The 57671-nt window shown below is 70.6% G+C and carries 46 protein-coding genes and 5 pseudogenes (1 of these 51 only partly in view); 26 read left to right on the top strand and 25 right to left on the bottom strand.

Annotated elements, in window-relative coordinates:
- Positions 1-836: the 5' portion of a tetratricopeptide repeat protein gene (locus ABZT06_RS34475; RefSeq protein ID WP_355750068.1), read on the bottom strand. Its footprint begins 511 nt before the window's first position; the window shows 836 of its 1347 coding nt (coding positions 1-836); its start codon is at positions 834-836; its stop codon lies off the left edge, out of view.
- 90 nt (positions 837-926) lie between these two features.
- On the opposite strand from ABZT06_RS34475, the gene ABZT06_RS34480 reads away from it, so the two are divergent.
- On the top strand, positions 927-1130 hold the full coding sequence (locus tag ABZT06_RS34480) for a hypothetical protein (protein WP_355750238.1): 204 nt from the start codon (positions 927-929) through the stop codon (positions 1128-1130).
- 67 nt (positions 1131-1197) lie between these two features.
- On the opposite strand, the gene ABZT06_RS34485 is transcribed toward ABZT06_RS34480, so the two are convergent.
- Together ABZT06_RS34485 and ABZT06_RS34490 are read right to left on the bottom strand one after the other, a co-directional pair.
- Positions 1198-1749, bottom strand: a complete 552-nt coding sequence (locus ABZT06_RS34485; protein ID WP_355750071.1) for a tellurite resistance TerB family protein — start codon at positions 1747-1749, stop codon at positions 1198-1200.
- 212 nt (positions 1750-1961) lie between these two features.
- Positions 1962-2087, bottom strand: a pseudogene (locus ABZT06_RS34490) (transposase); the annotation flags it as partial.
- 251 nt (positions 2088-2338) lie between these two features.
- On the opposite strand from ABZT06_RS34490, the gene ABZT06_RS34495 reads away from it, so the two are divergent.
- Positions 2339-3574, top strand: a complete 1236-nt coding sequence (locus ABZT06_RS34495) for an amidohydrolase (protein WP_355750074.1) — start codon at positions 2339-2341, stop codon at positions 3572-3574.
- Here the strand turns inward: ABZT06_RS34495 and ABZT06_RS34500 are convergent.
- Together ABZT06_RS34500 and ABZT06_RS34505 are read right to left on the bottom strand one after the other, a co-directional pair.
- Positions 3571-4743 (bottom strand): hypothetical protein, encoded by a 1173-nt coding sequence (locus ABZT06_RS34500; RefSeq protein WP_355750077.1) that lies wholly within the window; start codon positions 4741-4743, stop codon positions 3571-3573. The genes ABZT06_RS34495 and ABZT06_RS34500 overlap by 4 nt on opposite strands.
- Before the next feature lie 70 nt (positions 4744-4813).
- A pseudogene (locus ABZT06_RS34505) lies at positions 4814-5990 on the bottom strand (PP2C family protein-serine/threonine phosphatase).
- A 113-nt stretch (positions 5991-6103) separates the two neighbouring features.
- On the opposite strand from ABZT06_RS34505, the gene ABZT06_RS34510 reads away from it, so the two are divergent.
- Together ABZT06_RS34510 and ABZT06_RS34515 are read left to right on the top strand one after the other, a co-directional pair.
- On the top strand, positions 6104-6532 hold the full coding sequence (locus ABZT06_RS34510) for a hypothetical protein (RefSeq protein ID WP_355750080.1): 429 nt from the start codon (positions 6104-6106) through the stop codon (positions 6530-6532).
- A gap of 116 nt (positions 6533-6648) precedes the next feature.
- Positions 6649-7479, top strand: a complete 831-nt coding sequence (locus ABZT06_RS34515) for a hypothetical protein (protein WP_355750083.1) — start codon at positions 6649-6651, stop codon at positions 7477-7479.
- Here ABZT06_RS34515 and ABZT06_RS34520 read toward each other — a convergent pair.
- Positions 7388-8716, bottom strand: coding sequence for a PLP-dependent aminotransferase family protein (locus ABZT06_RS34520; RefSeq protein WP_355750086.1), 1329 nt, complete (start codon positions 8714-8716; stop codon positions 7388-7390). The genes ABZT06_RS34515 and ABZT06_RS34520 overlap by 92 nt on opposite strands.
- 75 nt (positions 8717-8791) lie before the next feature.
- On the opposite strand from ABZT06_RS34520, the gene ABZT06_RS34525 reads away from it, so the two are divergent.
- Genes ABZT06_RS34525 through ABZT06_RS34535 form a run of 3 tightly spaced genes read left to right on the top strand, consistent with a single transcriptional unit; the run spans position 8792 to position 12435 of the window.
- Positions 8792-9538: an alpha/beta hydrolase gene (locus ABZT06_RS34525; protein ID WP_355750089.1), complete on the top strand. Its 747-nt coding sequence runs from the start codon at positions 8792-8794 to the stop codon at positions 9536-9538.
- Between the two features lie 10 nt (positions 9539-9548).
- A complete protein-coding gene (locus tag ABZT06_RS34530) occupies positions 9549-10496 on the top strand; it encodes an endonuclease/exonuclease/phosphatase family protein (RefSeq protein ID WP_355750092.1) in 948 nt (315 codons plus the stop codon).
- A gap of 22 nt (positions 10497-10518) precedes the next feature.
- Entirely contained in the window at positions 10519-12435 is a 1917-nt protein-coding gene (locus ABZT06_RS34535; RefSeq protein ID WP_355750095.1) for an FUSC family protein, read from the top strand.
- A gap of 69 nt (positions 12436-12504) precedes the next feature.
- On the opposite strand, the gene ABZT06_RS34540 is transcribed toward ABZT06_RS34535, so the two are convergent.
- Positions 12505-14574 carry a PhoX family protein gene (locus tag ABZT06_RS34540; RefSeq protein WP_355750098.1) on the bottom strand — a complete coding sequence of 690 codons (2070 nt, stop codon included), beginning with the start codon at positions 14572-14574 and terminating at the stop codon, positions 12505-12507.
- 272 nt (positions 14575-14846) lie between these two features.
- Here ABZT06_RS34540 and ABZT06_RS34545 point away from each other — a divergent pair, with 272 nt between their 5' ends.
- Positions 14847-16742 carry a VWA domain-containing protein gene (locus ABZT06_RS34545; RefSeq protein WP_355750101.1) on the top strand — a complete coding sequence of 632 codons (1896 nt, stop codon included), beginning with the start codon at positions 14847-14849 and terminating at the stop codon, positions 16740-16742.
- 75 nt (positions 16743-16817) lie between these two features.
- Positions 16818-18392 carry a methionine--tRNA ligase gene (metG, locus tag ABZT06_RS34550; protein ID WP_355750104.1) on the top strand — a complete coding sequence of 525 codons (1575 nt, stop codon included), beginning with the start codon at positions 16818-16820 and terminating at the stop codon, positions 18390-18392.
- Between the two features lie 4 nt (positions 18393-18396).
- On the opposite strand, the gene ABZT06_RS34555 is transcribed toward metG (ABZT06_RS34550), so the two are convergent.
- Positions 18397-18816, bottom strand: coding sequence for a PIN domain nuclease (locus ABZT06_RS34555; protein WP_355750106.1), 420 nt, complete (start codon positions 18814-18816; stop codon positions 18397-18399).
- Positions 18813-19022, bottom strand: coding sequence for a type II toxin-antitoxin system VapB family antitoxin (locus tag ABZT06_RS34560; protein ID WP_164312127.1), 210 nt, complete (start codon positions 19020-19022; stop codon positions 18813-18815). Before ABZT06_RS34560 ends, ABZT06_RS34555 begins: the two co-directional genes overlap by 4 nt.
- Positions 19023-19158: 136 nt before the next feature.
- Here ABZT06_RS34560 and metG (ABZT06_RS34565) point away from each other — a divergent pair, with 136 nt between their 5' ends.
- Both metG (ABZT06_RS34565) and ABZT06_RS34570 read left to right on the top strand, forming a co-directional pair.
- Complete coding sequence (gene metG / locus ABZT06_RS34565; RefSeq protein ID WP_355750110.1) at positions 19159-20886, top strand: methionine--tRNA ligase; 1728 nt, start codon at positions 19159-19161, stop codon at positions 20884-20886.
- Between the two features lie 99 nt (positions 20887-20985).
- A complete protein-coding gene (locus ABZT06_RS34570) occupies positions 20986-21462 on the top strand; it encodes a hypothetical protein (RefSeq protein WP_355750113.1) in 477 nt (158 codons plus the stop codon).
- A 76-nt stretch (positions 21463-21538) separates the two neighbouring features.
- Here the strand turns inward: ABZT06_RS34570 and ABZT06_RS34575 are convergent, their stop codons facing one another.
- Entirely contained in the window at positions 21539-22891 is a 1353-nt protein-coding gene (locus tag ABZT06_RS34575; protein ID WP_355750116.1) for a polysaccharide lyase family 1 protein, read from the bottom strand.
- A 215-nt stretch (positions 22892-23106) separates the two neighbouring features.
- On the opposite strand from ABZT06_RS34575, the gene ABZT06_RS34580 reads away from it, so the two are divergent.
- Positions 23107-25632, top strand: coding sequence for a VCBS repeat-containing protein (locus tag ABZT06_RS34580; protein WP_355750119.1), 2526 nt, complete (start codon positions 23107-23109; stop codon positions 25630-25632).
- Positions 25633-25758: 126 nt separating this feature from the next.
- On the opposite strand, the gene aspS is transcribed toward ABZT06_RS34580, so the two are convergent.
- Entirely contained in the window at positions 25759-27522 is a 1764-nt protein-coding gene (gene aspS / locus ABZT06_RS34585) for an aspartate--tRNA ligase (protein WP_355750122.1), read from the bottom strand.
- Positions 27523-27663: 141 nt separating this feature from the next.
- Between aspS and ABZT06_RS34590 the strand changes: the two genes are divergently transcribed.
- Both ABZT06_RS34590 and ABZT06_RS34595 read left to right on the top strand, forming a co-directional pair.
- Entirely contained in the window at positions 27664-29814 is a 2151-nt protein-coding gene (locus tag ABZT06_RS34590) for a SpoIIE family protein phosphatase (RefSeq protein ID WP_355750124.1), read from the top strand.
- Between the two features lie 126 nt (positions 29815-29940).
- Complete coding sequence (locus tag ABZT06_RS34595) at positions 29941-30672, top strand: hypothetical protein (RefSeq protein ID WP_355750126.1); 732 nt, start codon at positions 29941-29943, stop codon at positions 30670-30672.
- A gap of 57 nt (positions 30673-30729) precedes the next feature.
- Here the strand turns inward: ABZT06_RS34595 and ABZT06_RS34600 are convergent, their stop codons facing one another.
- From ABZT06_RS34600 to ABZT06_RS34615, 4 genes and pseudogenes are all read right to left on the bottom strand, one after another.
- Entirely contained in the window at positions 30730-31701 is a 972-nt protein-coding gene (locus ABZT06_RS34600) for a pirin family protein (protein ID WP_355750129.1), read from the bottom strand.
- Positions 31702-31821: 120 nt separating this feature from the next.
- Positions 31822-32043, bottom strand: a pseudogene (locus ABZT06_RS34605) (MFS transporter); the annotation flags it as partial.
- A gap of 9 nt (positions 32044-32052) precedes the next feature.
- Positions 32053-32211 carry a hypothetical protein gene (locus ABZT06_RS34610; RefSeq protein ID WP_355750132.1) on the bottom strand — a complete coding sequence of 53 codons (159 nt, stop codon included), beginning with the start codon at positions 32209-32211 and terminating at the stop codon, positions 32053-32055.
- 198 nt (positions 32212-32409) lie between these two features.
- A complete protein-coding gene (locus ABZT06_RS34615) occupies positions 32410-32886 on the bottom strand; it encodes an SseB family protein (protein ID WP_007383404.1) in 477 nt (158 codons plus the stop codon).
- Between the two features lie 160 nt (positions 32887-33046).
- On the opposite strand from ABZT06_RS34615, the gene ABZT06_RS34620 reads away from it, so the two are divergent.
- From ABZT06_RS34620 to ABZT06_RS34645, 6 genes are all read left to right on the top strand, one after another.
- A complete protein-coding gene (locus ABZT06_RS34620) occupies positions 33047-34873 on the top strand; it encodes an acyl-CoA dehydrogenase (protein ID WP_355750136.1) in 1827 nt (608 codons plus the stop codon).
- A gap of 87 nt (positions 34874-34960) precedes the next feature.
- Positions 34961-36256, top strand: a complete 1296-nt coding sequence (locus ABZT06_RS34625) for a M18 family aminopeptidase (protein WP_355750139.1) — start codon at positions 34961-34963, stop codon at positions 36254-36256.
- 166 nt (positions 36257-36422) lie between these two features.
- Entirely contained in the window at positions 36423-38051 is a 1629-nt protein-coding gene (locus tag ABZT06_RS34630; protein ID WP_355750142.1) for an IS200/IS605 family accessory protein TnpB-related protein, read from the top strand.
- A gap of 77 nt (positions 38052-38128) precedes the next feature.
- The gene (locus ABZT06_RS34635; RefSeq protein WP_355750145.1) at positions 38129-38371 is read left to right on the top strand and encodes a DUF6458 family protein; all 243 of its coding nucleotides are present in this window, start codon (positions 38129-38131) and stop codon (positions 38369-38371) included.
- A 133-nt stretch (positions 38372-38504) separates the two neighbouring features.
- Positions 38505-39716: a glycosyltransferase family 2 protein gene (locus ABZT06_RS34640; protein WP_355750148.1), complete on the top strand. Its 1212-nt coding sequence runs from the start codon at positions 38505-38507 to the stop codon at positions 39714-39716.
- Between the two features lie 35 nt (positions 39717-39751).
- On the top strand, positions 39752-39910 hold the full coding sequence (locus ABZT06_RS34645; protein WP_167368232.1) for a hypothetical protein: 159 nt from the start codon (positions 39752-39754) through the stop codon (positions 39908-39910).
- A gap of 8 nt (positions 39911-39918) precedes the next feature.
- Here the strand turns inward: ABZT06_RS34645 and ABZT06_RS34650 are convergent, their stop codons facing one another.
- A complete protein-coding gene (locus ABZT06_RS34650; RefSeq protein WP_355750152.1) occupies positions 39919-41748 on the bottom strand; it encodes an NHL domain-containing thioredoxin family protein in 1830 nt (609 codons plus the stop codon).
- A 29-nt stretch (positions 41749-41777) separates the two neighbouring features.
- Positions 41778-42169: pseudogene (locus ABZT06_RS34655) on the bottom strand (cupin domain-containing protein).
- 51 nt (positions 42170-42220) lie between these two features.
- On the opposite strand from ABZT06_RS34655, the gene ABZT06_RS34660 reads away from it, so the two are divergent.
- Both ABZT06_RS34660 and ABZT06_RS34665 read left to right on the top strand, forming a co-directional pair.
- A complete protein-coding gene (locus ABZT06_RS34660; RefSeq protein ID WP_355750155.1) occupies positions 42221-43204 on the top strand; it encodes a helix-turn-helix domain-containing protein in 984 nt (327 codons plus the stop codon).
- Positions 43201-43698: an LURP-one-related family protein gene (locus ABZT06_RS34665; protein WP_355750158.1), complete on the top strand. Its 498-nt coding sequence runs from the start codon at positions 43201-43203 to the stop codon at positions 43696-43698. The genes ABZT06_RS34660 and ABZT06_RS34665 overlap by 4 nt, the downstream gene beginning before the upstream one ends.
- A gap of 29 nt (positions 43699-43727) precedes the next feature.
- On the opposite strand, the gene ABZT06_RS34670 is transcribed toward ABZT06_RS34665, so the two are convergent.
- Complete coding sequence (locus ABZT06_RS34670; RefSeq protein WP_355750161.1) at positions 43728-44501, bottom strand: carbon-nitrogen family hydrolase; 774 nt, start codon at positions 44499-44501, stop codon at positions 43728-43730.
- 182 nt (positions 44502-44683) lie between these two features.
- Here ABZT06_RS34670 and ABZT06_RS34675 point away from each other — a divergent pair, with 182 nt between their 5' ends.
- Entirely contained in the window at positions 44684-45508 is an 825-nt protein-coding gene (locus ABZT06_RS34675; protein ID WP_355750164.1) for a maleylpyruvate isomerase family mycothiol-dependent enzyme, read from the top strand.
- Between the two features lie 30 nt (positions 45509-45538).
- On the opposite strand, the gene ABZT06_RS34680 is transcribed toward ABZT06_RS34675, so the two are convergent.
- Positions 45539-46834: an MFS transporter gene (locus tag ABZT06_RS34680; RefSeq protein WP_355750168.1), complete on the bottom strand. Its 1296-nt coding sequence runs from the start codon at positions 46832-46834 to the stop codon at positions 45539-45541.
- A complete protein-coding gene (locus tag ABZT06_RS34685) occupies positions 46831-47481 on the bottom strand; it encodes a GntR family transcriptional regulator (protein WP_355750171.1) in 651 nt (216 codons plus the stop codon). The genes ABZT06_RS34680 and ABZT06_RS34685 overlap by 4 nt, the downstream gene beginning before the upstream one ends.
- A gap of 210 nt (positions 47482-47691) precedes the next feature.
- Between ABZT06_RS34685 and ABZT06_RS34690 the strand changes: the two genes are divergently transcribed.
- Together ABZT06_RS34690 and ABZT06_RS34695 are read left to right on the top strand one after the other, a co-directional pair.
- A complete protein-coding gene (locus ABZT06_RS34690) occupies positions 47692-48600 on the top strand; it encodes a D-alanyl-D-alanine carboxypeptidase (RefSeq protein ID WP_355750174.1) in 909 nt (302 codons plus the stop codon).
- A 170-nt stretch (positions 48601-48770) separates the two neighbouring features.
- Positions 48771-49729 (top strand): annotated as a pseudogene (locus tag ABZT06_RS34695) (Bro-N domain-containing protein).
- Between the two features lie 87 nt (positions 49730-49816).
- Here the strand turns inward: ABZT06_RS34695 and ABZT06_RS34700 are convergent.
- Genes ABZT06_RS34700 through pdhA form a run of 3 tightly spaced genes read right to left on the bottom strand, consistent with a single transcriptional unit; the run spans position 49817 to position 53389 of the window.
- Positions 49817-51247, bottom strand: a complete 1431-nt coding sequence (locus ABZT06_RS34700) for a dihydrolipoamide acetyltransferase family protein (protein ID WP_355750177.1) — start codon at positions 51245-51247, stop codon at positions 49817-49819.
- Between the two features lie 10 nt (positions 51248-51257).
- Positions 51258-52238, bottom strand: coding sequence for an alpha-ketoacid dehydrogenase subunit beta (locus tag ABZT06_RS34705; RefSeq protein ID WP_355750179.1), 981 nt, complete (start codon positions 52236-52238; stop codon positions 51258-51260).
- 2 nt (positions 52239-52240) lie between these two features.
- A complete protein-coding gene (gene pdhA / locus ABZT06_RS34710) occupies positions 52241-53389 on the bottom strand; it encodes a pyruvate dehydrogenase (acetyl-transferring) E1 component subunit alpha (protein WP_355750182.1) in 1149 nt (382 codons plus the stop codon).
- Between the two features lie 471 nt (positions 53390-53860).
- Here pdhA and ABZT06_RS34715 point away from each other — a divergent pair, with 471 nt between their 5' ends.
- Complete coding sequence (locus ABZT06_RS34715) at positions 53861-55087, top strand: phosphotransferase (protein WP_355750186.1); 1227 nt, start codon at positions 53861-53863, stop codon at positions 55085-55087.
- 75 nt (positions 55088-55162) lie between these two features.
- Here the strand turns inward: ABZT06_RS34715 and ABZT06_RS34720 are convergent, their stop codons facing one another.
- Together ABZT06_RS34720 and ABZT06_RS34725 are read right to left on the bottom strand one after the other, a co-directional pair.
- Positions 55163-56731 (bottom strand): protein kinase, encoded by a 1569-nt coding sequence (locus tag ABZT06_RS34720; RefSeq protein WP_355750189.1) that lies wholly within the window; start codon positions 56729-56731, stop codon positions 55163-55165.
- 397 nt (positions 56732-57128) lie between these two features.
- Positions 57129-57671 (bottom strand): bacterial proteasome activator family protein, encoded by a 543-nt coding sequence (locus tag ABZT06_RS34725; RefSeq protein WP_355750192.1) that lies wholly within the window; start codon positions 57669-57671, stop codon positions 57129-57131.

The following is a 57671-nucleotide window of genomic DNA, read 5'->3' on the forward strand; positions in this document are numbered from 1 at the left end:
TCGGTGCGGATCTGGAGCTGCCGGTACAGTTCGGCGGCCTTGGCGAGGGAGGCGTCGGCCTCGGCGAGGCGGCCCTCGGCGAGCAGGGTGCGGGCGACGGAGCGGTGCATCCGGGCGACGAGGGCGGGGTCGCCGGACCGCGGGGCGAGGGCGAGGGCGAGTTCGGCTGCCTGGGCGGCGCGCGCGTGGGCGCCCATGTCCATGTAGGGGCCGATGACGCTCGCGTAGAGGAGGAGCAGGGCGTCGGGGTCGTGGAGGCCACCGCGGTTGAGCTCGTCGATGGTGGATTCCAGCAGGTAGACGGAGTAGCGGAGTTCACCGGTGAGGTAGTGGGAGAGGGCGCGTCCGCGCAGGGCGGGGACCCGGGCGGGCAGGGGCACGTCGTCGCCGAGTGCCTTCTCCGCTCGCTCGAAGTACTGCCGCGCGGCGCCGAGTTCGCCCGTCTCCACCGCGCACTCCCCGAGCCCGAGCAGGGCGGCGGCCCGCACCTCGGCGAGGTCGAGCGTGTCGGCCTCGGCGAGCAGAGCGGCGTACTGCGTGGCGGACTCCTCGGCCTCCCCGGTGGCGAGGGTGCGCTGGGCCTCGGTGAGGCGGAGCCGCAGATCGGTGACGAGACGGGCCGGACGGCCGGTCGCCAGTTCCTCGAAGCCGACGCCGAGGCGGTCGGCGAGATGCCGGAGCGCGTCGTCGGAGGGCCGTACCCGCCCGGACTCCAGGGTGGAGATGTAGGCCGGTGTGTAGGCCGGTTCGGCCAGCTGTTTCTGCGTCAGCCCGCGGTCGACCCGCAGCTGCTGCACCCGGCGCCCGATGACGCCCGGGTCGTCCCGCTCCGACATGGCCAACTCCCCAAGCCCCTCTTGCCGTTCGGCTCCCGCAGCCCCTAGGTTAAACGGTGTATTAACCCTGCTTAATACACCGTCACCGCCATGGGTACTCACCGCCACCGCTGCGAGGTCGCCGTGCTCGAACGCACCAGCACCACCGCGCGCTACGCCAGGGGGTTCGCCGCCGCGGTCGTGGCCGTGGCCACCCTGGTCCTCGCGGCCAACGCGGGGCCCGCGAAGGCGGCGGTGCGGCCGGCCGAGCAGGCCCGTCAGGTCCAGCAGGTCACCGGACACACCTCGGAATGAGACCGGCCCGGGACCGTCCTCTCCCGTCGGTCTCCGGGCCGGTGCTTCGTTCCTGGGGCCGTGGAGCTCAGAGCTGGAACTCCGCCGGCGGGACGCCGAGGGCCGCGCAGGCCTCCCTCAGGACCGCCTGTTCCGCCTGGGAGAAGTGACCGTCGGCGCCGGCGATGACGATGCCGGTCTGGATCACCGCGCGCGCCTCGGTGGGCTTCTTGGCGGCCTTGGCGATCTCCTGGAGCGCCTCGGCCTTGCCCTGCGGGAAGTTGCGGGTCAGCTGGTCCACATGCTTGTGGAAGCGGGTGCGCAGCTGCTCCGGCGGGAAGTTCTGCAGCACCTCGTTGCTGAGGATCAGGGACTCCATCTGCTGCATCTCGGCCGCGTCCACCTGGCCGTCCGCGGCCGCGACCAGGGCGCACATCGCCATGCTGGCGTCCCGGTAGGCACCGCTCTTCAGCTCGGTCTTCAGGGAGCCGAGCTGGGTCTTCAGCACGCCGACGAGCTGGGCGCGCGAACCGCCGCGCGAGCTGCCCTGTCCGTGCCCGCCAGTGTTCGTGCCGCGCCCGCCCTGCGCCTGCTGCTGCAGATTCTTGGCCTGGTCCTTGAGCCGGTCGAACAGTGCCATTGACGTCACCTCGGTACTCGTCTGAGTGATCTCATCCGGTCAACGGACACGCACGGGTAAAGGTTCCACCAAGTCACCTCAGCAGATCTCCCGGTACCCGGCGTCGGGAATCCCGCCTCGGGAAGGCAGCCCTCGTGATCGGCAGCGCCGCCGCCCTGGCCCGTCGGCATGGCGGGCAGCGCCGGCGCAGGCGTCCTGAACCGTTCCTGGTGACTGAGCGGGGGTGAGTTCTGTTGCCAGGTCTCGTGCTCGGCCGAACGCCCCGGACGGTGTGGGGCGTTCTGGTCACCCGCGTGCGCTCCGCGTCCGAGCGGCACGGATCGTGTCCGTGGCCCGGGGTCCGGAGTCCGGGGCCCGTGGTCCGGGGCCCGGGGTCCCGCGTCCGGGGCCCGTGGTCCGGGGCCAGCCCGGGGCCGGGGCCCGGGGCCCGGGGTCCCGCGTCCGGGGCCCGTGATCCGGGGATGCGGGGCCCTCCCGTGGTCAGTGGTCCGGGGATGCGGGGCCCGTGGTCAGTGGTCCGGGGATGCGGGGGCGGGCCCCCTCGCGCCCATGCCCCGCGGGTGCCGGGCCCGGCGCCTACGCTGCCCGCATGACGTCTGCCGCCGCCCGTACCGCGCTGGAGCTCACCGCCGACCTCCCGGTCCCCGGCCTGGAGGACTTCTACCGGGACCTGCACCGCCACCCCGAGCCGTCGTTCCAGGAGCACCGCACCGCGGCCCGGCTCGCCGAGCGACTGAAGGCGGCCGGGTTCGAGACGGCCGAGGGCGTCGGCGGCACCGGTGTCGTGGGTGTCCTGCGCAACGGCGACGGGCCCACCGTCCTGCTGCGCGCCGACATGGACGCGCTGCCGGTCGAGGAGCGGACCGGGCTGCCGTACGCCTCCCGGACGCCCGGGATGATGCACGCCTGCGGACACGACCTGCATGTGACCTGGCTCGCGGGGGCGGCGAGCGCGCTCGCGGAGGGCCGGGACGCCTGGTCCGGGACGCTGCTCCTGGTGGGCCAGCCCGCCGAGGAGACCGGCGGCGGGGCGGCCGCGATGGTCGCCGACGGGCTCTACGACCGTTTCCCGCGCCCGGACGTGCTGCTCGGCCAGCATGCCGTGCCGGGGCCCGCCGGGCTGTACCCGCACGTGCCCGGTCTGATCATGTCGGCGACGACGGATGTCGAGATCGTGGTGCACGGCCGGGGCGGGCACGGCTCACGCCCCGAGACGACGGTCGACCCGGTCGTCACGGCCGCCTACCTCGTCACACGGCTCCAGACGGTCGTCAGCCGGGAGATCAAGCCGCGTGAGTCGGCCGTGCTGACCGTCGGCCGGATCGAGGCGGGCACGGCGGCGAACATCATCCCCGCCACCGCCCGCATCTCCCTCAACCTGCGCACCCAGTCCGAGGCGGTCCGGGACCGGATGCTCGCCGCGATCCGCCGGATCGCCGAGGGCGAGTGTCATGCGGCGGGCTGCCCGCGCGAGCCCGAGGTGACCCTGGGCGGCTCGTTCCCGGTGACGGTCAACGACTCTGAGACCGACCACCGGATCGCCGCCGTGCACCGCGAGGTCTTCGGCGACGCCACCGTCTTCGACTCCGGCCCGGCGATGGGCAGCGAGGACTTCTCCCTGCTCGCGCCCGGCGAACTCCCGTACTCCTACTGGTTCGTGACCTCCACGCCTGCTGCTGTGTGGGACGCGGCGCCGGGCGCCGACCTGATGGAGAAGTTCGACGCCGTCCCCAGCAACCACAGCCCGCACTTCGCCCCGGACCTGTCGACGGTGGCACCGGGGGTGCGGACGCTGGTGTCGGGGGCGCTGGCGATGCTCGGCTAGAACGGCGTCGCCTGCAGCTCCCGCAACTGCTTCCGCACGTTCTCCAGTGCGCCGGGACGGCGGCCCGGGACGCGGGTGCGCAACTGGGCGAGCGGCGCGCCGAGTTCCTGGGCCCGGGACTTGTCGCGTACCTGGCCCCACTGGTGGTGGGCCCGGTCGACGGCCTTCTCCACGGCCGGCGAGTCCGGGGCCTGCCCTGCGGCCAGCCGGGTCTCGGCCACCGTCAGCCAGATCCGGCAGCTGCGCGCCGAGTCCCTGGCGAACATGGCGAGATCCGCCCTGACCTCGGACCAGTGCAGGGCCTGCTCGGAGGCGGGGCCGTGAGCGCGGGTGGCGGCCTGCTCGTGCGCGGCGGCGACGGCTTCGGCGTCCTTGTGCCGGCCGGCCTGGACGGCGGCGGTGATGTAGGTGTGGGGGTCCACGGGCTCCTGCTGGGGAGGCTGTGCCGGAACCACCCGCTGCTCCGGGGGAGTCTGAGGACGAGGCCGTTCAGGCCGGTGCGGGGGTACGGGAGCGAAGCCGCCCGGTGCGGCCGCCGGTACCGACGGCACGGTCAGCACCAGGTCCCCGTACGCGTCGCTGCCCAGCCGCCCGAACGCCTGCTGGTGCAACTCCGGTTCGGCGGGCCGGTACCCACTGCGCAGAATCGTCGCGATCGTCTTCATGTACGCCGGCACGGCCACCGTACGGCGCGACGGCGGCGGCGCGATCCGCCCGAACACCGCGTTGTTGCGGCCGGAGTCGAGCGCGTGCGTCCGCAGCCATCCCCATGTGTCGGCGTCGGCGTGCAGGTCGAGGAAGAGCGTCGTCGAACCCGGGGACCGCAGCCGGAACTCCTCGCGGATCCACTGCCAGGGCAGCGCGGTGTAGCGCACGGTGGCCGGGGTGGTGCGGGCCAGCGCCAGGTGGGGCAGGTGCTGGCGGCGGTCCAGGGCGAGCTGGCCGGCGACGAACACGGTGAGCGGGCCCGGGGTGGCCGCGACGGCCCGCAGGCGGGTGAGTACGGCCTGCGGTTCCAGCGGGTCGGCGAGCTCGACGACGTTGGCGGTGTCGGTGCCGGAGAGCACGGCCGGCGGCACCGCCGCGAGGACGGGAAGCGCGGACGCCGCGTCCACCAGACGGCTCTTGCCCACCGGTGAGGCGGCGAGCAGCAGCACGGTCCCGGGCATCGGTCCCTCCCCATCCCCCGTCGATCACTTACGGCAGCACGGTAACCGCTGCGGCTGCCAAGGGGAGTTCTCAGGACGGCAAACGTCCCTTTCCTGCCCGCTCGTCGGCCCTGCACACCGCGAAGACGGTGGTGTCGTCGAGCAGTCGTCCGCCGCAGTGCCCGAGGGTGCCGTCGCGGACGAGGGCCACCAGACGGCGGGGTTCGACGGCACGTGGGTCGGCGGCGAGGGCGCGGGCCACCTCGTCGGCGAGAGCGTAGAACTCCCCGGCGGGGTCGCGGGCCTCGGTGACGCCGTCGCTGGTCAGCAGGACGGTCTCGCCGGGGCAGGGGGACGCGGTGGACGGGCGGCGGGTCGTCGGCGGACAGGGCGGTGAGGCCCAGCGGGAGCCCGTCGGCGGCGAGCAGCGGCCGTACGCCCGACGGGCCGACCACCAGCGGCGGTTCGTGGCCGAAGACCATGGCCTCCACCACGCCGGTGTCGGCCTCCGGGAAGCCGAGCAGGACGGCGGTGGCGAAGCGGTCGCCGTCGTCGCGGCCGAGCGCGGTGACATGGCCGCCGTGCCGGCGCACCCGGATCTCCAGCCGCTCGGCGACCGTCGCGAGCGCGGGTTCGTGGTACGCCGCCTCACGGAACGTGCCGAGCAGCGCGGCGGCCGCCTCGACCGCGCCGAGCCCCTTGCCCTGGACGTCTCCGACGAGCACGCGGGTGCCGTGCGGGCCGGGCTGGATGTCGTAGAAGTCGCCGCCGACGCGGGCCTCGCTGTCGGCGGCGAGATACACCTCGGCGTGCTCCAGGCAGCCCCACACCGGCGGGAGCGGGCGCAGCACGGTACGGCGGGTGGTGTCGGCGACATCCCGCATGTGCAGCATGCTGCGCTCACCGCGCAGCTGTACCGCGCAGGCCAGGACGGCCAGGATGCCGCCCACGGCGACCAGGGGGCACCTCCCGCGCGAGGTTGTTCGAGCGTGGGGGAGAAGTCGGGGGCCGGACTGGTACTGGTGCGGCCAGGAGCTGTCGGCGACGACGTAGGTGACCAGGGCGAGCGCGGCGAAGACGGCGGTGGCGGGGACCTCGCAGATCGCGGCCGCGATGCCGGGGACCAGGACGACCCAGGAGATCATCCGGAACTCGGCGGCCGTGTTGTAGTCGATCACGGTGATCGCGACGAGCAGCAGGAGAGGCGGCACCCAGGCGACGGTGCGGCCGCGGACGCGGAGCACCTGTCCCCGGCCGACACCGCTCATGGGGCCGGCGAAACACGGTGGCCTTCTCGCCGCCATTCGACTTGCCAGGGCCCCTTCGCAGGTGTGCTCTGGTAGTCGGGGGCGTATCGGGGTGCAGAGAGAGGAGTGCTCTCATGGCTCATGCGGCACCCGCGGGCGGGTTCGCCCGGACACCCGATGTCTTCAGTGCCAGGGTGCACCTGGCCGCCAGGTACGGCATCCCGGTGGTGCTCGGGCTGGTCTACGGTTACTGGGCCGCGGCCAACCGCCGTGACGGCGGGCCGATCACCGGGTGGAACGTGCTGTTCGGCTGTGTCACCGCGGTCGCGTTCATCGTGCTGTGCATTGCCGTGGCGACGTTCGCCCCGCTGCTGAAGCGGGAACTGCACTCGGCCGTGAAGTCCGGCTTCGCCGGGGTGGCCGTCGGGTTCCTGTACAGCCAGACCGGAGAGAGCGTGCTGCGCTCGACGGCCCTCGGACTCGCGGTCGCGGCGGGGATCTTCGTCGTGTTCTTCTACCGCTACTACACGCACGAGGACGGCGAGGGGAACCGCATCCGCTGACGGGCGCGTGGGGGCCGCCCCGTGAGACACCCGCGTTCGAGTGAATCCTCCCTCGGAGGGCGCAATCCCCGGCTCCACGGCTCGCGCGTCCGCCCGCGACGGTTTTGCCTGGGAGGGTGACCTCCCGTCTCCGTGGCGCCCTGTCGGCCGCCCTGATCGCCCTGGCCTGCCTTCTGGTGCCCTTCGGCGCGCTGGCGGCCTGGGCGGCGTACGGCCTCGCCGACACGGGCCGGTACGTCACGGCGATGGCACCGCTCGCCACCGACCCCGCCGTGCGGGACAGCGTCGCGGACGCGGTGGAGGGCGAGGTCGGCGAGCCGGTACGGCCGTTCGTCCGCACCTTCGTCCGGACCCGGGCCTTCGGCACCGCGTGGGACGAGGGCAACCGGGCGGTCCACCAAGCGGTGTTGAGGGCCGTCCGGGAGGGCGGCCACCACGAGGTGACCGTGGACATCGCCCCCCTCGCCGCCCGGGTGGAGCACCGGGTCACCCCGCCCCGCACCGAGGTCGCCGTGCTCCCGGCCTCCGCACTGGACCGTCTCCGGAAGGGCTACGACGTGCTCGAAGTCGCCGGTTTCTGGCTGCCCGTCGCGGCCGCCGTCCTCGCCGTCGCCGGCATCGCGGTCGCCGCCTGCCGCCGCCGCGCCCTCACCGCCACCGCCCTCGGCACGGCGCTCGGCGGCGCGCTGCTGGGCCTCGCCGTCGCCGTGGGCCGCCATCTCACCCTGACCGACCTGCCCGACCCGGTGCGCCGCCCGGCCGCGGGCGCCGTCTACGACGCCCTGACGGACACCTTGCGCACGGTCTCCTGGCTGCTGGTGGCCGTCGGCCTTGCGGTGGCTCTGACCTGCTGGTTCACCGGCCGGTACGGCTTGCCGCGAGGCCCGCGAGGGTCCGCAGTGCCCGTTCCAGATCCGGCACAGCGGCCGACGCGAGCCCGAGCCTGACCGCGTCCGGGGTGCGGTTCGGGTCGACGGCGAAGGAGGGCCCGGGTGTGAGCGCGATACCGAGCGCCGCTGCGGCGGCGGTGAAGGTGTCCGCCCGCCAGGGGACCGGGAGTTCCCACCAGGCGTAGTAGGCGCGCGGATCGGACCGTACGGCGAACCCCTCCAGGCAGTCGGCCAGTACCCGCTGCCTGCGCGCCGCGTCGGCCCGCTTCCCGGCGACCAGCCGCGCCACGGTCCCGTCCACCGTCCACCGCGCCCCGGCCTCCAGCGCGAACCGCCCCGCACTCCACCCACCGGAGCGGACGGCGTCCGCCACCGCGTCCACCCGCTCTTCCGGTACGACGAGAAAGCCGACGGTGAGCCCGGGCGCGACCCGCTTGGACAGTCCGTCGACGACGTGGGTGAGGGCGGGGGCGTGCACGGCGAAGGGGTCGTCGGCCTCCGCCAGGAACGACCAGATGCGGTCCTCCACCACGGGGATGCCCAAGTCATCCACGACGGCGGCGAGTTGACGCCTCCGCCCGGCGCTCATGGTGACGGACGTCGGATTGTGCAGGGTCGGCTGGACGTAGAGGGCCGACAGGGGAGCGGTGCGGTGGGCGGCGGCCACCGCCTCGGGACGCAGGCCGTCCTCGTCCGTCGCCAGCGGTACCAGCGTGCTGCCGAGCCGGGCCGCGATGTCCTTGACCACGGGATACGTCAGCTCCTCGACGCCGACCCGGCCGCCCGGCCGCACCAGGGAGGCGAGGGCGGCGGCGACGGACTGGCGGGCGTTGCCCGTGAAGAGGATCCGGGACGGGTCGGGGCGCCAGCCGGGGGTGGCGAGCAGGGCGGCGAAGGCCTCGCGGGCGGCCGGTGTGCCGGTGGCGGCGGCCGGGCGGAGGGCCTCCGTCAGGACGTCCGGGCGCAGCAGGGGCGCGAGGGCGGCGGCGAGCAGCTCGGACTGGCCTTCGGCGGACGGGTAGTTGAGCTCCAGGTTGACGGGCGTTCCCGCGTCCTCGACGAGCCCCCTGCCGGGCCTGACGGGCGCGGTGGCCCGCACGAAGGTGCCGCGGCCCACCTCCCCGACGACCAGTCCCCGCCGGACGAGTTCGCCGTACGCCCGCTCCGCCGTCGACGCGGCGATCCCGTGCCGGCGCGCGAACTTCCGCTGCGGGGGCAGGCGTTCGCCCGGGCGGAGCCGTCCGGTGGTGATGTCGGCGGCTATGCGGTCGGCGATACGCCGGTAGTCGTGCACCAAGGCCCCCTGTGATTGCACTGAGGGCAAAGATCTTATTGCACCGAGAAGTCGGGCCGACCTAGGGTCGGCGTCATGACGGCGATCCCTCTGGTCCTGGTCCACGGCCACCCCTTCGACCACACGATGTGGCGCCCGCAGATCGAGGCGTTCTCCGCCTCCCGCCGCGTTCTCGCCCCGGACCTGCGCGGGTACGGCACCGCGGCGGCGCTACCGGAGGTCGAGCGGTTCGAGCGGTTCGCGCGGGACATCGAGGCGCTGCTGGACGAACGGGACGTGCGGACCTGTGTGCTGGCGGGCCTGTCCATGGGCGGCCAGATCGTCATGGACTGCTACCGGCTCTTCCCTGAGCGGATCCGGGGCCTGGTCCTCGCCGACACCTTCCCGGCGGCGGAGACCCCCGAGGGCGTGAAGGTCAGGCACGCCACGGCGGACCGGCTGCTGCGCGAGGGTATGGACGGGTACGCCGACGAGGTGCTGGAGAAGATGGTCGCGCCGTACGCCTCCCCCGAGGTCAAGGCGCACGTCCACCGCATGATGACGGCCACCCGCCCGGAGTCCGCCGCGGCGGCCCTGCGCGCCCGCGCCGCCCGCCCCGAATACCGCGAGCTGCTCACCCGGGTCACGGTCCCGGTACTGGTGGCCGTGGGCGCCGACGACACCTACACGCCGGTCGCGGACGCCGAGGCCATGCACGCGGTGCTCCCGGAGTCGGAGCTGCGCGTCTTCGACGGGGCGGCGCACCTGCCGAACCTGGAACGGGCGGGGGAGTTCAACGCCGTGCTCGGAGAGTTCCTGGCGAAGGTCGACGCCCGCTCGTAGGCTCGGGACGGTGACCCGCCGAAGACTCGGTATCTGGACCGCCGCCCTGCTCTTCGCCGCCGTGAGCGTGATCCTGGGCTGCCGGCTCGCCGACACGGACGGCATCACCCCCGTCCCCCAGCTCCTCGCCTTCCTGCCCTGGCTGCTCGCGCCCGCCGCGGCGGGGCTGGCCCTCGCCCTCCTCACCCGGTGGTGGCCCGGGACGATCTGGGCGGTCGTGGTCCTCGGGCTGCTGGCCTGGTTCATCGCGCCCTACGGCACGGGCAGCGAACCGGGCGGGCGGGTGCTCGCGTCGCTGGAGGTCCTCACCTCGAACGTCGAGTTCGGGCGGGCCACCGACTCCCTCGTCGCCGCGGTCCGCGAGGAGAAACCGGACGTCGTGTTCGTGGAGGAGTGCGAGTACGGCTGCTCGGCGACACTGCGCCGGTCCCTGTCCCAGGGCTATCCGTACCGGCGGTCCGTGGAGGGCGGCGGCTCGACAGGGTCCGTCATCCTCAGCCGCTTCCCCCTGAAGCCCGCCGCCGGGATTCCGGCCACGATGGGCATGCCCGGAGCCGTCGCCGACGTGCGCGGTCACGCCGTACGACTGCAACTCGCGCATCCGATGCCCCCACTGCCTGGACAACTGGACGTGTGGCGGCGAGAGTTGGGGAAGCTGCGGGACTTCGCGGCTGCCGCGGACAAGGCACCCACCGTCCTGGCCGGCGACTTCAACGCCTCCCAGGACCACGCGGCCTTCCGCGGGATCCTCGACACCGGACTGCGCGACGCGGCCCGCCTCGCCGGCTCCGGCCGCACGCCCAGCTGGCCGGCCCGCACCGCCCCGGCGATCGGCGCGCAGATCGACCACGTGCTGGTGTCGGCGGACTTCTCCGCGGGCGACGCCCGTTTCCTCGACCTGGCGGACACCGACCACCGTGCCCTGCTGGTGGACATCACACTGCACGGGCCCGGTTGACCCGGGTGCTCATAATGACCCCATGTCCCGCATCGGCCTCACCCCGCCCGACTGGCTGGTCCGGAACCTCCAACCCCAACACGCACCCCTCAACCGGCCCGCCGTGGCCCGCGCGGCGATCGCGATGACCCTCCCCCTCGCGATCGGCCTCTGGGTCGACCGGCCCCTGTACGGCGCCCTCGCCTCCATGGGCGCCCTGTCCGGAGTCATCGGCGACACCGCGGACGCGTACCGCATGCGGATCCTCAACATCGCGATCCCCCAGCTGTTCGGCGCGGTCGGCGTGACACTCGGCTCCCTGGTGTACGGCCAGGGATGGCTCGCCGTCTGGGTGGTCACCGGCGTCGCCCTCGTCTCCGGGATGATCTCGACGATCGGCGCGGTCGCCTCCGTCTCGGGCCTGCTCCTGCTGCTGAACTCCGTGGTGGGCGCGGGCCTGCCGATGCCGGGCGAGTGGTGGCTGGCCCCGCTCCTGATGACCGGCGGCGGGCTGCTCGTCCTGCTGCTGGCCCTGCTCACCTGGCCGCTCAGGTCCGGGGTGCCGGAACGGACGGCGGTCGCGGACACGTACCGCACGGTGGCCGACCTCATGGAGGCCTGCGGGCGCTCGCGGTACGACACGGCACGGCACACCGTCACCCAGTCCCTGAACCAGTCGTACGACCTCGTCCTCGCCCGGCGCGCCCGGCATCACGGTCGCAGCCCGGAACTGACCCGTCTGCTGGCCCAGTTGAACGCCATCACCCCCGTGGTGGAGGCGGCCCCGGCGGCCCACCTGTCCGGCAGACCGCTGGCACCGGAGATCCCTCAGGCGGTACGGCACCTCGCGCAGGCGGTGGAGACGGGGTACACGGGCCCGACGGGCCTGCAGCTCCCGGTCCCGATGACGGAGACCGCGCGAGCCGTCGACCACGCCCTGCGCCACGCGGCCGGGGTCGTCGCCGTACCGGACGTGGACCCGCGCGGCATCGACGACCGCCTGGGCCGCCCGGCCGCCCTCGGCGTCCGGGCCGCCCGCGCGGCACGGAACGTGGCCCTGTCGGCGGCGTCCTGGCGCTACGGGCTGAGGCTGGCCCTGTGCATCGGGCTGGCCCAGGCGCTGGTCTCCAGCGTCCCCGTGCCCCGCTCCTACTGGGTGGCCCTGACGATCACCTTCGTGCTGAAGCCGGACTTCGGTTCGGTGTTCTCGCGGGCCCTGCTGCGGGCGCTGGGCACGGTGGCCGGGCTGGTGGTCGCGGCGGCGGTGCTCTCGCAGGTGCCGCGCGGCTGGTGGGACGTGGCGGTGATGCTGGTTCTGGCCCCGCTGATCCCGGCGCTGACCCCGCGGGGCTACGGCTACCAGACGGCCGCCATCACCCCGGTGATCCTCCTGTTGTCGGACGTCCTCAACCACCAGGGCACGGCCCTGCTGATGCCCCGCCTGCTGGACTCCCTGATGGGCTGCGGAATCGCCCTGGTCGCGGGCTATCTGCTGTGGCCGGAGAGCTGGCACACGCGGGTGGGCGACCGGTTGGCGGAGGCGGTGGCGGACACGGCCCGCTATGTGGAGTCGGCGTTCGGGGATCCCGCGGCGGGCGCCCGGACGCGACGCCGCCTCTACCGCGACCTGTCCGTCATCCGCACGGAGTTCCAGCGCGCGCTGACCGAGCCGCCGCCCACGGGACGCAGGGCGGCGGCGTGGTGGCCGCTGGTGGTCGCGGTGGAGCGCATCGTGGACGCGACGACGGCGGCGCGGGTGCGGGTACGGCATGGGGCGGCTCCGCCGTCCGCCGCGGAGGTGGAGCAAGTAGTGCTCCAGCTTCGCGAGTTGGCGGACGGCTTGCGGAATGTGGAGACCCTGTACGCCGTCCGCACGGACCTGACAGGCCCAGCGGGCAGCGTTTTGGAGCCACTGAGGCAGGAGGTCGCAGCGGCAAGGGCGATCACCGGATCTCCCTAGGGGCGCGGGGCCGTGTCGATCTGCGGCTCCGCCGCGTGGGCGCGACCAGCCACAACGGCGCCGCAGCCGCTATACGCCGATACCGCCCCCATCCTTGCGCCATACGGCAACGACAGCCGGCCGTACGATTTTCCCCGGCCCGTCAGGCCACGTACTCGCCGGCGTCTCCACACTCGCCCCGCTGATCTCCCCCGGATGCTGCACAGCCACCAGTACCCGCCGCTCCTGCACCAGCGGACCGCAGGTCTCCGCCCCGGTCGGCACCGTCAGGAACTGCTTCAGCTCCCCCCGCCGTTCCCCCTTCGTGGCCACGCCGAACAGCCCGTCGTGCGACCCCAGCTGGTTGCCGTCCGTGGAGATCCACAGGTTGCCGTGCGGATCGAAGGCCACGTTGTCGGGGCAGGAGATGGGGCTGACGTCGTCCTTCGGGAACCCGGCGAAGTAGGTGGCGGGGTCCTGCGGGTCACCGGCGACGAGGAACAGCGTCCAGGCGAACCTCGTGCTGTCGGCCCGGTTCCAGCGCTCGCTGAGCTCCAGGATGTGCCCGTGCTTGTTCGCGTTGCGGGGGTTGGCCTCGTCGGCGGGGGCGTTGGTGCCGACACCGCGGTTGGTGTTGTTGGTGAGGGCGACGTACACCTTGCCGGAATGCGGGTTGGGCTCGATGTCCTCGGGCCGGTCCATCTTGGTCGCCCCGACCTCGTCGCCCGCGAGCCGGGTGAAGACGCAGACCTCGTCGGCGGTCATGCCCTCGACGTGCGACACGGCGCCCTTCGCCGTGGCGGTGACCAGCGGGATCCACTCGCCGCTGCCGTCGAACTCCCCGTCGGCGGGCAGCTTCCCGGTCCCGTCGATCTCGAGGGCGGGGGAGTCGCCGGTGAGCCGGGCGACGTAGAGCGTCCCCTCGTCGAGCCGCGAGAGGTTGTGCTCGCGCACGGCCCTGCCGCTGCCGTGCTTCATCCGCTTGCTGCCGACGAACTTGTAGAAGTAGTCGAACCGCTCGTCGTCCCCGGAGTACACGACCGGCCGCCCGTCGTGCGTGAGCCGCACGGTCGCCCCCTCGTGCTTGAACCGGCCGAGCGCGGTGTGCTTGCGGGGCGCGGCGGAGGGGTCGTACGGGTCGAGCTCGACGACGTACCCGAAGCGGTGGACCTCGTTGGGCTCCTGGGCGACGTCGAACCGCTTGTCGAACCGTTCCCACTTGCGCTCGCTGGCGCCTGTCCCGATCCCGTACCGCTTGTCCGTCGCCCGGCCGGCGCCCGCGAAGTACTGGTTGAAGTTCTCCTCGCCGTGCAGGGTGGTGCCCCAGGGGGTCGTCCCGCCGGAGCAGTTGTTGAGCGTGCCCAGCACCTTCCGGCCGGTCGGGTCCGCGGAGGTCTTCAGCAGGTCGGACCCGGCTGCGGGCCCGGTCAGCCGGAACACGGTGGTGGCGGTGACGCGCCGGTTGAGGTGGTGCCGGGGTACGACGGTGAGCGCGCCGTTCCTCTTGTTCTCCTCCACGACGACAGCGGACAGCCCGTGCGCGGCCCAGGCGATCTCGACCTGCTCGCGGGTCGGATTCGCGGCGTCGTAGCCGCGGAACATGAGGACCTCGTCGGTGTACTCGTGGTTGGCGACGAGCACCTGGCGGCCGCGCTCGCCCGGGAGGGGCAGCAGCGCGAGGAAGTCGTTGTTGTACCCGAACTGGCCGGCCTGGGCGGCGGCGGTCTGCCTGTCCGGGTCGAAGGCGGGGGCGCCGCGCAGGATGGGCTCGCCCCAGCGGACGACGACGTTCTGGGAGTAGCCGGCCGGGATGGTCACGGTGTCGGCGGTGTTGGGCGCGACGGGGGTGAACCGGAGCCCGCGGGCGGCCCTGCCCTTGGCCGCCGCTGCGGCTGCGGCTTCGGCCGAGGGGGCCGTGACGACGGTGCCCGCGGTACCGGCCGCGGCGGCGACGGTCACGACGGCGGCGGCACGCATCATCGAACGGCGGCTGAGCGCGGTGGCGATGACGTCGCCGACGTACGGGTTGGCGGAGGTGTTGGGCGCCGGGTGGAAACAGGCGTCACCACACCGGAAACGGCAGGTCAGGGCGGACCGACCGCCAGGATGCGACTCGTTCGACCCGTGATGGGCGCTGATCAACGGCAGCCGTGTGCGCACTTTTACTCTCCCCTTGCTTCCCCTTGAAGCTCGCTTGACGGACGGTAGGTGCGCGTCCGTGCGAGAGCGGGGCGGGGCGGTGAACTGTGGATGAACCCGGGGTGGACGTAGCGGAGTTGACGTCCCGCGTGGGTGAAGTCCGGAAGTAGGTCTTGACGCCCCGGGCTCTGACCACCCGCCCCTGCCCAAGATCGCAATCCGGTGCCGCTAACCTTACGTGTCCGTCCTGGCCAGGGATTGACGGGCTACAACTCATGCGAAGGGTTGCGCACATGGGCATTCTCACTCTCCTGCGGAACGCGTTCAGCGGCCGATCACGCAAGGCCGCTGCCACCGAGGCAGAGGGTGCGGTTCCTTCGCAGGAGGCGACGGCACCGAAGCTTCCGTCCCCGGCGACCGAGCCGACCCCTCCGACGGCGACGCCGTCACCTGCGGCGGCCGCGGTTCCCGAACCCCGCACCGCCACGCTCTCCACCGAGTCCGAGCACGAGCTGGTCGCGGCCGCCTTCGACAAGGTGACCGTCCCGGCGCAGGGGGCTTCGACGGAGGAGGACGCGAAGGCAACGGAGCCCGAGCCGGCGTCGGCCGAGGAACCGGTGACCGAGACCGAACCGTCCACCGAGGAGCCGAAGGCAGAGCCCGAGGCGTCCGACCAGCAGCAGCCCGCCGACGAGGCGACGGCGGAGGAGCCGGTCGCCGAGAAGAGCGCTTCCGAGGAGCCGGTGGCTGAGAAGCCGGCCGTCGAGGAGCAGGTCACTGTGGCCGCCTCCGAGAAGGCCACGCCCAAGGACCCCGTCTCCGAGACGCCCGCCGCTGAAGAACCGGCGCCCGAGGAGCCCGTCGCAGAAGCGGAACCGGCCGCAACAGCCGAGGCAACCCCCGAGAAGACAGACGCTGAAGAGCCGGCCGCCGTGGCCGCCTCCGAAGAGCCCCTCTCCGAGAAGGCCACGCCCCAGGACCCCGCCCCCGAGACGCCCGCCGCTGAAGAGCCGGCGCCCGAGGAGCCCGCCGCAGAAGCGGAACCGACCGCAGCAGCCAAGGCAACCCCCGAGAAGAGAGACGCTGAAGAGCCGGCCGCCGCGGGCGCCTCCGAAGAGCCCCTCTCAGAGAAGGCCACGCCCCAGGAGCCCGCCCCCGAGACGCCCGCCGCTGAAGAACCGGCGCCCGAGGAGCCCGCCGCAGAAGCGGAACCGGCCGCAGAGGCCAAGGCAACCCCCGAGAAGACGGACGCTGAAGAGCCGGCCGCCGTGGAGGAAGCAAAGCCGCAGGCCGCGAAGGCGGAACCGGCGGTCGAGCCCGAGCCTGAAGCCGCTGCGGAGGCCGAGGCCGCCGTGGAACCGGAACCGGCAGCCGAGGCCGCCCCCGACGCCGAGCCCGAAGCGGCTCCGGAGCCCGAGACGGTCGTACCGCCGAAGACCGAGCCGCAGCCGGCCGCCGAGGTCACTGCCGCGGCCGCCGACGGCGAGGACGCCCCACAGGGGCCACCCGCAGACGACGACGAAACCGTCACGGGTGGTGCGGGTGGGAACGCAAAGGCCGTCCCCTCCACCCTCCGCACGGCCTACGACGCCGCCGAAACCACCCTCTCCACTCACGACCTCACCGGCACCACCGCGAAGACGTACCTCGTACTGGACCGCTCCGCGAGCATGCGCCCGTACTACAAGGACGGCTCCGCCCAGGCCCTCGGTGAGCAGACCCTCGCCCTCGCCGCCCACCTGGACCCCGAGTCCAAGGTCCACGTCGTCTTCTTCTCCACCGAACTCGACGGCACCGGCGAGCTCACCCTCACCGACCACGAGAACAAGATCGACGAACTCCACGCCGGCCTCGGCCGCATGGGCCGTACCAGCTACCACGCGGCCGTCGAGGAAGTCCTCGCGCACCACACCAAGGAGTCCCCGGACACCCCCGCCCTGGTCGTCTTCCAGACCGACGGCGCCCCGGACGCGAAGACCCCCGCCACCCAGGCCCTCACGGAGGCGGCGAAGACCCACCCCAACGTCTTCTTCTCCTTCGTCGCCTTCGGTGACCCGGAGAACAAGGCCTTCGACTACCTCCGCAAGCTCAAGCTCGCGAACACGTCCCACTTCCTCGCGGGCGAGACCCCGAAGGAACTCACGGACGCGGAGATCTACGAGGGCATCCTGGCGAACTGGCGCCCGTAGTAACCGGTACGACCACCATCACGGGGCCCGGAAATCACCGGGCCCCGTTCCCGTACCGCCAGTACGCTTCCGCCCATGACGTACTACGTCTCCACCCCCATCTACTACGTCAACGACGCTCCTCACCTGGGCCACGCCTATACGACCGTCGCCGGCGACGTGCTCACCCGCTGGCACCGTCAGCGCGGCGAGAGGGTGTGGTTCCTCACCGGCACCGACGAGCACGGCCAGAAGATCATGCGGACCGCCGAGGCGAACGGCGTCAGCCCGCAGGAGTGGTGCGACAAGCTCGTGGGGGAGGCATGGAAGCCCCTCTGGGAGCACCTGGAGATCGCGAACGACGATTTCCTCCGCACGACCGAGAAGCGCCACACGGACCGTGTCCAGGAGTTCGTCCAGGACCTCCATGACAAGGGCGAGATCTACCAGGGCGGCTACGAGGGCCCGTACTGCGTCGGCTGCGAGGAGTACAAGCTGCCCGGCGACCTCATCGAGGCCGAGGACGGCACGCAGCTGTGCGCCATCCACAAGAGGCCGGTGGAGCTCCTCAAGGAGGAGAACTACTTCTTCAGGCTGAGCCGGTACGGCGACCGGCTCCTCGCTCACTACGAGGCGAACCCGGACTTCATCCAGCCCGAGTCGGCACGCAACGAGGTCGTGAACTTCGTACGCCAGGGCCTCCAGGACCTCTCCATCTCGCGCTCCACCTTCGACTGGGGCGTCCCGGTCCCCTTCGACGACAAGCACGTCATCTACGTCTGGATCGACGCCCTGCTGAACTACGCGACGGCGGTCGGCTACAACGAGAACCCAGCGAAGTTCGAGAGCACTTTCCCCGCCGACGTCCACCTCGTCGGCAAGGACATCCTCCGCTTCCACGCGATCATCTGGCCCGCGATGCTGATGGCACAGGGCCTCCCGCTGCCCGGGAAGATAGCGGCCAACGGCTGGCTGATGGTCGGCGGCGAGAAGATGTCCAAGTCGAACCTGACGGGCATCAAACCCCAGGACCTGACCTCCCACTTCGGCGTGGACGCGTACCGCTGGTACTTCCTGCGCGCGATCGCCTTCGGCCAGGACGGCTCGTTCTCCTGGGAGGACTTCTCCGCCCGCTATACGAGCGAGCTGGCGAACGACTACGGCAACCTCGCGTCACGCGTGGCCGCGATGGTCGGCAAGTACTTCGGCGGCGTACTGCCCGAGCCCTCGGCCCCGGGCGACGCGGAGAAGGCGATCCAGGCCGGGCTGGCGCGAGCCGCCACCGAAGCCGACCGGCGCATCGGTGACGACCTGGACTTCCAGGGCGGAATCCTCGCGGTCTTCGACTTCGTGAGGCAGGTCAACGGCTACCTCACGGAGCAGGAGCCGTGGAAGGTGGCCAAGGACGGCTCACCGGAGGGCCGGGCGCGCCTTGCGACCATCCTCTACACCGCCGCGGAGTCGCTCCGCGCGGTGGCGGTCCTCCTCCACCCGGTCATGCCGGACACCTCCCGCAGACTCTGGGACTCCCTCGGCGCGGAGGCGTCCCTGGGCGCCCTCGCGGACCAGAAGGCCCAGGAAGCGGGCGAGTGGGGCCGGCTCCGCCCCGGTGCGACCGTCACAAAGGGCGCGGTGCTCTTCCCTCGCCTGGAGGAGAAGCCGAGCGCATAGTGGCTCAGGACTCGGGCTCGGCCAGCCAGGAGGTCGACTGGCCCGTACGACCGGCGATCGTCTCGAAGTCCCGGTCGTGGTGGAGCAGGGTCAGGCCCGACAGCTCGGCCGTGGCGGCGAGGAGCAGGTCGACCGGTCCGGCGGAACGGTACTCCCCGTTGTCGGTGAGGAGTTGCTGAACCTCGCGGGCACGCTGGTAGATGCCGTCGGGCATGAGGGTCCAGCTGAACAGTTGCCGCAGTTCCTCCTGGATGCCTTCCCGGTCCGCTCGGCCGCGCGCGGAGAAGAGGATCTCCAACTCGGTCAGATCGCAGAGCGCGACCAGTCCGTTGTCGAGCAGTTGCCCCCACTGCTCGTCGTACGCATCGCTGCTGAGCAGGCGCACGGCAGCCGAGGTGTCGACCAGATACGAGACATCGCTCATCGTCGGTAGTTCCTCTTGTCCAGGAGGATGTCGAAGTCGCCGCGCGCCCCCCTCTCACGGAGCTTGGCCAGCGCTATGGCCCGGCTGCGCCGCTTGGCGACTTCCAGCAGCGCGGTGTTGACGGTGTCCTTCTTGGTCTTCGTGCCGAGCAGGACCTGGGCTTCCGCCAGAGCCTCGTCGTCGACCTCGATGAGCAGCTTCGACATGACGGACCTCCCATATATAGACGACCTGAATCAGATATATACCACCGGTCCTGGCAATCCTCCCGGTCGACTACGATTTCAGAGTTCGTACGACAGCCCGGCCCCGCAGCCGGCAGCGACCTGGGAGCAGCCCCCGATGGCTCGACACCTCATCACCAGCGCCCTTCCGTACATCAACGGGATCAAGCACCTGGGCAACATGGTGGGGTCCATGCTCCCGGCGGACGTCTACTCCCGTTACCTGCGCCAGCGCGGCCACGACGTCCTCTACATCTGCGCGACGGACGAACACGGCACCCCGGCGGAGCTGGCCGCGAAGGAGCAGGGGCTCCCGGTCGCCGAGTTCTGCGCGCAGGCGCACGACGCGCAGAAGGCGGTCTACGACGGCTTCGCGCTGGCCTTCGACTACTTCGGCCGCAGCTCCAGCGAGCAGAACGTCGAGATCACCCAGCACTTCGCGCGCCGCCTCAACGAGAACGGGTTCATCGAGGAGCGGGCGATCCGCCAGGTGTACTCCCCGACCGACGGCCGCTTCCTCCCGGACCGCTACGTCGAGGGCACCTGCCCCCACTGCGGCTACGACAAGGCCCGCGGCGACCAGTGCGAGAACTGCACCCGGGTCCTCGACCCCACCGATCTGATCAACCCGCGCTCGGCGATCTCCGGCTCCACCGACCTGGAGGTCCGCGAGACCAAGCACCTCTTCCTCCTCCAGTCCAAGCTCCAGCACGAGGTCGAGGAGTGGGTCTCCCGGCACGAGGACGACTGGCCGCAGCTGGCCTCCTCCATCGCCCGCAAGTGGCTGACCGAGGGCCTGCACGACCGCGCGATCACCCGTGACCTGGACTGGGGCGTCCCCGTCCCGTCCGACACCTGGCCGGAGCTGGCGGCGGAGGGCAAGGTCTTCTACGTCTGGTTCGACGCTCCGATCGAGTACATCGGCGCGACGAAGGAGTGGGCAGACGCTGCGCGAGACACAGACCCGGAGAACCGGGACTGGAAGTCCTGGTGGTACGAGGCGGACGACACCGTCCGCTACACCGAGTTCATGGCGAAGGACAACGTCCCCTTCCACACGGTGATGTTCCCGGCCACCGAGCTCGGTGTGCGCGAGCCGTGGAAGAAGGTCGACTACGTCAAGGCGTTCAACTGGCTGACGTACTACGGCGGGAAGTTCTCCACGTCCCAGAAGCGCGGCGTCTTCACCGACCAGGCCCTGGACATCCTCCCGGCCGACTACTGGCGCTACTTCCTGATCGCCAACGCCCCCGAGTCGGACGACTCGTCCTTCACCTGGGAGCACTTCACCTCGACGGTGAACAAGGACCTCGCCGACACCCTCGGCAACTTCGTCAACCGCGTCCTGTCCTTCTCGAAGAAGCGCTTCGGCGAGGAGGTCCCGGCGGGCGGTGAGCCCGGTGAGGCGGAGACGCGGCTCGGTGAGCAGATCGCCGGGCTCCTCGCGGAGTACGAGTCCCAGATGGAGGCGCTCCAGTTCCGCAAGGCGGCGGCGGCGCTGCGCGCCCTGTGGTCGGCGGGCAACTCCTACCTGGAGGAGAAGGCCCCCTGGCTGGAGATCAAGACCGACAAGGACGGCGCCGCGCTGACCCTGCGTACCGCGATGAACCTGATCCACCTGTACGCGGTGGTCTCGGAGCCGTTCATCCCGGCGACGGCGAAGGCCATGCGTGAGGCGTTCTCCCTGGAGGGCGACACCGCCTCCTGGGTCACCGCCGACGAGGCCCGCGCCCTCACCGCCCTCACCCCCGGCACCCCCTTCATCGTCCCCCCGGTCCTCTTCGCCAAGCTGACGGACGAGGACCTGGAGACGTACAAGGAGCGTTTCGGCGGCTCCCCGGAGTAGTCACGGAGTGCTCCCGGAGTGATCCCGGAGCAGTTTCCGGGCAGTCCGGATACCGACCCGGGCATCGCCGTGTCCGCGCCAAGCCGTATGGTTTGCGCCATGGCCGTGCCCGGTGTCATTCCTGTCGCCTACGAGCCGAGGCACCGCACCGAGACGATCGGGCGGTACGCGGAGGGTCAGTTCCTGGCGTCGATCACCTATGCCTTCCCCGAGGGATTCCACCTCGAGGAAGGCTGGGAAGAACAGAAACGCCTCTATGCGGTGCTGCACACCTTCGACGCGGAGGGCAATTACCGCGACTCGGACATCTGGTGCGCCGGCACCTGGGGGGAGCAGCAGCGCGACCCGAGCGGCGACGCCTCGCCCCTCACCCGCGCCCAGGTCCACCGGGCGACCCTGCTCCGCAGCCTGCCCCGCCGCTCCTACACGGACATCGCGATCCGCCCCTTCAGCGTCACCCACGAAGGCGTCCGGTTCGGCCTGGTGATCCGCGAGGACGAGGGCGAGCAGTGGGCGGAGCTCTACCCGGACCGCCTCGCCTTCGCGGAACCGTGGGACGGGACCTACGACACCTGAGCGGTGCGGCCGGGTACCACCTCGGTGCGCGAGGGCCGGGGGCTCGTGGTCACCCGGCCCTCGCGCGTCTGTGGTGCTACTGGAGCACGCCCGCCCCGGTCGTCGTGGCCAGCGCCGTCGGCAGGTTCTTCACCGCGGAGGCCGACGACTCCAGGCCCGCCGTCAGGGTCGGGGTCCAGTTGACCGTCGTCTTCAGGTCCTTGGACGACGCGGCGTTGTACGCGGCGACCAGGTCCGTCACCGTGCCGTTGACCTGGTTGCCGGAGCCCGCGATCGCGCCCGTGCCGTCACCGCTCAGGAGCTTCGACACCTTCACCGTGGACGGAACCTTCCAGTAGTTGTCCGCCGCGACGACCTGGGCCTTGGCACGGGAGTTGATGCTGTACTGCAGCGCGTAGCCGTTCAGCGTCGTCACGTCGTAGAAGTTGTCGTAGATGTGGATCTGGCCGACGCGGGACAGCGGCGCCCGCTGGACGATTCCCTTCCACACGTTGTGGTGGATCGACACCCGCAGCTTGCCGCTCGGCTCGCTGTCGCTGCTGCCGATCAGCATCGTCTTGTCGTGGCTGGTGAACTGGTTGCGGGAGACGGTCACCAGGTCCGAGCTCTTGGTGATGTCCAGCTCCCCGTCGTGGATCTGGTACTCACGGCCGAAGTACTTCGGGTTCGTGGAGTCCAGGTGCGGCGCGTCGGTGAACGAGTTGTGGTCCGCCCAGACGTGGGTCGCGCCGCGCAGGGTCACCGAGTCGTAGTTGGAGTTCCAGTTGCCCGTGTCGCCGTCCGTCGGGTCCCACTGCGGGAAGCAGTCCTCGGTCGCGGAGAAGGCGAGGTTGCGGACGATGACGTTGTTGACGTTCTGGATCTGGAGCATGCCGCCGGAGATCCCGGCCTTCGTGCCCGGCACGCCCACGATCGACGTGTTGGCGGGCACCTTGAAGACGATGTTCGCGGCCTGCTTCTTCTGCGCGGCGGCCCGCGCGGTCTCCTGCGTGCCCGACGGCAGCTTCGAACGGCCGTAGGTCGCCGGGTCGAACGCCTTCAGGTACGACATCAGCGAATAGCCCGTCCCCGACGCGTAGTTGGCGCACGTCAGCTTCTTGCCGGCGTCGTCGGTGTTGGCGTCGATCGTGCCCTTGACCTTGATGATCCGCGGGGTGGTGTCGGACGCGGACCCCAGCGCCTTCACGAGCTGCGCCCGCGTGGAGACGGTGAAGGTGTGCGCGGAGTCGGCCTTGGTGCCACCGGTCGTGCCCGCGCCGGAGGACGCCCAGCCGTCCTTCGCGGCGAGCGTCTGGTGGTACAGGTCCACGGCCTGGGCGTTCGCGTTCATCACGACGGCACCGGCGCCGACGCCCGCGGCCACCACGGCGGCGGAGACGACCAGGGTGCGGCGGTTGCGGAGGGACCGGCGGTGGGAGGCAGAGGCCACGGGGAGTTCCTTACGAGCGGCGGTGGGACATGTGCGTTTCGTGGAGCACCGGTGAAGGCGCTTCCGTCCTCAAGTAGCCGCCGGGGTCAAGGGGGTTGCCGTGTCCGGGAAAGAATTTTCCGGGCCGCCGCCCCACCCGCCGCGACCGGCCCTGACGCTGATAGCGTCCGATCACTTGTGCGAGGGCGGGGGCCCTCGCGGGGAGGGAAACCCACATGGGCAGATACGCCCTGTCGCGCCGCCGTCTGGCAGTCGCGATCTCGTCGGTGACACTGGCTCTGGCGGGCGGCGCCGTACTTCCGACGACCTCGGCCGTGGCGGCCCCGGCCGTCCCGTGGACCTCGGCCACCGCCGTCACCGGCGCCGACACCGACACCTACGTCAAGGACCTGGTCACCGCCGCCGACGGATCCGCCGTCGCGGTGTGGAACCAGTTCGCGGACACGGACAGCACCGAGCGCAAGCTCTACGCCGCAGTCCGCCCCGCCGGCAGCGACACCTGGGGCACGCCGGCCCTGCTCACCACCACCCCGGACGAGGGCGGCGGCGTCAAGCTGCACACCTCCGCCGACGGCACGGTCACCGCGGTGTGGACGGAGTACCCGGACGAGACCTCGCCCGGCGCCGGACCCTTCGACAGCCGGGTCGTCACCTCCATGCTCTCCGCCGACCACTCGGACTGGTCCACGCCCGTCGAACTCGTCGGCACCGACACGGCCTGGGGCGACGGCGGCATCGACCTCGCAGAGGCACCCGACGGCACACTCACCGCGGTCTGGAGCGTGCGCACCGACTCCGGCGGCTCTCCGTGGGAGGTGTACACCCGCACCCGCAGCGCCGACGGCACCTGGTCGGCACCCGCACAGCTCAGCGACACGGTCGCGGACGGCGCCGACAGCGCCCACTCGCCGAGCGTCGCCGTCACCTCCGACGGCACTGTCGTCGTGGTGTGGAAGCAGACCGACGGCCCGTCCGCCTCGGTGCGCACGGTCTCGCGCGCGCCCGGCGCCACCACGTGGACCGCGCCCGCCGCCGCGACCCCGAGCTACCAGTCGATCAGCGACCCCGAGGTCAGTGCGGCCGACGACGGCACCGTGACCGTCGCGTACGAGGGCACCGACGAGTCCGAGGACCAGTCGATCCTCACCGCCGCGCGGTCCGCCGACGGCGCCTGGGCCGCTCCCGAGACGGTCACCGCCACCGACGACCTCGCCGGCACGCCCGAGCCGCTCATCGCGCCCGACGGCGACGTCACCCTCGTCTGGGTCGACTACACCACGACCTTCGGCACCCGCACCGCCACCCGCGACGCCGCCACCGGCACCTGGTCGGCCGTGCAGACGCTGTCCACGTCCTATGTCCCGGAAGCCTGGGACGCCGATATCGCCGACGACGGCACCGTGCACGCCCTGTGGCCGCAGACCGTCAGTGGCCAGCGCGCGCTGGTGGAGTCGGTGCGCCGCGACGGTGCGTGGAGCAGCCCGACCGCGCTGCCGGGTTCGTCGTTCGCCTACGTCCTCGGCCAAGTCAGTGTCGGTGAGGACGGCCGTGCCAGTGCCGTCTGGTCCGGCGCCACGAGCAACAGCTCGAACTGGCACCTGTTCGGCAGCCGTACCGCCTGGCCCGCGCTCGCCGTCAGTGGTTCGAGCGTCCCGGCGACCGCCCCGCTCAAGGGCACCACTACCACGAGCAACGCCTGGGCGCCCACCTGGACGGTGAGCAGGCCCACCTCGTCCTGGTCCGTGACGCTCACCGACAGGGCCGGCCGGACCGTCCGGACACTCACCGGCTCGACGACCGGCCTGAGCGTCACCGCGAGCTGGAACGGCCGTGCGACAGCAGGTGATTACGCTGCCAACGGCCCCCTGACCTGGACTCTCAGGGCCACCCAGGAGGACGCTGCTTCACCCGTGAAGCTCGCCTCCGGCACGGTCACCGTCACCGGCGGCGCGGCCGTCGCCCGTGACTTCGGCGGCGCCTCGGCCACCCCCGACGGCACGGGCGACCTCCTCACCCTCAACTCCTCGGGCGCGCTCACCTTCCAGATGGGCAAGGCCTCCACGGGAGCCCTCTCGACCAAGGTCAGCGGCAGCGGCTGGCCCACCACCATCAAGGCGATTCCCTTCGGCGACCTGAGCGGCGACCGCTGCAACGACGTCCTGGTCCGGCTGAGCAGCGGCGCCCTGCGCCTGTACAAGCCCGGCTGCGGGACGGCGGTCAAGCCGTCGACGTCGTACACCTCACTCGGCACCAGCGGCTGGAACCAGTACGACGTCCTGACCTCGCCCGGGGACCTCAGCGGCGACGGCCGCCCGGACCTCGTCGCGCGCAACGCCTCCACCGGCACGGTCTACCTCTACCAGGGCACCAGCACCGGCAAGCTCTCCGCCCGCGTGAAGCTCTACGACAACTGGAAGGGCTACAAGAAGATCGTCGGCGCCGGCGACCTCAACGGCGACGGCATCGGCGACCTGCTCGCCCAGGACGCGTCCAACACCCTCTACCGCTACGACGGCACCGGCAGCGGCGCCTTCAAGGCCCGCGTGAAGCTTTTCACCAACTGGGGTGGCTCCTACAACGTCGTCGTCGGCGTCGGGGACATCACCGGCGACGGCAAGGCGGACCTCGTCTCCCGCGACACCGGCGGTGTGCTGTGGCGCAACAACGGTGACGGCAAGGGGTCGTTCGGGGCACGGGCGAAGATCTCGACCGGCTGGCAGGGCTACAAGTCCCTTTCCTAGCGGAGGGGTTCGCCGCCGGCGGCACCGTACACAGAGCGCCCGGGACCACACGGTCCCGGGCGCCTCGTACGTGTTCGGGGCTCGGAACCGGCACCGGTTCCGAGCCCTTCTCGCCCTGCCTGACGCCTACTTCGGCTGCGGCTTGCGCACCGACAGGTGCAGCTCCCTCAGCCGGGCCTCCTCCAGCTCCGTGGGCGCGCCCATCATCAGGTCCTGGGCGTTGCCGTTGAGCGGGAAGGAGATGGTCTCGCGGATGTTGGGCTCGTCCGCGAGGAGCATGACGATGCGGTCGACGCCGGGGGCGATGCCGCCGTGCGGCGGGGCGCCGAAGCGGAAGGCGCGCAGCATGCCCGCGAACTTCTCCTCGACGGTCTCACGGTCGTAGCCCGCGATCTCGAAGGCCTTCAACATGATGTCGGGCTCGTGGTTCCGGATCGCGCCGGAGGACAGCTCGACGCCATTGCAGACGATGTCGTACTGCCAGCCGAGGATGTCCAGCGGGTCCTGGGTCTCCAGGGCCTCGAGACCGCCCTGCGGCATGGAGAACGGGTTGTGCGAGAAGTCGATCGCGCCCGTCTCCTCGTCCTTCTCGTACATCGGGAAGTCGACGATCCAGCAGAACCGGAAGACGTTCTCCTCGAAGTGCCCGGCACGCTTGGCGGCTTCGACGCGGACCGCGCCCATGATCTTCGAGACCTCGTCGAACTCGCCCGCGCCGAAGAACACGGCGTGACCGGCGGCCAGCGACAGACGCTTGGTCAGCTCGGCGACGTTCTCCTCGGTGAGGAACTTCGCGATCGGGCCGGACAGCGAACCGTCCTCGGCCACCCGCACCCAGGCCAGGCCCTTGGCCCCCTGCGAGACGGCGTAGTCACCGAGCTGGTCGAAGAACTTCCGCGGCTGAGCGGAGACGTCCGGCACCGCCAGCGCCCGCACGTGCTTGCCGGCGAACGCCTTGAACTCCGAGCCCTCGAAGACGTCGGTGATGTCGACGAGTTCCAGCTGCGCGCGCAGGTCCGGCTTGTCGGAGCCGTACTTCAGCATCGCCTCGCGGAACGGGATCCGCGGGAAGGGGGACGTGACGTGACGGCCGTTGCCGAACTCCTCGAACAGCTCGGTCATGAGCTTCTCGATCGGCTGGAAGACGTCCTCCTGCTCGACGAAGCTCATCTCGACGTCGAGCTGGTAGAACTCGCCCGGCGACCGGTCCGCGCGCGCGTCCTCGTCCCGGAAGCAGGGCGCGATCTGGAAGTAGCGGTCGAAGCCGGAGATCATCAGCAGCTGCTTGAACTGCTGCGGCGCCTGCGGGAGGGCGTAGAACTTGCCCGGGTTCAGCCGCGAGGGGACCACGAAGTCACGGGCGCCCTCGGGAGAGGTCGCGGACAGGATGGGGGTGGCCATCTCGTTGAAGCCGAGGGCGACCATCTTCGAGCGGATCGAGGCGATCACCGACGACCGCAGCATGATGTTCTTGTGCATGCGCTCGCGACGCAGGTCGAGGAAGCGGTACTCCAGGCGCCGCTCCTCGTTGACCCCGTCCTCGGTGTTGATCGTGAACGGCAGCGGGGCGGCCGCGCCGAGCAGCTCGACCTCGCCGACCTCGACCTCGATCTCACCGGTGGGCAGGTCCGCGTTGACGTTCTCGGTGCCGCGGGAGACGACCTTGCCGTCGACGCGGACCGTGGACTCCTTGGTCAGCTTGTCGAGGGCCTCGTACGCGGGCGTGCCCGGGCGGGCGACCAGCTGCGTGATGCCGTAGTGATCACGCAGATCGATGAAGAGGATGCCGCCCAGGTCGCGCCGATTGTGCAGCCAGCCACTCAGTCGGACGTCGGTGCCGACGTCAGAGGAGCGGAGCTCGCCGCAGGTGTGGGACCTGTACCGATGCATCGTCGTTCATCCAGCCTTCGCGGATCGGGGGGTGTTTCACGTGAAACACCCCCAGCCTACCGGGGCCCCGAGATCGCCTCCCCATCATTACGACTCGGCCAACAGTGGCACTCCCGGATCTCCTGTTCTTAAAGTGGGGCAATGCACACTGGTGAGCCCCTGCCCGCCGTGGGGGACGTCCTCACCGCCCTCGCGACCGGCCTGTGGCACTGGGACACCGCCACCGAACTGGTCACGGTCGATGCCGAGGCCGCTCGGCTGCTCGGCCTGCCCCCCGCACCGGCCACCCTCACGGAGGCCCAGGCCAGGGCCCGTCTGCACCCGGTCGACTGGAACGAGATCATCAGCGTCGTCGGACTCGCCGTCGCCGAGGACACGCTCGCCGAGGTCCGGATCAGGATCATGGACGAGCGGGGCCTCGTCACCCGAACCGTACGCAGCCGCTCCAAGCCGTCGTACGACAGGGAAAAGAAGTCGTTCCAACTGATCGGCACCCTTCAAGAGGTCACCGAGCCGACCCCCGGCACCCCCGCCGGTCGCACCGCCGTCACCGGTGACTGGCGCCGCTCCCGCGAGGCCTTCCTGCTGGACGCGGGCCGCGCCCTGGCCGAGGCCCGCTCCACCGCCGAGGTGCTGCGGGTGGCCGCGGGCCTGTCCATGCCGGGCTTCAGCCCCGACGGCCTGGCCGTCTTCGGCGTCGAGGGCGACCGTCTGACGATCATCGGCCACCACGGCCAGCGGCCCGGTGACGAGAACCCCTTCTCCCACATGTCCCTGGAGACGGACTACCCGGCCGCCGAGGTCGTGCGCAGCGGCCGTGCCGTCTATCTCTCCAGCCCGGAGGCCTACCGCTCCCGCTACCCGGTCACCTGGCCGCTCGCCCAGCACTTCGACCGGCAGTCCTGGGCGTTCCTGCCGCTGACGGTGGCCGGCCGCACGATGGGCGCGTGGATGGCGGGCTTCGCCTACCCGGTCGCGTTCACACCCGACGAGCGCTCGGTCCTCACCACGGTGGCACGCATGCTGGCGCAGGCCCTGTCCCGCGCGGGTCTTGCCGAGTCGGAGCGCGAGCTGACCGACGGACTCCAGCGCTCGATGCTCCCCACCCTCGGCCCCGAGATACCCGGCATGACCGTCGCCGCCCGCTACGTCCCCACCGGCGGCGGCCTCCAGGTCGGCGGCGACTGGTACGACATGATCCCGCTGCCCGGCGGCACCTCCCGCAAGGAGTCCGGGGGAGGCCGCTTCGCCCTGGTCATCGGGGACGTGCAGGGTCATGACGTACGGGCGGCGGGCCTGATGGGCCAGCTCCGCATCGCCCTGCGCGCCTACGCCGCCGAGGGCCACCGCCCGGACGCGGTCCTCTCCCGCGCCTCACGCTTCCTCAACGGCATGACGTACGGCGTCGACGACCCCTCCGACACGCGCTTCGCGACCTGCCTGTACGTCGAGGTCGACCCGGTGACCGGCGTCCTGGAAGTGGCCCGGGCAGGCCATCCCGAACCGGCGACCCGCAAGGCCGACGGCACCGTTCTGGCCCGCCGCACGGACGGCGGCCTCCCGCTGGGCATCGACCCGGACGCCGACTACCCCACGACCCGTATCGACCTGGAGCCCGGCGAAACCCTGCTGCTGTGCACCGACGGACTGATCGAGACCGGCGGCCACGACTTCGAGACCGGCTGGAAGCGCATCCGCGGCATCCTGGAGTCCCACGACGGCGACATGGAGGAACTCGCCGACGCCCTGGTCCAGGCCGTGCACGGCCCCTCCTCCCACCACACCACCGGTCCCCTCGTGGACCGCCGCGAGGACGACATCGCGGTCCTGCTGCTGTGCCGGCACGGCGGGGCCCGCAGCGGGGACACGGCCGTGGCGGCGCCGACCGTCCGCCGCACCATGCTCTCGGTGGCCCAGGCGGAACCCAAACGGGTCGGGGTGGCGCGTCAGCAACTGCGCGAACTGCTGCACGACTGGACCTCCGCCGACCAGGTCGACTCGGCGGTCCTGCTGCTGTCCGAGATGCTGACCAACGTCCTCGTCCACACCGACGCCGACGCGCTGCTGCTCGCGGAGGTCCGCGGGGAGACGGGCGAGCGCCGGATGCGGATCCAGGTCACCGACACCAGCGACGAGCTCCCGCACAAGCGCCGCCCCGGCGAACTGGCCTCCTCGGGCCGCGGCGTGATGCTGATCGAACTGCTGGCGGACGCGTGGGGGGTCGACCCCCAGGGCGAGGGCAAGAGCATCTGGTTCGAGCTCTACGAGTCCTCGGGCGAGCCCTCCGCGTAGAACGCGTCAATGCTCGCCACGTCGTCACCCTTTCGGGTGTGCACCGAGCGACTGGCGGCGACGGCTACCGGACCCCCTGCACGATGAGTGCCCTGGCCGCGATCCGACCGCACGCAAGGAAGTCGCATGGGCAAGCCCGCATCCTCGAAGGACCGTGGCAAGGGGTCCTCGTTCTCCATGTCGTACGAAGGCGCCCAACGTGACCCCTCCAACCACATCAAGCTGGGGACCGGCGGATTCTCGTTCAAGGGTTCGACCAAAGCCCTGATCGCCCTCGCGGTGCTGACCGCGGCCGGCTCGGCGACCTACCTGGCGCTGACCGGTCAGAGTCAGGGCAACTCGAGCGGTGGCAGCGGGACACCGAGCACGATCGCCACTTCGAACGGAGTCGGCACCGACACGTCGACGCCGCCGAATTCCGCGCCGCCGACGTCCCCGGCGCCGGAGGTCACTCAGGCAGCAGGCGCGCAGGCGGCGGCGGTACGGGAGCACCGCAAGGTCGTCCTGCGATCCGGGGCCAACGTGGATCTGGACTTCATCAACGGCTCGTCCGACATCATCTTCTCCTTGCCGGCGAACGCCCACGACGGCTACACCATCGTCGGCGAGAACGGCGACCTCGCCGCCGTCAACGGCCCCGCGACCGCCGAGAGCTGCGCCGCGGCCACCGACTTCGGGTTCGCCATCGACCAGAAGAACATCCGCAAGGGGCTCACGGCCTGCGTGCTCACCGACGAGAACCGGGTCGCCGCCATCACCGTCCTCGGCTGGCAGACGAACGACGTGAACTACGTCGGCGGCCTGTCGTCCGTCACCATGGATGTCACCACCTGGGAGAAGCCCGAAGACGCGGCCTGAAGCCGCAGACGGAATCTGCGGCTTGAGGTCTTGTCGGCCCGGCTGGGCGTCCTGGCCTTACAGGCCGCCCTCAGACATCCCGTGCACGGCCGGGATCGTCCCCAGACGCCCCTTCTGGAAGTCGTCGAACGCCTGCTGGAGTTCCTCACGGGTGTTCATGACGAACGGGCCGTAGTGGGCCATCGGCTCACGGATGGGCTGTCCGCCGAGGAGCACGACCTCCATGTCCGGCGTGTGGGAGTCCTGCTTCTCGTCCGCGCGGACCGTCAGGGAGCCACCGGCCCCGAAGACCGCCGTCTGGCCCAGCTGGATCGGCCTGCGCTCCGCACCCACCGAACCGCGGCCCGCCAGCACGTACGCCAGACCGTTGAAGTCCTCACGCCACGGAAGGGTGATCTCGGCACCCGGCGCCACGGTCGCGTGGATCATGGTGATCGGCGTGTGGGTGATGCCGGGACCAGCGTGCCCGTCCAGCTCACCGGCGATGACGCGGAGCAGCGCGCCGCCGTCCGGCGTCGACAGCAGCTGCACGTTGCCGCCCCGGATGTCCTGGTAGCGCGGCGCCATCATCTTGTCCTTGGCAGGCAGGTTCACCCACAGCTGGAGGCCGTGGAAGAGACCGCCGGACGTGACGAGCGCCTCCGGCGGCGCCTCGATGTGGAGAAGACCCGAGCCGGCCGTCATCCACTGGGTGTCGCCGTTGGTGATGGTGCCGCCACCACCCTGGGAGTCCTGGTGGTCGAAGATCCCGTCGATGATGTACGTGACGGTCTCGAAGCCGCGGTGGGGGTGCCAGGGCGTGCCCTTGGGCTCGCCCGGCGCGTACTCCACCTCGCCCATCTGATCCATCATGATGAACGGGTCGAGGTGCCGGTAATGGATCCCGGCGAACGCCCTGCGCACCGGGAACCCCTCACCCTCGAAGCCACTCGGCGCGGTCGTCACGCCGAGGACGGGACGGGCCACCGCGTCCGCCGTCGCGGCCACGCGCGGCAGGGTCAGCGGGTTGTCGACAGTCACTGCAGGCATGTCGGTACCTCCTTGTGGATCGAGTTTAGTTGAGCGTTGAACTTTCTGCCACCTCTAACGGCAGAAGCCCGGAGGGCATTCCCTCCAGGCTTCTCCGAGACCTCGCACCCCCTGAAGAGGTCAGGCGGCGAGTTCCGGTTCCCTCTCGGCAGCCTTCTCCGGTGCCGGCCGGCCCTCCCGCATCACCAGCAGTGCCGCCGCCAGAACGCCGACCGCACTGACCGTGAAGGTCGTCGACATGGAGGGGGTGAAGGCCTCGCGGGCCGCCGCCACCGGACCCGGGTCCTTCAGGGCGATGGCTGCGGCGATCGAGTGCCTCGCCTGCTCCGGCGTCCCCTCGGGCCTCATGTCCTACTCGGAGCGGCTGGCGGCCCCGTTCACGGCCGCCGGTTTCCCGGATCCCGCCACCGCGATCGACGCGGTGCTGTCGTAGGTGATCGGCATGAGCACCACGGAGGCCGCCTGGCTCACCACGGTCGCCCGCTCCGGCGACTCCGAGTCGGGCCTCATCGCCCGCCTCCTGCCCGCGGTCCAGCAGGCCACGGCCCCCACGGCCATCTGGCCCAGGGCTACGCCGAGACGGAGGAAGCGGCCATGCCGGACCCGGCGGCCCTGAGGGAGGCGAAGTTCGCGGCAGCCCTGGACGTCGTACTGGACGGCCTGGCACTACGGCTGCCGAGATAGCAGGCCCACCAGGCCCACCAGGATCTACCCGTACATCCGCCGCATCGCGAACTCGACCATCTGCTCCACGGCCTTCGCGTCGAACACGATCCGGTGCTCCCCCTCCATGTCGAGGACGAACCCGTACCCGGTCGGCAGCAGGTCGAGGACCTCCGCGCCGGTGATGACGAAGTACTTGGACTCCTTGCCCGCGTACCGCCGCAGTTCCTTGAGCGTGGTGAACATGGGGATCACCGGCTGCTGGGTGTTGTGCAGGGCGAGGAACCCGGGGTTGTCGCCGCGCGGGCAGTAGACCTTGGACGTGGCGAAGACCTGCTGGAAGTCCTCCGCCGACAGCTGCCCCGTGGTGAAGGCACGCACCGCGTCCGCGAGGGACGGCGGGGACGGCTCGGGGTACAGCGGCGGCTGCTGGCCGTACCCGCCCACACCGCCGGCCATGGGCTGCTGCGGCGGGACGCCGTACTGCTGCTGGGCACCAGCGTTCTGGTCGTAGCCGTACATGGCACAAAGAGTACTGACCCCGCACGAGGGCTCGGTCACAGATGGCCGGATCGGGGTTGCGACTTATTACCGACGGGTAGCATCATCGTAGCTACTTGTTGGTACGTGAACTAGCGCGAGGAACCAAGTGCCTCGCCGAACTCTTAACGGAGCCGTCGCCATGGGGCACTACAAGTCGAATCTGCGCGACATCGAGTTCAACCTCTTCGAAGTACTCGGGCGCGACAAGCTGTACGGGACCGGGCCGTTCGCGGAGATGGACGTCGAGACCGCGAAGAGCATCCTGGAGGAGCTGACCCGCCTCTCGGAGAACGAGCTGGCGGAGTCCTTCGCGGACGCCGACCGCAACCCGCCGGTCTTCGACCCCGAGACGAACACCGCTCCGGTCCCGGCGTCCTTCAAGAAGAGCTACAAGGCCTTCATGGACTCCGAGTACTGGCGGCTCGGCCTGCCCGAGGAGATCGGCGGCACCACCTCGCCCCGCTCCCTGATCTGGGCCTACGCGGAGCTGATCCTCGGCGCCAACCCGGCCGTGTGGATGTACTCCTCCGGCCCGGCCTTCGCGGGCATCCTCTTCGACGAGGGCAACGACGTGCAGAAGCACATCGCGAAGATCGCCGTGGAGAAGCAGTGGGGCTCCACCATGGTCCTCACCGAGCCGGACGCCGGCTCGGACGTGGGCGCCGGCCGCACCAAGGCGGTCCAGCAGGAGGACGGCTCCTGGCACATCGAGGGCGTCAAGCGCTTCATCACGTCCGGTGAGCACGACATGGAGGAGAACATCCTCCACTACGTGCTCGCGCGGCCCGAGGGTGCCGGTCCCGGCACCAAGGGGCTCTCGCTCTTCCTCGTCCCCAAGTACCTCTTCGACTTCGAGACCGGCGAGCTGGGCGAGCGCAACGGCGTCTACGCCACCAACGTCGAGCACAAGATGGGCCTGAAGGCCTCCAACACCTGCGAGATGACCTTCGGCGACCGCCACCCCGCCAAGGGCTGGCTCATCGGCGACAAGCACGACGGCATCCGCCAGATGTTCCGCATCATCGAGTTCGCCCGCATGATGGTCGGCACGAAGGCGATCTCCACCCTCTCCACCGGCTACCTCAACGCGCTGGAGTACGCCAAGGAGCGCGTCCAGGGTCCGGACCTGGCCAACTTCATGGACAAGACCGCGCCCAAGGTCACCATCACCCACCACCCCGACGTACGCCGCTCGCTGATGACGCAGAAGGCGTACGCGGAGGGCATGCGCGCCCTGGTGATGTACACCGCGGCCGTCCAGGACGAGATCCAGGTCAAGGAGGCGAACGGCGAGGACGTCTCCGTCGAGAACGCCCTCAACGACCTGCTCCTGCCGATCGTGAAGGGCTACGGCTCCGAGAAGGCCTACGAGCTGCTCTCCCAGTCCCTGCAGACCTTCGGCGGCTCCGGCTTCCTGCAGGAGTACCCGATCGAGCAGTACATCCGGGACTCCAAGATCGACACCCTGTACGAGGGCACCACGGCGATCCAGGGCCAGGACTTCTTCTTCCGGAAGATCGTCCGCAACCAGGGCGCCGCACTGAACTCGCTCGCCGAGGACATCAAGAAGTTCCTCGCCCTCGGCACCGGCGGCGAGGAGCTGGCCGGCGCCCGCGAGCACCTCGCCAAGGCGGCCGTGGAGCTGGAGGCCATCGTCGGCCTGATGCTGACCGACCTCGCGGCCACCGAGCAGGACGTCAAGAACATCTACAAGGTGGGCCTCAACACCACCCGCCTGCTGATGGCCTCCGGTGACGTCGTCGTCGGCTACCTGCTCCTCAAGGGCGCCGCGATCGCCGCCGAGAAGCTGGAGACCGCCTCCGCGAAGGACAAGTCGTTCTACACCGGCAAGATCGCGGCGGCGAAGTTCTTCGCGGCCAACGTGCTGCCCGGCGTCACCCTGGCCCGCAAGATCGCCGAGGGCGTCGAGCTGGACCTGATGGAGCTGGACGAGGCCGCGTTCTAGGACACACCTGTACAGCTGCACAGCCTCCTCACGAGAGCCCGCTCCCATCGCCGGAGCGGGCTCTCGTACGTCGTTAAGGTGAACCCCATGAGCGCACCCCACCGCTTCGACCGCGGCCACACCGACGACCTCATGACCTTCCTGGCGGCGAGCCCCACGCCGTACCACGCGGTGGCGAACGCCGCCGAGCGGCTGGAGAAGGCCGGTTTCCGCCAGGTCGCGGAGACGGACGCCTGGGACGGGTCGAGCGGCGGCAAGTACGTGCTGCGCGGCGGCGCGATCATCGCCTGGTACGTCCCCGAGGACGCGGCGCCCCACACGCCGTACCGCATCGTCGGCGCGCACACCGATTCCCCGAACCTGCGGGTCAAGCCGCTGCCGGACGCCGGGGCGCACGGCTGGCGCCAGGTCGCCGTGGAGATTTACGGCGGTCCCCTGATGAACTCCTGGCTCGACCGTGACCTGGGGCTGGCCGGCCGGCTGACGCTGCGGGACGGTTCGACGCGGCTGGTGAACGTGGACCGGCCGCTCCTCAGAGTCCCCCAGCTCGCGATCCACCTGGACCGCGCGGTGTCGTCGGACGGGCTCAAGCTCGACAAGCAGCGGCACCTCCAGCCCATTTGGGGCCTCGGCCACGACGTGCGCGACGGCGACCTGATCGCCTTCCTGGAGGAGGAACTGGGGCTCGGCGCGGGCGAGGTGACCGGCTGGGACCTCATGACGCACTCCGTGGAGGCACCCGCCTACCTGGGCCGGGACAAGGAGCTGGTGGCCGGGCCCCGGATGGACAACCTGCTGTCCGTGCACGCGGGAGTGGCCGCCCTGACCGCGGTGTCCGGCACTCCCGGGCTGCCGTACATCCCCGTCCTCGCCGCCTTCGACCACGAGGAGAACGGCTCGCAGTCGGACACCGGCGCGGACGGGCCGCTGCTCGGCGGGGTCCTGGAGCGCTCTGTGTTCGCGCGCGGCGGGTCGTACGAGGACCGGGCGCGGGCCTTCGCGGGGACGGTCTGCCTGTCCTCCGACACCGGGCACGCCGTGCACCCCAACTACGCGGAGCGGCACGACCCGACGCACCACCCGCGCGTCAACGGCGGCCCGATCCTCAAGGTCAACGTCAACAACCGCTACGCCACGGACGGTTCGGGCCGTGCCGTGTGGGCCGCCGCCTGCGAGCGGGCGGACGTGCCCTTCCAGTCCTTCGTCTCCAACAACTCCATGCCCTGCGGCACGACGATCGGCCCGATCACCGCGGCCCGGCACGGCATCAAGACCGTCGACATCGGGGTGGCGATCCTGTCCATGCACAGCGTCCGGGAGTTGTGCGGCGCGGACGACCCGCATCTGCTGGCGAACGCTCTGGTGTCCTTCCTGGAGGGGTAGGGAACTACTGCCAGCTGACAGTGCTGGGAAATATTTGGGAGTGCGCGTTGTGGCTGCGGCGCGCGGATTTGATGGAACGGAAGTTCTTGCGTCGAATGGGTGACCTTTGCCGGAGAGGCTCGTTGGGTCTGGCGAGGGTTTTCGGCATCGGGCGGGGGTGAGGGGAATGGGCAGGCTGCGCAAGCTGGCGGTGCCGTTCGTCGCGCTCAGCCCGTCTGGTGTGGCCATCCGTACCCGTCTCAAGGGCCTCACGCCCGAGGATGAGAAGGTCCTGGCGCTGGTGGGGGCGCACTTGGGCTCGCTCGCCTCGAAGGACCTCAAAGCGCGGTGCATGGACGGCCTGGAGCACTCCACCGAGTCATGGGCGGCCCGGAAGCGGGACCTGACGGCCGAGTCGTCGTCCCGGTGGGCGGGCGGCATCACTAAGGCCACGCACGACCAGTGGGCGCTCGCCCGGCGTGGCCAGGCCGCGCACGTCCAGTCCCTCGAAGCCGGTATCACGACGATCCGGCACCGATTGTCCCTGCCGGTCGGCCAGAAGGGCACCAAGCGGGCTCCGGGCGGGTACCGCTCCGCGCACGAGTGGTTCTGCAAGACACGCCGCCTGCATGTACTGGAGGACCGACTCGACCAGGTCCGGGCCGACCGAAAAGCGGGCCGGGTGCATGTCGTGCGTGGCGGTAAGCGTCTGCTGGGCACCCGCCACAACCTCGACACAGCACAGCTCACCGAGGCCCAGTGGCGTCAGCGGTGGGAGACGGCACGCTGGTTCCTGTCCGCTGACGGGGAATCGGGCAAGCGGTACGGCAACGAGACGATCCGCGTCACCCCGGGCGGCGAGATCAGCATCAAGCTGCCCACGCCGCTGTCGTGCCTGGCCAACGCCAGGCACGGCCGGTATGTCCTCGCCTGCACGGTGCGGTTCGCGCACCGGGGCACCGAGTGGGCCGACCGCGTGGAGGCCAACCGGGCCGTGGCCTACCGCATCCACTACGACACGGGGTGCGGGCGCTGGTACGTGGACTCCTCCTGGCAGATCCCACCCACCAAGACCATCCCGCTTCAAGCCGCCCTCGCCGATGGCGTGATCGGCGTGGACACCAATGCCGATCACCTGGCCGCATGGCGCCTGGACACGCACGGCAACCCGATCGGCCGGCCGCGCCGGTTCTTCTACGACCTGTCCGGCACCGCCCCACACCGCGACGCCCAGGCACGGCACGCCCTCACACGGCTGCTGCACTGGGCCAAGAGCTGCGGCGTCAAGGCCATCGCGGTCGAAGACCTCGACTTCCAGGCCGAGAAAACCCGAGAGAAACACGGCCACAACCGCCGGTTCAGGCAGCTCATCTCCGCCATGCCGACCGGCAGGCTCCGCGCCCGGCTGACCTCGATGGCCGACCGGACGGGCATCGCGGTCATCGCCGTGGACCCGGCCTACACCAGCACATGGGGCGCCCAGCACTGGCAGAAGCCGATGGCCGGCCCCACCCGTAAGACCACCCGGCACGATGCCGCGAGCATCGCGATCGGACGACGCGCCCAGGGACACCCGATCCGGCGACGGGCGACACCGCCCCGTGCACACCAGAGCGATGTGCACGGGCATCGGACCGTCCAGGCCGACCGGCGTGTCCCCGGGCGTGAGGGACCCCGCCACCGCGTTCCCGGACCACGGACACGATCCGTGCCGCCGGACGTGGCGAGTACGCGGGCGACCAGGACACCCAAAACCGTTCGGGATGTCCGCAGTGACCAGGCATGGGTCCAAGACTCACTCCTGCTCACTGATTAGGAACGGTAGTTCGCGGAAAGTGGGGGTACCCGGGAGTCCGGGCCGGAACTACCGGACCGGACAGGGAGGCGACACTCATGGGCCTCGGCGGGTGCATCATCCTCATCGCCGTGGGAGCAATCCTCACGTTCGCCACCGACTGGCACATGCAGGGGGTCAACCTCGACCTGGTCGGTGTGATCCTGATGATCGTGGGACTGATCGGCGTGACGACGTTCAGCAGCATCGCCCGGCGGCGTCGTGTGGTGGTACCGCCCACCACGCAGACGGTCGTCGAGGAGCGGCGCCGGGACGGATACTCCGACGGATACGGCGTGTAAGGGACATCGAGCGGAACGGCGGACGCACTGGGCGACCACAGACAACCGTGAGCAATCCGTAATCACGGTTCTCTTGTCCGCTTGTGTGGAAATAGTGAAAACTCGGGATCCTTGAGAGCCCGGGGGGTCTGCAGTGCCGGGCGTGAACCATCAGCACACCCGGGGGCTCTCCGTGCTCCACCCCACGACGACACTTGAGGCGACGCCACGCCCGGATCGCGATCCGGGATCTCCGCGCCCTCACCGGCACGCCGCCCGCCGCGCCCACGCCGCCCCCGACGAACTCGACGGTCCCACCCGCCTGGTGGCGCTGATACCCGCCCACGGCGAACAGGACCGCATCGCCGACGCGATCCAGGGCCTGTGGCGGCAGACCCGGCGCCCCGACCTGATCGTCGTGGTCGCCGACAACTGCACCGACGCCACCGCCGAGATCGCCGTCGCGCACGGCGCCCAGGTCTTCGCCACCCAGGGCAACACGCACAAGAAGGCCGGCGCCCTCAACCAGGCCATCGCCTGGGTCCTGCCCCATCTCGAGGACCGCGACCTTTTGTTGGTGCAGGACGCCGACACCGTGCTCAACCCCTGGTTCAGCGAGACGGCCATCGGCACCTTCAACCGCAAGGTCGGTGCCGTCGGCGGGGTCTTCTACGGCGAGGAGGGCGGCGGTCTGCTCGGACTGCTCCAGCGCATGGAGTTCCACCGCTACGCCTGGGAACTGGAGCGCACCGGCGGCAAGGCCCAGGTGCTCACGGGCACCGGCACCATGTTCCGCGCCCGCGTCCTGCGCGAGGTGCGCGCCGCCCGCCGCGACGGGCAGCTCGGCGGCGGGAGCGCCTACTACAGCCTCGCCTCGCTCACCGAGGACGACGAGATGACCAAGGCGGTCAAGACCCTCGGCTACCGGGCCATGTCCCCGGCCGGCTGCGCGGTCACCACCGAGGTCATGCCCACCCTGGGCAAACTCTGGCACCAACGGCTGCGATGGCAGCGCGGCGCCCTGGAGAACCTGCGCGACTACGGCTGGACACGTGTCACTGCCCGCTACTTCATGCAGCAGCTCCTCATGGGCTTCGGCGCGCTGTCCTTCCTGGTCTACCTGACCTACATGGCCACCTACACCACGCTGTACGGCTGGCCCGGCTTCTCGCCTTTCTGGACCGCGATCGGGCTGATCTTCGTGGTCGAGAAGACGGTCTCCGTGCGCGGGGCGGGACCTCGTGCCGTGCTGGTGGCGGCGCTCATGGTGCCGGAGATGCTCTACGACCTTTTCCAGCACGCCGTCTACTTCACCTCGCTGTGGGGCCTGTTGCGCCGCAGCGAGGAGAAGTGGGTGGCGACGTAACCCTCGGATATGTACCCCTCATAGGAGAACAGCGCATGTACGGAAGAGTGATCGGTGCCGGGACGACCGGGGCCGGAGGCGCCACGCTGGCCGCGACCGGGCTGTGGCTGAACAGCATGGCGATGGTGGTGACCGCCACGACGTTGGTGGCGGCGGGAGTCGCTCTGTTCAAGCTGGTCCCGCGGAGGCGGTGACCGCCCGACTAGAGGTGCTCGTCCATCCCGGCGAGGACCAGGGGAAGTCTGTTCGCTCCCCCCTTCGTCACGCGGACCGGGACTCCCCAGTCCTGCTGGTGGACGTGACAGGCCGGGTACGCGTTGGCCGGATCGTCGTCACAGGACGCGGCCATGGCCGAGATGTGCAGGACGCCCTGCTCGAGAGCGGGGTTCAGGTCGAGGGTGCGGGACAGCTCTGTTCCCGCACCCTCGCCCTCCTTCAGCAGCTCGGGCGGGGTGGCGGAGACCAGGAGGCGGGTCGCGGGGCCGTATCTCGTGTCCGGCTTCTGGCCCGCCGGGGCCCGGAAGACCACGTCCAACGTGAGCCTGCCCGGAGCCACTTCGGTGGCCGCGCGCCGGGTGCGGTGGGCCGTCGACTCGACGCGTACGGCCTCCTCGGGCAGCTTGAGCCGGGTCAGCCGGTGCCGGGCCGACTCGACGACCACGATCTCCCCGCCGACCAGGACCGCGTCGCTCGGCTCCCGCAGATCCGTGGCGAGGGTGGTGACCTCGCCGGTCGCCGGGTCGTAGCGGCGCAGGGCGTGGTTGTAGGTGTCGCTGACCGCGACCGAGCCGTCGGGCAGCGCGGTGACACCCAAGGGGTGCTGGAGCAGCGCCTGTTCGGCGGCGCCGTCGCGGTGCCCGAAGTCGAAGAGGCCGGAGCCGACGGCGGTGTGGACGGCTCCGTCCAGGTCGACCCAGCGCAGGGCGGAGGTCTCGGAGTCGGCGAGCCACAGGCGCTCGCCGTCCGGTGACACGGCGAGGCCGGAGGGCTGGGCGAACCAGGCCTCGGCGCCGGGCCCGTCGACCAGGCCCTCGTTGGTGGTGCCGGCCACGGACGCGACGGTCCCGTCACCCGGGTGGTACGCCCACAGCTGGTGGACGCCGGCCATCGCGATCCACACCAGGCCGTTCCACACCGCCACGTCCCACGGGGAGGACAGGTCGGTCGCGCGCGCGGGGCCGGCGGTGGGGGAGCCCCGCCACCACTGACGCCCGGTGCCGGCGAGGGTGGTGACCTCGCCGGTGCCGAGGTCGAGGCGGCGCAGGGCGTGGTTGACGGTGTCGGCGACGACCACGGACCGCTCGTCCAGGAGGGCGAGCCCCTGCGGTTCGTTGAAGCCGGCCGTCTCCGGCGTGCCGTCGGCGAAGCCGCGCGTGCCGGAACCGATCCGCCGCAGGACGCTCTCGCCGTCCTCCGCGAGCTCCACCAGCTGATGCCGGGTCGTGTCGCTGACCAGGAGATTCCCGGACGGCAGCAGGAGCGCCTTGCCCGGGAAGCGCAGAGTGGTCGGCTCGGGCTCGGGCGCCACGTACGGCCCGTCGCCGCGGCGCAGGGTGCCCTTCGCCCCGTGCTCGGCCTCCAGCTCCGTCACCAGCCGCTCGATCGCGTGCACATGCCCCTCACCGGCATGCTGCGCGACGACGTACCCCTGCGGGTCGATGACGACGAGCGTCGGCCAGGCGCGGACCGCGTACTGCTTCCAGGTCGCGAGCTCCGGGTCGTCGAGGACGGGATGCCCGACCCCGTACCGCTCCACGGCGTCCGCCACCGCCGCGTGCTCCGCCTCGTGCACGAACTTCGGCGAGTGCACACCGATCACCACGACGGTGTCCCGGTGCTGCTCCTCCAGCTCCCTCAGCTCGTCGAGGACGTGCAGGCAGTTCACACAGCAGAAGGTCCAGAAGTCGAGGATGACAATGCGACCCCGCAGGTCGGCGAGGGTGTACTGCTTCCCGCCCGTGTTCAGCCAGCCACCCTCGCCGATCAGCTCGGGGGCGCGGACACGGACGCGGCGGCGCGCGGAATCGCTCATGGATCAAGCGTGCCACCCGGCACCGACAGTCACCTCAGCGCGTGCCCCGTCGTCACGTCCACATGGTCCGGGACCTCGTCGTGGCGGTCGCCGACCGTGGAGGTGCCGGTCGGTTCGAGGAGGAGGATGTCGGTCGGGACAGGGGCGTACGGCTTGTGCTCGACGCCTCGCGGGACGGTGAAGACGGCCAGCCTCGGCAGGACGACGGTGCGTTCGCCGGCCGGTTCGCGCAGGGAGATGTGCAGTTCGCCGTCGAGGACCAGGAAGAACTCGTCGGTGTCGTCGTGGACGTGCCAGAGGTGCTCGCCCTCGACGTGCGTGACGCGGACGTCGTAGTCGTTGACGGACGTGACGATGCGGGGCTCCACTGCTCGGTGAAGGAGGCGAGAGCGGTGGGCAGGGAGACGGGTTCGGTTGCCATGACGTCATCGTGCGGGCGCCACGGCCCCCGCACGAGTGCTAGAAATCGCACATGGCGCAAGAATCCTCTCACCGAGTCGTCCTGCTGGTCGACGAGAACTCCAACCCCTTCGAGATGAGCTGCGCCATCGAGGTCTTCGGGCTGCGGCGGCCGGAACTGCGGCGGGAGCTGTACGACTTCACGCTGTGCGCCACCGAACCGAACACCCGTATGAGAGATGGCTTCTTCACCCTGACCGGGGTCGCCGGTCTGGAGGCGGCGGACGAGGCGGACACCCTGATCGTGCCGAACCGGCCCGACACCGACACCCCGCGCTCACCCGGCGTACTCGACGCCGTACGACGGGCACACGCGCGTGGCGCCCGGCTCGTCGGCTTCTGCTCGGGTGCCTTCACCCTGGCGGAGGCCGGGCTGCTGGACGGGCGGCGGGCCTCGTGTCACTGGATGTGGGCCGACTCCTTCCGGGCCCGCTTCCCGCACGTCCGGCTCGAACCCGACGTCCTCTTCGTCGACGACGGCGACATCCTCACCGCGTCCGGCAGCGCCTCGGCGCTCGACCTGGGGCTGCACCTCGTACGACGGGACCACGGCGCCGAGATCGCCAACCACGTCTCCCGCAGGCTCGTCTTCGCCGCCCACCGCGACGGCGGACAGCGGCAGTTCGTGGAGCGGCCCGTGCCCGACGTACGGGACGAGTCGCTGGGCCCGCTCCTGGCGTGGGCGCAGGAACGGCTGGGGGACCCGCTGACCGTCGCCGGCCTGGCGGCCCGCGCGGCCGTCTCCCCCGCGACCCTGCACCGCCGCTTCCAGGCCCAGCTCGGTACGACTCCGCTGGCCTGGCTGACGGGGGAGCGGGTGGCGCTGGCGTGCCGGCTCATCGAGCGCGGCGAGGAGCGGCTGGACGTGGTGGCCGCGAGGAGCGGTCTGGGGACGGCCGCGAACCTCCGCGCGCGGGTGCGGCGCGAGACGGGACTCAGCCCGTCGGCCTATCGACGGCGTTTCGGGACCGGCGCCGGGGAAGCGGTAACGGCATGAGATTCCTCGTACGCGACCGGCTCCTCGGCATCGGTGACGACTACTGGATCGAGGACGACCGGGGCAACAAGGTCTTCCTCGTCGACGGCAAGGCCATGCGGGTCCGGGACACCTTCGAGTTGAAGGACACCCAAGGGCGGGTCCTGATCGACATCCGCCAGAAGATGTTCGCCCTGCGCGACACGATGGTGATCGAACGGGACGGCGAGCCGCTGGCGAAGATCAAGCGGAAACGCCTGTCGCTGCTGCGCAACCACTACCGGGTGGCCCTCGCCGACGGCAGCACCGAACTCGACGTCAGCGGCAAGATCCTCGACCGGGAGTTCGCCGTCGAGTACGACGGTGAGCTGCTCGCGGTGGTGTCGCGACGCTGGCTGCACGTCCGCGAGACCTACGGCGTCGACATCGTCCGGGACGACGCGGATCCGGCGCTGCTCATCGCGGTGGCGGTGTGCGTGATCCACCTCGCCGAGAAGGAGCGGGAGGGCGACTGACCTGCTGGGGCGTCACAGGACTCCGGACGTCAGAGCACCCGGTCCTTCAGGGCCGGGAACTGCTCCCTGGTCTCGGTCACCTTCCCGGGGTCGAACTCCACCGTGAGGACCTCCTCGTCGGCGCCCGCCTCCGCGAGGACCTGGCCCCAGGGATCTACCACGATCGAGTGACCGGCCTGCGGAACTCGCGCGTGCGTCCCGGCCGTTCCACAAGCGAGCACGAACGCCTGGTTCTCGACCGCCCGCGCCCGGGCCAGCAGCGTCCAGTGATCCCGGCGGCGCTCCGGCCAGCCCGCAGGGATCACCAGGGTCTCGGCGCCCGCGTCGACGAGGCCGCGGAAGAGCTCGGGGAAACGGAGGTCGTAACAGGTGGCGACGCCGAGGGTCGTCTCCGGCAGACGGACCGTCACCAGGCTTTCGCCGCGGCCCATCAGCACGGCCTCGCCCTTGTCGAAGCCGAAGCGGTGGATCTTGCGGTAGGAGGCGGCGAGTTCACCTGAGGGTGAGAAGAGGAGGGAGGTGTTGTACAGGGTGCCGTCCGGGGCCCGCTCGGGGATCGAGCCCGCGTGCAGCCACGCGCCCGTGTCGCTCGCGGCCTTCGCCATGACCTCGTGGGTCGGCCCTGCGAGCGGCTCCGCCTCGCTCTCGAACTCCTCGAAGGCGAACGCCCCGGTGGTCCACAGTTCCGGCAGCACGACGAGGTCGGCTCCGGCCTGCTCACGTACCAGTGACGCCACCCGACGCCGACGTGATTCGACCGATTCGTCCTCATCCACGGCGATCTGGATCAGAGAGGCGCGCACACTACCACCGTCCTGGCATTCGGGCCGTCCATCACGGGCCTACGATCGTCACACGAAAGCACTGCCGGGGTGCCTCACAGCAGCGTAACTTAGCGTTCCAAGACACCCGCCGACAGCCACCACCTCCACTGGCAACGCCGCCATCACCAGCCCGTGCTCCGACCGCCGAGGGGTCCCGTTCCGTGAGTCTGCATCCCACCCTCCAGCCCTACGCCGACGCCTGGACCCACTCCATCGAAGCGATATCCGAGCTGGTGACGCCCCTCGTGGAGGGAGAGTGGAATCGCCGCACCCCCTGCCCCGGCTGGTCGGTGAGGGATGTGGTGTCCCATGTGATCGGCCTGGACTGCGAGATGCTGGGCGACCCGCGCCCCATCCACACCCTCCCCCGCGACCTCTTCCACGTCACCAACGACCACCAGCGGTACATGGAGATGCAGGTCGACGTCCGCCGCCACCACACGGCGCCGGAGATGACCTCCGAGCTGGAGTACGTCGTCATCCGCCGCAACCGCCAGCTGCGGAACGACTCGCGCGACCCCGGCACGAAGGTGCGCGGCCCGCTGGGCACCGAACTGACCCTCGCGGAGTCCATGCGCCGGCACGCCTTCAACGTCTGGGTGCACGAGCAGGACCTGCGGGCCGCCCTCGGCCGGCCCGGCAACCTCGACTCCCCCGGCGCGCACATCGCCCGTGACGTCCTCCTCGCCGCGCTCCCCGACGTGGTGGCCGTCAAGGCCGACGCCCCGAGGAGTTCGGCGATCGTCTTCGACGTCCACGGCCCCGTCGAGTTCCTGCGCACCATCCGCGTCGACATCCAGGGCCGCGGCACCCTGGAGACCGCCCCCGCCCTCGGCCCGGCCGCCGCCCTCAGCCTCGACTGGGAGACCTACGTCCGCCTGGCCTGCGGCCGCGTGACCCCGGAGGCGGCCGCGGACCGGGTGAAGGCGGAGGGTGACCCGGAACTGACGTCGGCGATCCTGAGGAACTTCACGGTGACTCAGTAGGCGCGGGGTGGCGGTCCCGGCGGCGTGCGCCTACGCGGGCACGTGGACGGTCTCCACCCGGCTCGCCACCAGCCGTTCCCGCTCCCGCCGGGCCGCCCGCCCGCGCAGCCGCAGGATCTGGCTGACGCCGAGCGCCTGGAGCACGAAGACGGAGGAGAAGGCGACCGTGTAGTTGCCGCCGGTCGCGTCCAGGAGCACACCGACGGCGAACAGGGTGGTCATCGACGCGACGAACCCGCCCATGTTGGTGATGCCGGACGCGGTTCCCTGCCGCTCCGGTGGGTTCGCCGGCCGCGCGAAGTCGAAGCCGAGCATCGACGCCGGCCCGCACGAGCCGAGCACCACGCACAGCACGATCAGCAGCCACATCGGCGCCCGCTCGCCGGGGTAGGCCAGCGTGGCCGCCCACAGCAGCGCCGTCGCCCCCACCGTGCCGAGTGCGAGCGGCAGCCGCGCCCCGTGGTGCCGGGCGACGACCTGGCCGTAGACCAGACCGACGGCCATGTTGGACAGCACGACGAGGGTGAGCAGTTCGCCCGCCACCGCCCGGGACAGTCCCTGCGCCTCGACGAGGAACGGCAGGCCCCACAGCAGCAGGAACACCATCGCCGGGAACTGGGTCGTGAAGTGCACCCAGAGCCCGAGCCGGGTGCCGGGCTCCCGCCAGGACGCGGCGATCTGCCGCCGTACGTAGGCCGCCCCCTGGTGCGGGAAGGGCTCCGGCTCCTGCCCTTCGGGGTGGTCCTTGAGGAAGAGCAGCAGCAGGACCAGTACGACGACCCCCGCGAGCGAGCTGCCCGCGAACGCCGGTGTCCAGCCGACGCCGTGCAGCAGCCGGGCCAGGACCAGCGTGGAGACCAGGTTGCCCGCCATGCCGGCGAGCCCGGCGAGTTGCGCGACCAGGGGTCCACGCCGGGCCGGGAACCAGCGGGTGCCCAGGCGCAGCACGCTGATGAAGGTCATCGCGTCGCCGCAGCCGAGCAGGGCACGCGAGGCTAGGGCCGTGCCGTACGACGGTGAGAACGCGAAGCCGAGCTGTCCCGCCGTGAAGAGGACCACGCCGAGCGTCAGGACCTTCTTGGTGCCGAGCCGGTCGACGAGCAGCCCGACGGGTATCTGCATGCCGGCGTAGACGAGGAGCTGAAGGATCGAGAAGGTCGACAGGGCCGAGGCGTTGACATGAAAGCGGTCGGCGGCGTCGAGGCCGGCGACGCCGAGGGACGTACGGAAGATGACCGCGACGAAGTAGACGGAGACGCCGATGCCCCACACGGCCATCGCGCGCCGGCCGCCCGGGGGGTCGCCGGGGAGCCTGGTGTGGCTCATCGGACCTCACCCCGGGCGAGGTGGGAGAACCACTCGACATGTCCGTGGATCAGACCTACGACCGCCTCCGCGTCGCCGGAGCGCAGAGCCGTGAGGATCTGCTCGTGCTCGGTGAGGGTCTTGGTGATGCGGTCCGGGTGGGCGTGCATGACGGCGACGCCCATCCTGAGCTGGCGGTCGCGGAGTTGGTCGTAGAGCCGGCTGAGGATCTCGTTGCCGCCGCTGCGGACGATCTCGGCGTGGAAACAGCGGTCGGTGACGGCGGCACCGGCCAGGTCCCCGACGGCGGCCTGCTCCTTCTGCCGCGCGAGCAGTTCCTCGAGGCGCGCGAGAAGCTGTGGGGACGCGGGTACGGCCTTGCGGGCGGCGTGCCCCTCGACGAGCTGGCGGGTCTCGACGACGTCGGCGATCTCCTGCGCGGAGACCGGCAGGACCAGTGCTCCCTTTTTCGGGTAAAGCTTGATCAGCCCCTCGACCTCGAGACGCAGCAGCGCCTCTCGCACAGGCGTACGGGAAACTCCGACGGCCTCACCGAGCTCGCCCTCGGTGAGCAGGGTGCCGCCCTCGTAACGGCGGTCCAGGACGCCCTGCTTGACGTGGGCGTAGACGCGGTCGGCGGCGGGAGGCTGTTTCACGGCCAGGCTCATGCCGACAGCATAGATACAACACGTACGCATGAAGACCGCCATCCAGCATGCGGACTTCTCTGTATCGACGGTGTCACAGAAGCCAACCCCGCCTCATCCGGCGCACAACCATTCGTGCTAGATACGTGTCACAGACATGCGGCCCACTTTTCTTTCTCCCATCAACTCGGCCGCATCTCAGGGGCTTTCGACGTAATCGGGGTATTTCAGTTGATTACCGCCATCACCGGCACCAAGGGCAGCCGCTTCCGCAAGGCCGCCGCGGTCAGTGTCACCGCAGGCGCCGTGCTCGCGGCCGGAGCCTTCACCGCGGCACCCGCGCAGGCTGTCACCGCGCCCTCGATCGTGGCCAAGGGCGGCTACGTGATGAACAACGCGAACGGCAAGACGCTGTACACCAAGGCGGCGGACACCAAGCGTTCCACAGGCTCCACCACGAAGATCATGACTGCGAAGGTCGTGCTGGCGCAGTCCAACCTGAACCTGGACAAGAAGGTCACGATCCAGAAGGCGTACAGCGACTACATCGTCGCCAACAACGCCTCGCAGGCCCACCTGATCGTCGGCGACAAGGTCACCGTCCGTCAGCTGCTGTACGGGCTGATGCTGCCGTCGGGCTGCGACGCCGCGTACGCGCTGGCCGACACGTACGGCACCGGCTCGACGCGGGCCGCGCGCGTGAAGTCGTTCATCAGCAAGATGAACCAGGCCGCCACGTCGCTGGGTCTGAGGAACACGCACTTCGATTCGTTCGACGGCATCGGCAACGGCAACAACTACTCGACGCCGCGTGACCTGACGAAGATCGCCAGCAGCGCGATGAAGAGCGCCACGTTCCGCACAGTCGTGAAGACGAAGAAGTACACGGCGAAGACCATCACCAAGACGGGCTCCACCCGCACGATGGCGCCGTGGACCAACACGAACGGGCTGCTCAGCAGCTACAGCGGCACCATCGGCGTGAAGACCGGGTCCGGCCCCGAGGCCAAGTACTGCCTCGTCTTCGCCGCCACCCGCAACGGCAAGACCGTCATCGGCACGGTCCTCGCCTCCACCTCGATCCCCAACCGCGAGGCGGACGCGAAGAAGCTCATGAACTACGCTTTCGCGACCATCTGACGTCGCGTGCCACGAAGGGGTCCGTCGCCGCTGGGCGACGGACCCCTTCGTCATGTCGAGTGCGGGGCGCAAAGGGAATAAGGCCAATTCCCTCTCATTGGTGAACATCGTTACGTCAATTGACACTTGGGATCCTCTCTGCCCTAGCTTCCGCTGCGGAGGTGGTTCACATGCACGAACCGAGCAAGCAGCCCGAGGCGATCGAAATCAGTGATCTGGTGTACGCAGCAACAGGATCGAGGGTCCGGAGGTTGACCATCCGGGAGGGGTGCACTGGTTCCCAGCGGTAGACGTGTGCAAGCAGTTAGGACACACCAACGCCACCAAGGCCCTGACGGATCACGTACCGGAGACGTATCGAGAGACATTGGAGAGCGTCAGCAGCGCTTACGGTCTCAGCATCCCTGCAGGTAGAAGTTGGCGTCGAGACCTGCAGCTGATCGATTTACGAGGCTTGATCATCCTCGACAATGCCTGCACGAAACCTGTCGTCGCCCCCTTTGAACAATGGGCGGCCGAGGTCATAGCGACCGTGCACATGGAGGGCACCTACACCCTCGAAAAAGCCGAGGTGCAGCCGTCCGAACCAGGTGCGCCCATCGCCTACGCCATGCCGGAGCAGGTCGCCGAGGCCATCGTCCGGCTTGAGGAACGCAACCTCCAAGGGGATGAACAACTCGCGTTCTCCCAGCACAAGTTGGTCGCGCTGCAAGAGGAGATCGTGGGGACGCAGAGGGAGATCCTGGAGACGCAGCGGGCCGCCCTCACCGCCCAGCAGACCATGGCCCTGGCCATGGAACGCATCGCGGACCGGCTCGACTCCCTGGTCCTCGAACGCCCGGTGCCCGCCGCCGACCCGTCGACTCCGCCGACGACGGAGTCCGTGCTGGCCGACTGGCGGCGGCGGTTGTCCGTGACGGAGGACGTCTGGACCGTGGCCGTCGTCATCGCGCCGGTTCTCGTCGAGGAGGGTGAGCTCCGGCGGCCGCTCGAATCGATCGCAGCTCGGACGGGGCTGTCCGTGCACCGTGTCAACGAATGCCTGCGGCTGTTGCGCAAGCACGCCTGTATCCGCTCCCAGGGTGCATCCGAGGACGGGGCTCCGGTGTACGTGCTCAATCAGCCCTGAGCGGCCCCGTGCATGACTGAAGGGGCGGCCGCAAACCAAAGTTGCGGCCGTCCCTTCAGTGTTGACAACTCATCCGCTGCGCGCGGGTCACGCCCAGGTGATGAGTTTCTTCGGCTGTTCCAGGATCGCGGCCACGTCGGCGAGGACCTTGGAGCCCAACTCCCCGTCGATCAGGCGGTGGTCGAAGCTGAGGGCCAGGGTGGTGACCTGGCGGGGCTTGACCTTGCCCTTGTGGACCCACGGCTGGAGCTTGATCGCGCCGACGGCGAGGATCGCGGACTCGCCGGGCGGCAGGATCGGGGTGCCGGTGTCGACGCCGAAGACGCCGACGTTGGTGATGGTCACCGTGCCGCCCTGCATCGCGGCCGGCGAGGTGCGGCCCTCCTTCGCGGTGGCCACCAACTCGCCCAGTGCCTCGGCAAGCTGCGGGAGCGTCTTCGCGTCGGCGTCCTTGATGTTCGGGACGATCAGTCCGCGCGGGGTGGCCGCCGCGATGCCCAGGTTGACGTAGTGCTTGAGGACGATCTCCTGGTTCGCCTCGTCCCAGGACGCGTTGATGTCCGGGTTGCGCTTGATCGCGACCAGGAGGGCCTTGGCGATGAGGAGGAGAGGGTTGACCCGCAGGCCCGCGAAGTCCCTGTCCTGCTTGAGCTCCTCGACCAGCTTCAGGGTGCGGGTCACGTCCACCGTCACGAACTCCGTGACGTGCGGGGCGGTGAACGCCGAGCCGACCATCGCGGCGGCGGTGGCCTTGCGGACGCCCTTGACCGGGACACGGGTCTCACGGGCCGTGTCGTAGGAGGCGGCGGGCGCCGCCGGGACCGCCGGGGCCTGGGTCACCGGGGCCTGAGTGACCGGCGCCGGCGCCTCGGCCGGGGTGACCGCCGCGTGGACGTCCTCGCGGGTGATGATGCCGTCCGGGCCGGACGGGATCACCGTGGTCAGGTCGACGCCCAGGTCCTTGGCCAGCTTGCGTACCGGGGGCTTGGCCAGCGGACGGGGCTGCACCACAGCGGCGGCTGGGCTCGCGGGCGCCGGACCGTGGCCGTTGAGCTCGGTCTGGATCGCCACCGAGGCCTGCTGGAGCGGCAGCTCGGGGCCCTTGCGGGGGCGGCGCTTGGTCGAGGAGACGGCCACGCCGTAGCCGACCAGGACCGGCTGGCGGCCCTGCGGCTTGTCTTCGGGAGCGGAGTCAGCCACGTCGGCCGCGGGAACTTCCGGTGCCTCGGCCGGTGTCTGCGCAACCTCGGGTGCCGCGCCCGACACGTCGATCGCGATGATCGGCGTGCCCACGTCGACCGTGGTGCCCTCGGGGAAGTGCAGGTCGCGTACCACCCCGTCGTAGGGGATGGGCAGTTCGACGGCCGCCTTGGCCGTCTCCACCTCGCACACCACCTGCCCGTCGGTGACCGTGTCCCCGACCTGGACGTACCACTTGAGGATCTCCGCCTCGGTCAGGCCCTCGCCCACGTCGGGCATCTTGAACTCGCGCACGGACGTGTCCGTCATCGTCGTCACGGCCCTCTCCTCAGTACGCCAGCGAGCGGTCGACGGCATCCAGTACCCGGTCCAGACCCGGCAGGTACTCGTCCTCCAGACGCGCCGGCGGATAGGGGGCGTGGTAGCCGCCCACCCGCAGCACCGGGGCTTCCAGGTGGTAGAAGCACCGCTCGGTGATCCGGGCGGCGATCTCCGCGCCGGAGCCGAAGAACACCGGCGCCTCGTGCACCACCACCAGGCGGCGGGTCTTCTCCACCGAGGCCTGGATCGCGTCGAAGTCCAGCGGCGAGATCGAGCGCAGGTCGAGGACCTCCAGCGACTTGCCCTCCTCGGCGGCCGCGTCCGCGACCTCCTGGCACAGCTTGACCATCGGACCGTAGGCGACCAGCGTCAGATCACTGCCCTCGCGGACCGTCCGCGCCTTGTGCAGCGGGCCGGGGATGGCTTCGGTGTTGACCTCGCCCTTGTCCCAGTAGCGCCGCTTGGGCTCGAAGAAGATCACCGGGTCGTCGCTCTGGATGGCCTGCTGCATCATCCAGTACGCGTCCGACGCGTTCGACGGCGAGACCACCTTCAGCCCCGCCACATGCGCGAACAGCGACTCGGGGGACTCCGAGTGGTGCTCGACCGCGCCGATGCCGCCGCCGTAGGGGATACGCACCACGACCGGCATCTTGACCTTGCCCAGCGAGCGGGCGTGCATCTTCGCCAGCTGGGTGACGATCTGGTCGTAGGCCGGGAACACGAACCCGTCGAACTGGATCTCCACCACCGGCCGGTAGCCGCGCAGCGCCAGGCCGATCGCGGTGCCCACGATGCCGGACTCGGCGAGCGGGGTGTCGATGACCCGGTCCTCGCCGAAGTCCTTCTGCAGTCCGTCGGTCACCCGGAAGACGCCGCCGAGCTTGCCGACGTCCTCGCCCATGACGAGGACCTTCGGGTCGGTGTCCAGGGCGCGCCGGAGCGATTCGTTGATCGCCTTGGCGAGAGCCATCTTTTCCGCTGCCATGATCAGGCCCCTTCCCCATCCGCGAACGACGCCTGGTAGGCGGCGAAACCGGCCCGCTCCTCGTCGACCAGCGCATGCCCGTCCGCATACGCGTGCTCGAACATCGCGAAACGGTCCGGGTCCGGCATCGCACGGACCGCCTCACGCACTCGCCTGCCCAACGCCTCGGACTCGGTCTCCAGTTCCGCGAAGAATCCCTCGTCCGCGTGGTTTGAGTCCTCCAGGTACCGGCGAAGGCGCAGGATCGGGTCCTTCGCCTCCCACGCCTCGCGCTCCTCGTCGGCCCGGTACTTGCTCGGGTCGTCGGAGGTGGTGTGGGCGCCCATCCGGTAGGTGTACGCCTCGACGAGCGTCGGTCCCTCACCCGCGCGGGCCCGCTCCAGCGCCCACTTGGTGACGGCCAGCGACGCGAGCACGTCGTTGCCGTCGACCCGTACGCCGGGGAAACCGAAGCCCTGCGCGCGCTGGTAGAGCGGGACGCGGGTCTGCTTCTCGGTCGGCTCGGAGATGGCCCACTGGTTGTTCTGGCAGAAGAACACCACCGGGGCGTTGTAGACCGCGGAGAAGGTGAACGATTCGGCGACGTCACCCTGGCTGGAGGCGCCGTCGCCGAAGTACGCGATGACCGCGGAGTCGGCGCCGTCCTTGGCGATGCCCATCGCGTAGCCCGTGGCGTGCAGCGTCTGGGAGCCGATGACGATCGTGTAGAGGTGGAAGTTGTTGCCGTTCGGGTCCCAGCCGCCGTTGTTCACGCCGCGGAACATGCCGAGCAGGTTGGTCGGATCGACCCCGCGGCACCAGGCCACGCCGTGCTCGCGGTAGGTGGGGAAGACGTAGTCGTCGTCGCGCAGTGCCCGTCCCGACCCGATCTGGGCGGCCTCCTGGCCGAGCAGCGAGGCCCACAGGCCCAGCTCGCCCTGGCGCTGGAGGGAGGTGGCCTCGGCGTCGAAGCGACGGGTGAGCACCATGTCGCGGTAGAGGCCGCGGAGCTCTTCGGGGGTGATGTCGGCGACGTACTTGTCGTACTCCGCGTTCTTGACGCGCTTGCCCTCGGGCGTCAGCAGCTGAACCAGTTCGGGCTTGGTGCTCGGGGACTTCCTCGTCCCGGCGCTGCGTCGCGGCTTGCGCGCGGCAGTGCTCTCCACGGTCACGTGTGCTCCTCCGTCGGTCCGGCCCCCGGGGTTGCCGGGTGTACCAGTGCGGCTCACCTGTTGCCGACACCGTGCACGGGGTGGGTGCCACTCGGCCGGAACAGGCGTGACAGGTGCCCCGGCGAGCGCCCTGCAAGAATCACGTTACCCAGTGCTCCACATTTCTGTGAAACCCCATTTGACCTGCGATTTTGCTTGGATTTCCAAGTAAATCGGAAAAGGGCCGAAGGGGTGCTGGTCACAGCCTTGCAGGAGGCCGGAGCAACGGCACGTTATCCCGTCCACCCAGGCCACCGGAAGACTTTCCGTGTGCGACTTGCCGAAAGTCCCCAGAAGGAGAAAGGGCCTGGAAAGCCACTGGGAGGACGTCCCGTGACCGAAGGAGACCGAGTGCGACTCACTGTGCCGATCTGTGACTGCACGTGACAACGCCCAGCTCACAGCCCTGGCTCGTGCCCTAGCATCTGGCGCGTGCCGCGCTCTCCCGTACCACCCCTCAAGCCTCACGCGCCCCCGCTGGGCGCCCTCCTCCGCCAGTACGCCGCCGGATCCGCCCTCGCTTGCGATCCCGTCGACCAAGGCCTGCTCAACCGCGGCTACCGGCTCCGCACGACCCGCGGCCGCTACTTCCTCAAACACCACTTCGATCCCGAGACGGCCGCCCCCGAGGCGATCGCCCGCCAGCACCGCGCCACCCAGCGCCTGGCCGCCCTCGGCGTCCCGGTCGCCCCGCCCCTCCCCGCCCACGACGGCCGCACGGTCGCCGTCGTCGGCGGTCACGCCTACGCCCTCCATCCCTGGATCGAGGGCCGCCACCGCCATGGCGCCCAGCTCACCGCCGAGCAGTGCGGCCGGCTCGGGGCGCTGCTGGGCGTGGTGCACGCGAGCCTGGAGCGGGTGATGCCGGTGCAGGGGTGCCGGCGGACCGAAAAGGGCGCGTGGGCAGGCGGGGGCGCACGAACCGACGAAAGCGCCCCGGGCATCGGACCGCACACGCCGGACGGACGCGCGGCGTCCACGCACCACGACACCGCCGCGCGTGCCGACAGCGCCCGTGCCCAGAAGCCGCACGCCGGTCACCGGACCACCCGGAACTCCGAGATCACGAGCCCCGACGCGGACCCCGTCGACTCCGGTGCCGACCCCGCCACCACCTTCGCCCTCATCGACGATCTCCTCGCGCGCGTGCGTCGGCACCGGCCCGCCGACTCCTTCGACGAGCTGGCCCGGCACCGGCTCCTGGAGCGGCGTGCCCTGCTCGAACAGCACGTGGGACGGCGGCCTCCGCACGGCGGGCCGGTGGGCTGGGTGCACGGGGACTTCCACCCGTTCAACCTGCTCTACCGGGGCGACGCCCCCGCCGCGATCGTCGACTGGGACCGGCTCGGCGTGAAGCCCCGCGCCGAGGAGGCCGTACGCGCCGCCGCGATCTTCTTCGTACGGCCCGCGGGGACGCTCGACCTGCCGAAGGTGCGGGCCTACGCGCGCGCGTACCGGCGTACGGCGGGAGCCACGCCCTCGGAACTCGCGGCGGCCGTGCACCGCGTGTGGTGGGAACGTCTCAACGACTTCTGGATGCTGCGCTGGCACTACGAGCGCGGCGACACCCGCGCGGACCCCCAGTTCCCGGCGGCCTCGGCGCTGGTGGTGTGGTGGACGCGGGAGTACGACGCGGTGTGCGACGCGTTCGTGGGCTGACGCGGGGCCCTGGAAACGGCACGCGCGCGTGGCGCCCGTCCCCGGGGCCACGCGCGCGTGAAGCGCCGCGGTCGGTCAGGAGTCGCCGCCGTCGCCACCCGCGCCTCCGACCAGGCCACCGGCGCCGGTCGGGTCCGCCGTGTCCGTGGGCTGCGCCGTGTCGCTGGGCTCCGGCGTGTCGGACGGCTCCGTCGCCGTCTCGGACGGCTGCGTGGCCGAGGGCGAAGGCGTGTAGGAGGGCGTGTACGACGGCGTATAGGACGGCGTGTAGCCGGAGCCGCCCGAGCTGCCGCTGTCGTCCGTGGAGGTGTTGGTCTCCTCGCTCGTCGCCTCGTCGCTCGGCGTCTCGCTGGGCGTCTGGTCGTCGGTGGTCTTCGAGGTGGTCGGCGACACGGAGCTGCCGGTGTCGCCACCGCCGCCGCCACCGCCGCCGCCGTTGAGCGCCAGGGCTACGCCCGCCGCGACGGCGATCACCGCGAGGACGGCGAGGATCCACAGCTTGCCGCGGCCGCTGCCCCGGTTGCCGTGGTTCTCGAAGCCGCCGTCGTCCCCGCCGCCGTAGCCGGAGGGCAGGATCTGCTGCGGGATCTGGGTGGTGCCGGAGGCGGCGCCGGGGTGCGGCAGCACGCTGGTGCTCGCGAAGCCCGCGGCGGCCACGCCGCGGCCGTCGTGCGCCGTCACCGGGCCGGTGTTCCAGGTGCCGGTGTGGCCGCCCTGGTCGTACAGCATCTGCAGGCCGTACTGGACGAGCCCGCGCATCTCCTCGGCCGTCTGGAAGCGGTCGTCCGGCTCCTTGGCGAGCGAGCGCATGACCAGGCCGTCGAGCTCCGGCGGGACGGATTCGGAGACCTGCGACGGAGGCGTCGGGATGTCCTGGACGTGCTGGTAGACGACGGACAGCGGGGTCTCGCCGGTGAACGGCGGCCGCAGCGCGAGGAGTTCGTAGAGGAGACAGCCGGTCGCGTACAGGTCGGAGCGGTGGTCGACGGCCTTGCCGAGGGCCTGCTCCGGGGAGAGGTACTGCGGGGTGCCCATGACCATGCCGGTCTGCGTCATCGTCGTGGACGCGCCGTGCAGGGCGCGGGCGATGCCGAAGTCCATCACCTTGACCGCGCCGTTGTGCGTGATGATCACGTTGGCGGGCTTGATGTCGCGGTGCACGATGCCGTGCTGGTGCGAGTAGGCGAGCGCCTCCAGGACGCCGGAGACGATGATCAGGGCCTGCTCGGGCCCGGGTGCCTCGGCGTTGAGGAGCAGATCCCGGATCGTCCGTCCTTCGACGATCTCCATGACGATGTACGGCACCGACTGGCCGCCCACGTAGTCCTCGCCGGAGTCGTACACGGCGACGATCGCATGGTGGTTGAGGCCGGCCACGGACTGGGCCTCGCGTGTGAAGCGGGCCTTGGAGGTCGGGTCCTCGGCGAGGTCGGCCCGGAGCAGCTTGACCGCCACGGTGCGGCCGAGCCGTACGTCCTCGGCCGCGAACACCTCGGCCATACCGCCCCGGCCGAGTCTGCGGGTCAGCCGATATCGGCCGTCCCCCACCAGTCCGCCGTTACCCCACAGCTCCGGCGCATCTGACATTCCGCCGCCAGTCGCCTCGGGGTCGGACGGGCCCTGAGCGCGCTGCTGCTGTGCCATCGGTCCTCGCCGTCGTTTCTGCCCGCGGTGCGCGCGGTGTTGTTACGGTCTCCGTCGGCCACGCTACAGCCTTCGCGCAAGCCGCCGGTCCGGGATGAGCCCGGGGACCGGCCCGAGACGGACCGGTCATCAAACCTGTACTACGTCTCGGCGTGCAAATCCTGTGTACCGGCGGTGCGGCACCTGTAACGCCCGCGCGACCTTTCTTTCGCGTACGGCCACGGAACGGACACCGCGTCCGACGGGCCGGCGCGGCAGGATTCCGTGGCCAAACTCACGAAGATCAACCCGAACGAGCGTTTCCCGCAGGTGACATGGCTCGGGTGGCATGACGCGGGCGACATGAAGGGCCCGGCAGCGTCGGCTGCCGGGCCCTTCTCCGTCTGGACGTGGAGGATTACAGGTACGGTCCGCCCGTGCGGCCGCCCGCGCGCGGGTCGACGCCGTCCTCCTGACCGCCGACGCCCGGCGGGAGCGCGCGGCGCATCTGCTCCAGCTGGGCCCGCGCGGCCATCTGCTGGGCGAACAGGGTGGTCTGGATCCCGTGGAAGAGACCCTCCAGCCACCCCACCAACTGGGCCTGCGCGATCCGCAGTTCCGCGTCGCTCGGGGTCGAGTCCTCGTTGAAGGGCAGGGAGAGCCGCTCCAGCTCCTCCACGAGCTCGGGGGCGAGCCCGTCCTCCAGCTCCTTCACCGAGCTGTGGTGGATCTCCTTGAGCCGGGCCCGGCTGGCCTCGTCGAGGGGAGCCGCGCGCACCTCTTCGAGCAGCTGCTTGATCATGCTGCCGATCCGCATGACCTTCGCGGGCTGCTCGACCATCTCCGTGACCGGGACCTCGCGGGAGTCGTCGTCACCCCCGCCGCCCAGCGCCATCCCGTCCTGGCCCACGACCAGGATCTGGGGGCTTTCCGGCGAACCTTCGTTCCTCGGCATCTCCAT

It is taken from the genome of Streptomyces sp. NPDC005483 (genome assembly GCF_040606035.1).
Classification (GTDB): domain Bacteria; phylum Actinomycetota; class Actinomycetes; order Streptomycetales; family Streptomycetaceae; genus Streptomyces.

Bases quoted from the DNA above. Each gene is read 5' to 3' on its own strand.
- ABZT06_RS34480 (WP_355750238.1), top strand. From the start codon at position 927: ATGGGTACTCACCGCCACCGCTGCGAGGTCGCCGTGCTCGAACGCACC.
- ABZT06_RS34485 (WP_355750071.1), bottom strand. From the start codon at position 1,749: ATGGCACTGTTCGACCGGCTCAAGGACCAGGCCAAGAATCTGCAGCAG.
- ABZT06_RS34495 (WP_355750074.1), top strand. From the start codon at position 2,339: ATGACGTCTGCCGCCGCCCGTACCGCGCTGGAGCTCACCGCCGACCTC.
- ABZT06_RS34500 (WP_355750077.1), bottom strand. From the start codon at position 4,743: ATGCCCGGGACCGTGCTGCTGCTCGCCGCCTCACCGGTGGGCAAGAGC.
- ABZT06_RS34510 (WP_355750080.1), top strand. From the start codon at position 6,104: ATGGCTCATGCGGCACCCGCGGGCGGGTTCGCCCGGACACCCGATGTC.
- ABZT06_RS34525 (WP_355750089.1), top strand. From the start codon at position 8,792: ATGACGGCGATCCCTCTGGTCCTGGTCCACGGCCACCCCTTCGACCAC.
- ABZT06_RS34535 (WP_355750095.1), top strand. From the start codon at position 10,519: ATGTCCCGCATCGGCCTCACCCCGCCCGACTGGCTGGTCCGGAACCTC.
- ABZT06_RS34545 (WP_355750101.1), top strand. From the start codon at position 14,847: ATGGGCATTCTCACTCTCCTGCGGAACGCGTTCAGCGGCCGATCACGC.
- metG (WP_355750104.1), top strand. From the start codon at position 16,818: ATGACGTACTACGTCTCCACCCCCATCTACTACGTCAACGACGCTCCT.
- ABZT06_RS34555 (WP_355750106.1), bottom strand. From the start codon at position 18,816: ATGAGCGATGTCTCGTATCTGGTCGACACCTCGGCTGCCGTGCGCCTG.
- ABZT06_RS34560 (WP_164312127.1), bottom strand. From the start codon at position 19,022: ATGTCGAAGCTGCTCATCGAGGTCGACGACGAGGCTCTGGCGGAAGCC.
- metG (WP_355750110.1), top strand. From the start codon at position 19,159: ATGGCTCGACACCTCATCACCAGCGCCCTTCCGTACATCAACGGGATC.
- ABZT06_RS34570 (WP_355750113.1), top strand. From the start codon at position 20,986: ATGGCCGTGCCCGGTGTCATTCCTGTCGCCTACGAGCCGAGGCACCGC.
- ABZT06_RS34580 (WP_355750119.1), top strand. From the start codon at position 23,107: ATGGGCAGATACGCCCTGTCGCGCCGCCGTCTGGCAGTCGCGATCTCG.
- aspS (WP_355750122.1), bottom strand. From the start codon at position 27,522: ATGCATCGGTACAGGTCCCACACCTGCGGCGAGCTCCGCTCCTCTGAC.
- ABZT06_RS34590 (WP_355750124.1), top strand. From the start codon at position 27,664: ATGCACACTGGTGAGCCCCTGCCCGCCGTGGGGGACGTCCTCACCGCC.
- ABZT06_RS34595 (WP_355750126.1), top strand. From the start codon at position 29,941: ATGGGCAAGCCCGCATCCTCGAAGGACCGTGGCAAGGGGTCCTCGTTC.
- ABZT06_RS34600 (WP_355750129.1), bottom strand. From the start codon at position 31,701: ATGCCTGCAGTGACTGTCGACAACCCGCTGACCCTGCCGCGCGTGGCC.
- ABZT06_RS34610 (WP_355750132.1), bottom strand. From the start codon at position 32,211: ATGAGGCCCGACTCGGAGTCGCCGGAGCGGGCGACCGTGGTGAGCCAG.
- ABZT06_RS34615 (WP_007383404.1), bottom strand. From the start codon at position 32,886: ATGTACGGCTACGACCAGAACGCTGGTGCCCAGCAGCAGTACGGCGTC.
- ABZT06_RS34620 (WP_355750136.1), top strand. From the start codon at position 33,047: ATGGGGCACTACAAGTCGAATCTGCGCGACATCGAGTTCAACCTCTTC.
- ABZT06_RS34625 (WP_355750139.1), top strand. From the start codon at position 34,961: ATGAGCGCACCCCACCGCTTCGACCGCGGCCACACCGACGACCTCATG.
- ABZT06_RS34630 (WP_355750142.1), top strand. From the start codon at position 36,423: ATGGGCAGGCTGCGCAAGCTGGCGGTGCCGTTCGTCGCGCTCAGCCCG.
- ABZT06_RS34635 (WP_355750145.1), top strand. From the start codon at position 38,129: ATGGGCCTCGGCGGGTGCATCATCCTCATCGCCGTGGGAGCAATCCTC.
- ABZT06_RS34645 (WP_167368232.1), top strand. From the start codon at position 39,752: ATGTACGGAAGAGTGATCGGTGCCGGGACGACCGGGGCCGGAGGCGCC.
- ABZT06_RS34650 (WP_355750152.1), bottom strand. From the start codon at position 41,748: ATGAGCGATTCCGCGCGCCGCCGCGTCCGTGTCCGCGCCCCCGAGCTG.
- ABZT06_RS34660 (WP_355750155.1), top strand. From the start codon at position 42,221: ATGGCGCAAGAATCCTCTCACCGAGTCGTCCTGCTGGTCGACGAGAAC.
- ABZT06_RS34665 (WP_355750158.1), top strand. From the start codon at position 43,201: ATGAGATTCCTCGTACGCGACCGGCTCCTCGGCATCGGTGACGACTAC.
- ABZT06_RS34680 (WP_355750168.1), bottom strand. From the start codon at position 46,834: ATGAGCCACACCAGGCTCCCCGGCGACCCCCCGGGCGGCCGGCGCGCG.
- ABZT06_RS34685 (WP_355750171.1), bottom strand. From the start codon at position 47,481: ATGAGCCTGGCCGTGAAACAGCCTCCCGCCGCCGACCGCGTCTACGCC.
- ABZT06_RS34705 (WP_355750179.1), bottom strand. From the start codon at position 52,238: ATGGCAGCGGAAAAGATGGCTCTCGCCAAGGCGATCAACGAATCGCTC.
- ABZT06_RS34720 (WP_355750189.1), bottom strand. From the start codon at position 56,731: ATGGCACAGCAGCAGCGCGCTCAGGGCCCGTCCGACCCCGAGGCGACT.
- ABZT06_RS34725 (WP_355750192.1), bottom strand. From the start codon at position 57,671: ATGGAGATGCCGAGGAACGAAGGTTCGCCGGAAAGCCCCCAGATCCTG.